General features: G+C 41.0%; 62 protein-coding genes, 3 tRNA genes, 1 pseudogene and 1 riboswitch (1 of these 67 only partly in view). Of the genes and pseudogenes, 43 read left to right on the top strand and 23 right to left on the bottom strand.

Translation table 11 applies throughout. The features are described from left to right. The 4 genes from rep to BKL49_RS09005 all read left to right on the top strand — a co-directional run. On the top strand, positions 1 to 466 hold the final stretch of the coding sequence (gene rep / locus BKL49_RS09020) for a DNA helicase Rep (protein WP_077424693.1). 1547 nt of this gene lie to the left of the window's left edge; the window shows 466 of its 2013 coding nt (coding positions 1548–2013); its start codon lies beyond the left edge, outside the window; the stop codon is at positions 464 to 466. Positions 467 to 609: 143 nt separating this feature from the next. Beyond that, positions 610 to 703: transfer RNA gene (locus tag BKL49_RS09015), tRNA-Ser, on the top strand. Between the two features lie 20 nt (positions 704 to 723). Next, a tRNA-Arg gene (locus tag BKL49_RS09010) sits at positions 724 to 800 on the top strand. Between the two features lie 53 nt (positions 801 to 853). Then, a tRNA-Arg gene (locus tag BKL49_RS09005) sits at positions 854 to 930 on the top strand. Positions 931 to 988: 58 nt separating this feature from the next. Here BKL49_RS09005 and BKL49_RS09000 read toward each other — a convergent pair. Together BKL49_RS09000 and nadR are read right to left on the bottom strand one after the other, a co-directional pair. Further along, a complete protein-coding gene (locus BKL49_RS09000; protein WP_077424673.1) occupies positions 989 to 1672 on the bottom strand; it encodes a metallophosphoesterase family protein in 684 nt (227 codons plus the stop codon). Position 1673: 1 nt separating this feature from the next. Next, positions 1674 to 2884 (bottom strand): annotated as a pseudogene (gene nadR / locus BKL49_RS08995) (multifunctional transcriptional regulator/nicotinamide-nucleotide adenylyltransferase/ribosylnicotinamide kinase NadR); the annotation flags it as partial. A 1-nt stretch (position 2885) separates the two neighbouring features. After that, positions 2886 to 3043, top strand: a riboswitch (FMN riboswitch). Positions 3044 to 3132: 89 nt separating this feature from the next. Here nadR and ribB point away from each other — a divergent pair. Together ribB and BKL49_RS08985 are read left to right on the top strand one after the other, a co-directional pair. Continuing rightward, positions 3133 to 3780: a 3,4-dihydroxy-2-butanone-4-phosphate synthase gene (gene ribB, locus BKL49_RS08990; protein WP_077424669.1), complete on the top strand. Its 648-nt coding sequence runs from the start codon at positions 3133 to 3135 to the stop codon at positions 3778 to 3780. 89 nt (positions 3781 to 3869) lie between these two features. Then, positions 3870 to 4640: a glycosyltransferase family 25 protein gene (locus tag BKL49_RS08985; protein ID WP_077424667.1), complete on the top strand. Its 771-nt coding sequence runs from the start codon at positions 3870 to 3872 to the stop codon at positions 4638 to 4640. A 43-nt stretch (positions 4641 to 4683) separates the two neighbouring features. Here BKL49_RS08985 and BKL49_RS08980 read toward each other — a convergent pair whose 3' ends face one another. From BKL49_RS08980 to xylF, 4 genes are all read right to left on the bottom strand, one after another. Beyond that, the gene (locus BKL49_RS08980) at positions 4684 to 5847 is read right to left on the bottom strand and encodes a XylR family transcriptional regulator (RefSeq protein WP_077424665.1); all 1164 of its coding nucleotides are present in this window, start codon (positions 5845 to 5847) and stop codon (positions 4684 to 4686) included. A gap of 109 nt (positions 5848 to 5956) precedes the next feature. After that, complete coding sequence (locus tag BKL49_RS08975) at positions 5957 to 7084, bottom strand: sugar ABC transporter permease (protein WP_077424663.1); 1128 nt, start codon at positions 7082 to 7084, stop codon at positions 5957 to 5959. Positions 7085 to 7087: 3 nt separating this feature from the next. Beyond that, the gene (xylG, locus tag BKL49_RS08970; protein WP_077424661.1) at positions 7088 to 8599 is read right to left on the bottom strand and encodes a D-xylose ABC transporter ATP-binding protein; all 1512 of its coding nucleotides are present in this window, start codon (positions 8597 to 8599) and stop codon (positions 7088 to 7090) included. A 44-nt stretch (positions 8600 to 8643) separates the two neighbouring features. Then, complete coding sequence (gene xylF, locus BKL49_RS08965) at positions 8644 to 9642, bottom strand: D-xylose ABC transporter substrate-binding protein (RefSeq protein ID WP_077424659.1); 999 nt, start codon at positions 9640 to 9642, stop codon at positions 8644 to 8646. Between the two features lie 246 nt (positions 9643 to 9888). Here xylF and xylA point away from each other — a divergent pair, with 246 nt between their 5' ends. Both xylA and xylB read left to right on the top strand, forming a co-directional pair. Next, on the top strand, positions 9889 to 11208 hold the full coding sequence (gene xylA / locus BKL49_RS08960; protein WP_077424657.1) for a xylose isomerase: 1320 nt from the start codon (positions 9889 to 9891) through the stop codon (positions 11206 to 11208). Positions 11209 to 11263: 55 nt separating this feature from the next. Continuing rightward, positions 11264 to 12733 (top strand): xylulokinase, encoded by a 1470-nt coding sequence (xylB, locus tag BKL49_RS08955; RefSeq protein WP_077424655.1) that lies wholly within the window; start codon positions 11264 to 11266, stop codon positions 12731 to 12733. A 32-nt stretch (positions 12734 to 12765) separates the two neighbouring features. Here the strand turns inward: xylB and trmL are convergent, their stop codons facing one another. Together trmL and rsmD are read right to left on the bottom strand one after the other, a co-directional pair. Next, positions 12766 to 13248 carry a tRNA (uridine(34)/cytosine(34)/5-carboxymethylaminomethyluridine(34)-2'-O)-methyltransferase TrmL gene (trmL, locus tag BKL49_RS08950; protein WP_077424653.1) on the bottom strand — a complete coding sequence of 161 codons (483 nt, stop codon included), beginning with the start codon at positions 13246 to 13248 and terminating at the stop codon, positions 12766 to 12768. Positions 13249 to 13256: 8 nt separating this feature from the next. Next, the gene (rsmD, locus tag BKL49_RS08945) at positions 13257 to 13838 is read right to left on the bottom strand and encodes a 16S rRNA (guanine(966)-N(2))-methyltransferase RsmD (protein WP_077424651.1); all 582 of its coding nucleotides are present in this window, start codon (positions 13836 to 13838) and stop codon (positions 13257 to 13259) included. Between the two features lie 100 nt (positions 13839 to 13938). On the opposite strand from rsmD, the gene ftsY reads away from it, so the two are divergent. From ftsY to BKL49_RS12345, 18 genes are all read left to right on the top strand, one after another. Further along, positions 13939 to 15300, top strand: a complete 1362-nt coding sequence (ftsY, locus tag BKL49_RS08940) for a signal recognition particle-docking protein FtsY (protein ID WP_077424649.1) — start codon at positions 13939 to 13941, stop codon at positions 15298 to 15300. A 9-nt stretch (positions 15301 to 15309) separates the two neighbouring features. After that, complete coding sequence (ftsE, locus tag BKL49_RS08935; protein WP_077424647.1) at positions 15310 to 15966, top strand: cell division ATP-binding protein FtsE; 657 nt, start codon at positions 15310 to 15312, stop codon at positions 15964 to 15966. 10 nt (positions 15967 to 15976) lie between these two features. Then, on the top strand, positions 15977 to 16909 hold the full coding sequence (ftsX, locus tag BKL49_RS08930) for a permease-like cell division protein FtsX (protein WP_077424645.1): 933 nt from the start codon (positions 15977 to 15979) through the stop codon (positions 16907 to 16909). A 324-nt stretch (positions 16910 to 17233) separates the two neighbouring features. Next, a complete protein-coding gene (gene rpsJ / locus BKL49_RS08925) occupies positions 17234 to 17545 on the top strand; it encodes a 30S ribosomal protein S10 (RefSeq protein WP_001181005.1) in 312 nt (103 codons plus the stop codon). 16 nt (positions 17546 to 17561) lie between these two features. Continuing rightward, positions 17562 to 18188 (top strand): 50S ribosomal protein L3, encoded by a 627-nt coding sequence (gene rplC / locus BKL49_RS08920; protein ID WP_005632753.1) that lies wholly within the window; start codon positions 17562 to 17564, stop codon positions 18186 to 18188. 15 nt (positions 18189 to 18203) lie between these two features. Then, complete coding sequence (gene rplD, locus BKL49_RS08915) at positions 18204 to 18806, top strand: 50S ribosomal protein L4 (RefSeq protein WP_077424643.1); 603 nt, start codon at positions 18204 to 18206, stop codon at positions 18804 to 18806. After that, complete coding sequence (gene rplW / locus BKL49_RS08910; RefSeq protein ID WP_077424641.1) at positions 18803 to 19102, top strand: 50S ribosomal protein L23; 300 nt, start codon at positions 18803 to 18805, stop codon at positions 19100 to 19102. Before rplD ends, rplW begins: the two co-directional genes overlap by 4 nt. Positions 19103 to 19119: 17 nt before the next feature. Then, positions 19120 to 19941 (top strand): 50S ribosomal protein L2, encoded by an 822-nt coding sequence (gene rplB / locus BKL49_RS08905; protein ID WP_077421875.1) that lies wholly within the window; start codon positions 19120 to 19122, stop codon positions 19939 to 19941. Between the two features lie 25 nt (positions 19942 to 19966). Further along, the gene (gene rpsS, locus BKL49_RS08900) at positions 19967 to 20242 is read left to right on the top strand and encodes a 30S ribosomal protein S19 (RefSeq protein WP_005539416.1); all 276 of its coding nucleotides are present in this window, start codon (positions 19967 to 19969) and stop codon (positions 20240 to 20242) included. Between the two features lie 11 nt (positions 20243 to 20253). Continuing rightward, a complete protein-coding gene (rplV, locus tag BKL49_RS08895) occupies positions 20254 to 20586 on the top strand; it encodes a 50S ribosomal protein L22 (protein WP_077424639.1) in 333 nt (110 codons plus the stop codon). Positions 20587 to 20603: 17 nt separating this feature from the next. Next, on the top strand, positions 20604 to 21311 hold the full coding sequence (rpsC, locus tag BKL49_RS08890; protein ID WP_005625894.1) for a 30S ribosomal protein S3: 708 nt from the start codon (positions 20604 to 20606) through the stop codon (positions 21309 to 21311). A gap of 13 nt (positions 21312 to 21324) precedes the next feature. After that, complete coding sequence (rplP, locus tag BKL49_RS08885; protein ID WP_077424637.1) at positions 21325 to 21735, top strand: 50S ribosomal protein L16; 411 nt, start codon at positions 21325 to 21327, stop codon at positions 21733 to 21735. Beyond that, positions 21735 to 21926, top strand: coding sequence for a 50S ribosomal protein L29 (gene rpmC / locus BKL49_RS08880; protein ID WP_077424634.1), 192 nt, complete (start codon positions 21735 to 21737; stop codon positions 21924 to 21926). Before rplP ends, rpmC begins: the two co-directional genes overlap by 1 nt. Further along, positions 21926 to 22183: a 30S ribosomal protein S17 gene (rpsQ, locus tag BKL49_RS08875; protein WP_005625886.1), complete on the top strand. Its 258-nt coding sequence runs from the start codon at positions 21926 to 21928 to the stop codon at positions 22181 to 22183. Before rpmC ends, rpsQ begins: the two co-directional genes overlap by 1 nt. Positions 22184 to 22393: 210 nt before the next feature. Beyond that, entirely contained in the window at positions 22394 to 23020 is a 627-nt protein-coding gene (locus BKL49_RS08870) for a hypothetical protein (RefSeq protein ID WP_077424632.1), read from the top strand. Positions 23021 to 23088: 68 nt separating this feature from the next. After that, positions 23089 to 23304, top strand: coding sequence for a hypothetical protein (locus tag BKL49_RS08865; protein ID WP_143530834.1), 216 nt, complete (start codon positions 23089 to 23091; stop codon positions 23302 to 23304). Continuing rightward, a complete protein-coding gene (locus BKL49_RS08860) occupies positions 23291 to 23584 on the top strand; it encodes a hypothetical protein (protein ID WP_077424628.1) in 294 nt (97 codons plus the stop codon). Before BKL49_RS08865 ends, BKL49_RS08860 begins: the two co-directional genes overlap by 14 nt. A 5-nt stretch (positions 23585 to 23589) precedes the next feature. Further along, positions 23590 to 23727 (top strand): hypothetical protein, encoded by a 138-nt coding sequence (locus BKL49_RS12345; RefSeq protein WP_158074791.1) that lies wholly within the window; start codon positions 23590 to 23592, stop codon positions 23725 to 23727. A 283-nt stretch (positions 23728 to 24010) separates the two neighbouring features. Here the strand turns inward: BKL49_RS12345 and pckA are convergent, their stop codons facing one another. Together pckA and BKL49_RS08850 are read right to left on the bottom strand one after the other, a co-directional pair. Next, positions 24011 to 25627 (bottom strand): phosphoenolpyruvate carboxykinase (ATP), encoded by a 1617-nt coding sequence (gene pckA / locus BKL49_RS08855; RefSeq protein WP_077424626.1) that lies wholly within the window; start codon positions 25625 to 25627, stop codon positions 24011 to 24013. A gap of 291 nt (positions 25628 to 25918) precedes the next feature. After that, on the bottom strand, positions 25919 to 28231 hold the full coding sequence (locus tag BKL49_RS08850) for a Tex family protein (RefSeq protein WP_077424624.1): 2313 nt from the start codon (positions 28229 to 28231) through the stop codon (positions 25919 to 25921). Positions 28232 to 28336: 105 nt separating this feature from the next. Here BKL49_RS08850 and greB point away from each other — a divergent pair, with 105 nt between their 5' ends. The 4 genes from greB (at position 28337) to BKL49_RS08830 (ending at position 30708) form a co-directional block, all read left to right on the top strand. Then, entirely contained in the window at positions 28337 to 28816 is a 480-nt protein-coding gene (gene greB, locus BKL49_RS08845; protein WP_077424622.1) for a transcription elongation factor GreB, read from the top strand. Next, on the top strand, positions 28803 to 29963 hold the full coding sequence (locus BKL49_RS08840) for an MBL fold metallo-hydrolase (protein WP_244151980.1): 1161 nt from the start codon (positions 28803 to 28805) through the stop codon (positions 29961 to 29963). The genes greB and BKL49_RS08840 overlap by 14 nt, the downstream gene beginning before the upstream one ends. A 153-nt stretch (positions 29964 to 30116) precedes the next feature. Continuing rightward, on the top strand, positions 30117 to 30446 hold the full coding sequence (locus BKL49_RS08835; protein ID WP_077424620.1) for a type II toxin-antitoxin system RelE/ParE family toxin: 330 nt from the start codon (positions 30117 to 30119) through the stop codon (positions 30444 to 30446). Then, positions 30427 to 30708 carry a helix-turn-helix domain-containing protein gene (locus BKL49_RS08830; protein WP_077424618.1) on the top strand — a complete coding sequence of 94 codons (282 nt, stop codon included), beginning with the start codon at positions 30427 to 30429 and terminating at the stop codon, positions 30706 to 30708. Before BKL49_RS08835 ends, BKL49_RS08830 begins: the two co-directional genes overlap by 20 nt. A gap of 41 nt (positions 30709 to 30749) precedes the next feature. On the opposite strand, the gene BKL49_RS08825 is transcribed toward BKL49_RS08830, so the two are convergent. Beyond that, complete coding sequence (locus tag BKL49_RS08825) at positions 30750 to 31064, bottom strand: PACE efflux transporter (RefSeq protein WP_279625916.1); 315 nt, start codon at positions 31062 to 31064, stop codon at positions 30750 to 30752. 96 nt (positions 31065 to 31160) lie between these two features. On the opposite strand from BKL49_RS08825, the gene BKL49_RS08820 reads away from it, so the two are divergent. Further along, positions 31161 to 32012, top strand: coding sequence for an arginase family protein (locus tag BKL49_RS08820; RefSeq protein WP_077424614.1), 852 nt, complete (start codon positions 31161 to 31163; stop codon positions 32010 to 32012). 212 nt (positions 32013 to 32224) lie between these two features. Here BKL49_RS08820 and BKL49_RS08815 read toward each other — a convergent pair whose 3' ends face one another. Together BKL49_RS08815 and BKL49_RS08810 are read right to left on the bottom strand one after the other, a co-directional pair. Further along, a complete protein-coding gene (locus BKL49_RS08815; protein WP_077424612.1) occupies positions 32225 to 32656 on the bottom strand; it encodes an aldo/keto reductase in 432 nt (143 codons plus the stop codon). Between the two features lie 10 nt (positions 32657 to 32666). Then, positions 32667 to 32993 (bottom strand): DUF5389 family protein, encoded by a 327-nt coding sequence (locus BKL49_RS08810; RefSeq protein WP_077424610.1) that lies wholly within the window; start codon positions 32991 to 32993, stop codon positions 32667 to 32669. 133 nt (positions 32994 to 33126) lie between these two features. Between BKL49_RS08810 and BKL49_RS08805 the strand changes: the two genes are divergently transcribed. Both BKL49_RS08805 and BKL49_RS08800 read left to right on the top strand, forming a co-directional pair. After that, entirely contained in the window at positions 33127 to 35625 is a 2499-nt protein-coding gene (locus BKL49_RS08805) for a class I adenylate cyclase (protein ID WP_077424608.1), read from the top strand. Positions 35626 to 35761: 136 nt separating this feature from the next. Continuing rightward, positions 35762 to 36394 (top strand): response regulator, encoded by a 633-nt coding sequence (locus tag BKL49_RS08800; RefSeq protein WP_077424606.1) that lies wholly within the window; start codon positions 35762 to 35764, stop codon positions 36392 to 36394. Positions 36395 to 36556: 162 nt separating this feature from the next. Here BKL49_RS08800 and BKL49_RS08795 read toward each other — a convergent pair whose 3' ends face one another. After that, positions 36557 to 37399: a divergent polysaccharide deacetylase family protein gene (locus BKL49_RS08795; RefSeq protein ID WP_077424604.1), complete on the bottom strand. Its 843-nt coding sequence runs from the start codon at positions 37397 to 37399 to the stop codon at positions 36557 to 36559. After that, complete coding sequence (gene envC, locus BKL49_RS08790; RefSeq protein WP_077424602.1) at positions 37399 to 38631, bottom strand: murein hydrolase activator EnvC; 1233 nt, start codon at positions 38629 to 38631, stop codon at positions 37399 to 37401. The genes BKL49_RS08795 and envC overlap by 1 nt, the downstream gene beginning before the upstream one ends. 203 nt (positions 38632 to 38834) lie before the next feature. On the opposite strand from envC, the gene BKL49_RS08785 reads away from it, so the two are divergent. Then, positions 38835 to 39518 carry a 2,3-diphosphoglycerate-dependent phosphoglycerate mutase gene (locus BKL49_RS08785; RefSeq protein ID WP_077424600.1) on the top strand — a complete coding sequence of 228 codons (684 nt, stop codon included), beginning with the start codon at positions 38835 to 38837 and terminating at the stop codon, positions 39516 to 39518. 62 nt (positions 39519 to 39580) lie between these two features. Continuing rightward, a complete protein-coding gene (locus BKL49_RS08780) occupies positions 39581 to 40303 on the top strand; it encodes a hypothetical protein (RefSeq protein ID WP_077424598.1) in 723 nt (240 codons plus the stop codon). 35 nt (positions 40304 to 40338) lie between these two features. Here BKL49_RS08780 and BKL49_RS08775 read toward each other — a convergent pair whose 3' ends face one another. The 3 genes from BKL49_RS08775 to BKL49_RS08765 all read right to left on the bottom strand — a co-directional run bounded on the left by BKL49_RS08775 (position 40339) and on the right by BKL49_RS08765 (position 43249). Continuing rightward, complete coding sequence (locus BKL49_RS08775; protein ID WP_077424596.1) at positions 40339 to 41007, bottom strand: pseudouridine synthase; 669 nt, start codon at positions 41005 to 41007, stop codon at positions 40339 to 40341. Continuing rightward, positions 41007 to 41558 (bottom strand): TIGR00645 family protein, encoded by a 552-nt coding sequence (locus BKL49_RS08770; protein ID WP_077424594.1) that lies wholly within the window; start codon positions 41556 to 41558, stop codon positions 41007 to 41009. Before BKL49_RS08770 ends, BKL49_RS08775 begins: the two co-directional genes overlap by 1 nt. A gap of 89 nt (positions 41559 to 41647) precedes the next feature. After that, positions 41648 to 43249: a DNA recombination protein RmuC gene (locus BKL49_RS08765; protein WP_143530833.1), complete on the bottom strand. Its 1602-nt coding sequence runs from the start codon at positions 43247 to 43249 to the stop codon at positions 41648 to 41650. Positions 43250 to 43406: 157 nt separating this feature from the next. Here BKL49_RS08765 and hslV point away from each other — a divergent pair, with 157 nt between their 5' ends. Beyond that, entirely contained in the window at positions 43407 to 43934 is a 528-nt protein-coding gene (hslV, locus tag BKL49_RS08760; RefSeq protein WP_077424592.1) for an ATP-dependent protease subunit HslV, read from the top strand. Positions 43935 to 43994: 60 nt separating this feature from the next. After that, entirely contained in the window at positions 43995 to 45329 is a 1335-nt protein-coding gene (gene hslU, locus BKL49_RS08755) for an HslU--HslV peptidase ATPase subunit (RefSeq protein WP_077424590.1), read from the top strand. A 125-nt stretch (positions 45330 to 45454) separates the two neighbouring features. Here hslU and BKL49_RS08750 read toward each other — a convergent pair whose 3' ends face one another. From BKL49_RS08750 to ypfJ, 5 genes are all read right to left on the bottom strand, one after another. Next, positions 45455 to 46153: a LutC/YkgG family protein gene (locus tag BKL49_RS08750; protein ID WP_077424588.1), complete on the bottom strand. Its 699-nt coding sequence runs from the start codon at positions 46151 to 46153 to the stop codon at positions 45455 to 45457. Next, positions 46153 to 47565 carry a LutB/LldF family L-lactate oxidation iron-sulfur protein gene (locus tag BKL49_RS08745; protein WP_077424586.1) on the bottom strand — a complete coding sequence of 471 codons (1413 nt, stop codon included), beginning with the start codon at positions 47563 to 47565 and terminating at the stop codon, positions 46153 to 46155. The genes BKL49_RS08750 and BKL49_RS08745 overlap by 1 nt, the downstream gene beginning before the upstream one ends. 1 nt (position 47566) lies before the next feature. Beyond that, positions 47567 to 48298, bottom strand: a complete 732-nt coding sequence (locus tag BKL49_RS08740; protein ID WP_077424584.1) for a (Fe-S)-binding protein — start codon at positions 48296 to 48298, stop codon at positions 47567 to 47569. Between the two features lie 77 nt (positions 48299 to 48375). Further along, complete coding sequence (locus BKL49_RS08735) at positions 48376 to 49974, bottom strand: lactate permease LctP family transporter (protein ID WP_077424582.1); 1599 nt, start codon at positions 49972 to 49974, stop codon at positions 48376 to 48378. A 266-nt stretch (positions 49975 to 50240) separates the two neighbouring features. Then, a complete protein-coding gene (gene ypfJ / locus BKL49_RS08730) occupies positions 50241 to 51071 on the bottom strand; it encodes a KPN_02809 family neutral zinc metallopeptidase (protein ID WP_077424580.1) in 831 nt (276 codons plus the stop codon). A 173-nt stretch (positions 51072 to 51244) separates the two neighbouring features. Between ypfJ and lysM the strand changes: the two genes are divergently transcribed. The 6 genes from lysM (at position 51245) to nusG (ending at position 56282) form a co-directional block, all read left to right on the top strand. Further along, positions 51245 to 51685 carry a peptidoglycan-binding protein LysM gene (gene lysM, locus BKL49_RS08725; protein ID WP_077424578.1) on the top strand — a complete coding sequence of 147 codons (441 nt, stop codon included), beginning with the start codon at positions 51245 to 51247 and terminating at the stop codon, positions 51683 to 51685. Between the two features lie 221 nt (positions 51686 to 51906). Continuing rightward, the gene (tig, locus tag BKL49_RS08720) at positions 51907 to 53205 is read left to right on the top strand and encodes a trigger factor (RefSeq protein WP_077424576.1); all 1299 of its coding nucleotides are present in this window, start codon (positions 51907 to 51909) and stop codon (positions 53203 to 53205) included. A gap of 124 nt (positions 53206 to 53329) precedes the next feature. Beyond that, positions 53330 to 53911 carry an ATP-dependent Clp endopeptidase proteolytic subunit ClpP gene (gene clpP / locus BKL49_RS08715; protein ID WP_077424574.1) on the top strand — a complete coding sequence of 194 codons (582 nt, stop codon included), beginning with the start codon at positions 53330 to 53332 and terminating at the stop codon, positions 53909 to 53911. A 9-nt stretch (positions 53912 to 53920) separates the two neighbouring features. After that, the gene (clpX, locus tag BKL49_RS08710; RefSeq protein ID WP_077424572.1) at positions 53921 to 55168 is read left to right on the top strand and encodes an ATP-dependent protease ATP-binding subunit ClpX; all 1248 of its coding nucleotides are present in this window, start codon (positions 53921 to 53923) and stop codon (positions 55166 to 55168) included. Positions 55169 to 55309: 141 nt separating this feature from the next. Continuing rightward, positions 55310 to 55723 (top strand): preprotein translocase subunit SecE, encoded by a 414-nt coding sequence (gene secE, locus BKL49_RS08705; protein ID WP_077424570.1) that lies wholly within the window; start codon positions 55310 to 55312, stop codon positions 55721 to 55723. Position 55724: 1 nt separating this feature from the next. Further along, entirely contained in the window at positions 55725 to 56282 is a 558-nt protein-coding gene (nusG, locus tag BKL49_RS08700) for a transcription termination/antitermination protein NusG (protein WP_077424567.1), read from the top strand. Positions 56283 to 56358 lie beyond the last annotated feature (76 nt).

Here is a 56358-nt window from a genome sequence, read left to right as displayed (position 1 = left end):
GCTAAAAGGGGATGAAACCAACGAGCCGATGAACCTCAATCAAGTGGTAACACGCCTTACCTTGCGTGATATGCTGGAACGGGGTGAAGACGATGACGAAAGCGATCAAGTGCAGTTGATGACCTTGCACGCATCTAAAGGATTGGAATTTCCTTATGTGTATCTGATTGGTATGGAAGAAGGGATTTTGCCACATCAAACCAGTATTGATGATGATAACGTGGAAGAAGAACGCCGTTTAGCCTATGTAGGGATTACGCGTGCGCAAAAAGAATTGACCTTTTCATTGTGCCGTGAACGCCGTCAATACGGTGAATTAATTCGCCCCGAGCCAAGTCGTTTTTTAGCCGAATTACCAAGTGATGATGTGATGTGGGAACGCGACAAACCCAAATTAACGACAGAACAGAAACAGCAACAAACGCAAAGTCAGTTAGATCGTTTGCGTGCGATTTTGAAGGGATAAAAGTGCGGTCAAAAATAATGATGTTTTACCAACCGCACTTTATTTGCACAATCTGAAGATAAAATATTCAAATGATCTTTTTTTGGAAAAAAGGGTTTGACATATTTTCTAAAAAACGTATCATACCGCCCACACACCAACGTGGTGAGATGGCCGAGTAGGCTGAAGGCGCTCCCCTGCTAAGGGAGTATGGGGTCAAAAACTCCATCGAGGGTTCGAATCCCTCTCTCACCGCCATTTGTGTTTTTATTTATTCTGCACCCGTAGCTCAGCTGGATAGAGTACTCGGCTACGAACCGAGCGGTCAGAGGTTCGAATCCTCTCGGGTGCGCCATTTTAAATCGACTCTATCTTTTAAATGGTTAAGGTTAAATAAAAAATCACTACGCACCCGTAGCTCAGCTGGATAGAGTACTCGGCTACGAACCGAGCGGTCAAAGGTTCGAATCCTTTCGGGTGCGCCATTTCTGTTTTATATTCCAATTCTATTTATTTTCTTAAACGGTCAAATTGCTTGATGTTTTATCGTCCTTCTCGATCATCAATCGTTTTCAACAAATAATTTCCGTTAATATCCGCTAAACTACGAAACCCAACATTGGTGATTTGGTAAGAATATTGTGTGTTATAAATGACATTTTCGTGGTGATGTCCGTGGAAAATATGTTTTACACCCATTTTATCTGCCAAGTCATTGATCACCTGAAAGCCCATTGGATGAGGCTTAGGGGCTTCGTGGCAGATCAAAATATCGGCTTGTTTATTTTCCAGAACTTCAATATCGGAAGGAAAAATTGAGGTGCGATGACGCAATGGCACGCCACCACGCCAGATTTTTTCTTGAGAACTGTATTGGCAATAGTGAATAGGGTCAAAAAACATCGGACGATTCGGCGGCATCCAAATTTGTCCACGGAATACCCCACCAAGACCTGCAATACGCACGCCTTGAATTTCTTCAACACGATTATGCAGATTACGGGTTTTCCACTTGCTTCCCCAAATAGCCTCAAAAGCCGCAACGGTTTTGCTGTCGTGATTGCCGTGAATAAACCAAATATCGCAATATTGTGCCAGCTTATCTAATTCATCAGGCGAAGAAAGCTGCAAGTCACCCAAAATAATTAAGGCAACATTGTCATTAGCTTTAACGAAAGGATAAAGATGTTGATAATCCCCGTGAGGATCGCCTGCGAATAGAATCATATTATTTGCTCTTTAAAACGCGTGGGCCGTTTTGTAAATCGTCCAACTCTTCCTCGTTGAGAACCTTTTCAATCACGGATTTCACTTGATTATAACGCTCTAAATAACTTGGCGAATCAATTTCAATATAAGGAACTTTATATTTATCCAACAATTTTTTCAGCAGTTGCTGAAATTGCTGCCGTTGTTTTTTTGAACCTAAGCTACGTAAACCGTCATCGACCCATTCTGTATTATTTTTGAGTAAAATCGTCACATCAAAGGGATATTCTTTAATCATTGAATCCAAGAATGGATGAGCCTTCCCTTCATATTGAATACAAAATGCCTGAGTTGTGATGAAATCCGTATCAATAAAGGCAATTTTATGGGCGTGGCGAACGGCATAATCAATATAGCGTTGATGCCCAAGTGCCATTTGCGGATAGTCGGAATATTGCATTGCCTGCTCATCCCCACCGAGTTTTTCAAACACAAATTCACGCCCATATTCCCAAGCGGAAGTCGTATTAAAAACGGCAGCAAGTTTATTGACTAACACGCTTTTACCGCTACTTTCACCGCCTAAAATTGCCACGGTTTTCGCAAAAAACGGGCGTACTTCTTTTGGGATAAATTTCCAATATTGAAATGGGGTTGTACGGATTTTTGTTGCGGACACATTAAAGAAAGAACGGTCAGGATCGACCAAAGAAACCTCTAAACCCAAGTATTTTTCATAAGGTGCTTTATCTTGTGGCTCGCTACTGAACACGATGGAAGGCTCAAAGCCCTTTTCTTTGAATAAATTTTTTACGGCATCACTCCAAGCCTGCCAACCGTTCGGATAGCTTGGAATACCGTCTTCAATTAAATGATGAATAAAAATCTGATTTTTTTGATATTTAAAAATTTGCTGCATCCAACGAAGGCGATCTTGTACCGTTGGCATCCGTTTCATCTTACTATCGTAAAACAGCTTTAAATCCCGCTCGGTATCGCTACACACGATCACGTGTAATTCATCCATCTTACTGAAGGCTTCATAGATCATATTAATATGACCGGTATGCACAGGATAGAATTTGCCAAAAATGACACCGATTTTTTTCTCTTTAACAGCCGACATACTTTACCTTCTCGCCGAACAGGATTGAATGTCCCATTGTAGGCGAAATGAAAATATTTTTCACGTTCTGATTTTGCACCTTTTTATTTTGCGTTATACTTAGCTCCGCATTCTCAGGGCAGGGTGAAATTCCCTACCGGTGGTAAAGCCCACGAGCGCTTAAAAGTGCGGTCAATTTTCTCATAAATTTTTTCGCTTTTAAGGTTAGCAGATTTGGTGAAATTCCAAAGCCGACAGTAAAGTCTGGATGAAAGAGAATAAAACGGATTGGATTCCCAACCCGTTCTTTTTATTTGTATTTCTCAGCCCTGATTCTGGTTAATTTTAGTGTTAAACAATAAAGGAAATTACGATGAATCAGTCAATTTTATCCCCATTTGGCGCAACCGCCGAAGCACGCGTACTCAACGCAATCAACGCATTTAAAAAAGGTAACGGCGTATTAGTATTAGATGATGAAGATCGCGAAAATGAAGGCGATTTAATCTTCCCTGCCGAAAGCATTACAACGGAACAAATGGCAAAATTAATTCGCTATGGGAGCGGTATTGTATGCCTATGTATCACCGATGAATTATGCCAACAACTGGATTTACCGCCAATGGTGGAACACAACAATAGTGTGAACAAAACGGCGTTCACGGTAACGATTGAAGCCGCTCAAGGCGTATCCACCGGTGTTTCTGCCGCTGATCGTGTTACCACGATTCAAGCCGCCATTGCAGAAGGGGCAAAGCCACAAGATTTGCACCGACCGGGACACGTATTCCCCCTCAGAGCCGTAAATGGCGGCGTATTAGCCCGCCGTGGACATACGGAAGCTTCGGTAGATCTAGCCCGCCTTGCCGGCTTTAAACCTGCCGGTGTCATTTGTGAAATCACCAACGATGACGGCACAATGGCTCGCGCCCCGGAGATTATTGAATTTGCCCAAAAATTTGGTTATACGGTATTGACCATAGAAGATCTGGTGGAATATCGTTTAGCACACAATATTTAATGCAAAAGTGCGGTTAAAATTCAGCGAGATTTTTAACCGCACTTTTTAATGAAAGATATTCGTTTACTTTCTAATTTAGGATAATTTTAATGCACAGAACAGCACAGCATAATTACGTTATTAGTTTAACAACCGCCGTAGAACGCCGAAAACATATTGAAGAACAATTCGGCAAACAAAATATCCCTTTCGCATTTTTTGATGCCATCACCCCCGATCAAATTGAAGACGTTGCCAAGAAATTTAATATTACCCTTGATCGTTCCGATAAAGCAAAATTATGGGATGGCGAAATTGCTTGTGCATTAAGCCATATCGTTTTATGGGATTTCCTTTTAGAACAAAATTTGGATTATCTTAATATTTTTGAAGATGACATTCATTTAGGGGAAAACGTAAAAGCGTTATTAGAAATTGATTATCTCCCTAACGGCACGGATATTTTAAAATTAGAAGCTAACGGCAAAATTATTTTTAAAAATCCAAAAGAAGTAAAATGCAATCGATCTATTTACCCCATAACCTTTAAACAATCCGGTACAGCCGGCTATACCATTACCCGAAAAGGGGCAAATTATTTACTTAATAAAGTGAAAAATAAACCGATGGAACTCGCCATCGACTCACTTATCTTTGAAGAATTATTAAACGAAAAAGAGTATAAAATATTACAACTTTCACCTGCAATCTGCGTTCAAGATTTTGTGTTACATCCGGATAAACCTTTTGAAAGCAGCTTACAAAAAGGCAGAGATCGTGTTTACGAAAACCAAACCAAAACATCAATATTAGAAAAAATAAAAAATGAACTAATAAGAGTAAAACGAAAATTATTGATGAAACCGGTGACTTTTAAATAAAAAAGTGCGGTCAAAATTCAGTGAGATTTTTGATCGCGCTTTTTTAAGGTTGCTTTCTAAATTCCGTTGGTGTCATTCCAAATTCTTTCTTAAAAACAGAGTAAAAATATTGAATGGACGGATAGCCGCAAATTTCGGAAATTTCCTGAATTGAGATGTCGGTTTGTTGTAATAACTGCTTTGCCCGTAAAATTTTTTCTTCGTGAATCACTCGGTGAATGGTTTTATTCATTTCTTTTTTGAATCGTTGTTCAAGGTTTGAACGTGATGTTTCAAGATGATCAAGCACTTGTTCTACTTTAATGCCTTGGCAGGCGCGATGGCGAATATAGTGCATTGCCTGTATCACGAGGGGATCGCTGAGAGAGCGATAGTCCGTAGAATTGCGTGCGTGTACGCTAATAGGTGGGATCAAGAGTGGCGTGTGGGCGACTTTTTGCCCATTCAATAAGCGATGTAATAACTTTGCGGCTTGATAACCAATTTCCCTTGTACCTTGTTCCACAGAAGATAAGGATACGCGCGAAAGGTATTGGATCAATTCTTCATTATCAATGCCTACCACACAGAGTTCTTCAGGAACGGCGATTTTACTGTATTCACAGGCTTGTAAGAGATGGCGCGCTCTTGCGTCTGTCACCGCGATAATACCGGTATGAGGTGGTAAGGTTTTTAACCAATCAATCAATTTTTCTTGTTCTGCCAACCAATTTTGTGCCTGAACCGGTTTACCTTCATAAAGATAAATGGGATGGTGATGTTTTTCCATTAAGGCAACAAAGGCATTTTTTCGTTCCTTTGACCAATGTTTTTCGCTTTCCACTTGCATACCGTAAAAAGCAAAATGGGAAAGCCCTTTTTGTTGAAGGTGTGAAAAGGCGACTTCGATAAGTTTAGTATTGTCGGTGGCGACATAAGGAAAGTGCGGGTAAAAACCTGTTTGTTTATAAGAACTGCCTACGGCGATAGTGGGAATATGAGTTTGTTTAAGCAGTTCTGCGGTTGTTGGATCGTCAAAATCCGCAATAATGCCGTCAATGGACAGGTGATTTATGGTGTCGGCGTGATAAATAAATTCATCTTCTACAAAAATATCCCAGGTGCATTGTGAGGCTTGAATATATTGTCCAATGCCTTCTACAACTTGTCGATCGTAAACCTTATTAGCATTAAATAAGAGTGCGATTTTGTAGTATTGCTCCGCCATTCTTTATTCCCTTTGATTTGACGGTGAGAAATATAGCGGAAAAAGTGGTTTTATAAAAGTGCGGTCAAAAAAATCGCCATTTTTTATATGGCGATTTTTGAGGGCGTGTTTACATTTTTTTCTTGCTGCTGGTATCAACCCATACGGCAAGTAATAGGATTGCCCCTTTTACGATATATTGCCAGAAAGTTGGGACATCAAGCATACTCATTCCGTTGTCTAATGAGGCAATAATCAGCGCACCAATCACGACACCAAATACACTGCCCACACCGCCGGCTAAACTTGCCCCACCTATTACACAGGCAGCAATGGCATCAAGTTCGGCGTTTTGTCCGGCAGAAGGTGAACCTGCCCCTAAGCGTGCGCTTAGGATTAAACCGGCAATGGCGACTAATACACCATTCATCGCAAAGATGATGAGTTTGGTTTTCTCAACATTAATGCCGGATAATTTTGCCGCATCAATGTTGCCACCAATGGCATAAACGTGGCGACCAAAGCTGGTTTTTCGGGAAAGAAATAAGCCGAATATGGCAAGAATTGCCAGCACTAAGACAGGAAACGGAATGCCACGATAATCGTTTAATAAATAAATCGCACCAAGCACGCAAACGGCGAATAAGGTATATTTTGAGAAGTCTTTCGATAACGCCGGAACATCTAATTGAAGTTGTTGGCGGCTTTTACGTTGATAATTTCCCCAAAGCACAAAACCAACTACGGCAATACTACCTAATACGAAACCGGTAATGTCGGAAAGATAACCTTGTCCGATGACAGTCATTGAGCTACTAATTGGGGAGACAGTGGTGCCGTTTGTTAAGCCGATTAAGATACCGCGGAAAGCCAAATAGCCCGCAAGGGTGACGATAAATGAAGGTACTTTCCGATAAGCGACCCACCAGCCGTTCCACATACCAAAAAGTAAACCTAATACAATGGTGGCAATGATGGTTAGTGGCAGTGGAAATCCCCACCAAACATCGGCAATTGCCGCGAATCCGCCGAGCAGCCCCATTAATGATCCCACCGATAAATCAATTTCAGCGGAAATAATGACAAACACCATTCCAATGGCAAGAATACCGGTGATTGAGGTTTGGCGTAATAGGTTGGAAATATTTCGTGCACTGAGATAAGCACCGTCTGTGGTAAGGGTAAAAAATACCATAATGACCGCAATTGCGATGAGCATAATATAAACTTGTAGATTTACGGATTTAAACTTAAACATAGATTACTCCTTGAGTGCGGTTTCCATCACTTGTTCTTGAGTGAGATTATGGTTAATGAGGCTGGCTTTGAGTTTACCTTGGTGCATAACCAAAACACGATCACTGATACCAAGCACTTCCGGCAATTCGGAGGAAATGACAATAATACCGATACCTTGTTGTGCTAATTGGTTGATTAATTTATAAATTTCATATTTAGCCCCAACGTCAATACCACGTGTGGGTTCATCTAAAATCAAAATTTTAGGATTCAGTAATAAACATTTTGCCAAAATGGCTTTTTGTTGGTTGCCGCCACTTAATCGTCCAATGGGGAGGTCGGGGGAAGACGTTTTTACTTTCAGTTGCTTTATTGCCGAATCAATAACTTGCTCTTCTTTGGCTTCATTGATGATCATTTTGCCAAAGCAATATTCTTTTAGTGCTGAAAGCGTAATATTTTTGCCTACCCCCATAATTGAAACAATGCCGTGTTTTTTACGATCTTCCGGCACCATCACAATTTTATGTGCAATGGCTTGTGCACAATTTTTAATATGAACCGGTTTTTGATGAATAAAAATCTTACCTTCACACTTGCCTTGATAAGAACCAAACAAACATTGCACCATTTCAGTTCTACCGGAGCCGACCAAGCCGGCAATGCCAAGAATTTCACCGGCGTGAAGATGAAAACTCACATCATTTACCCGTTTAATATGGGTATTGATTGGATGCCAAGCGGAAAGATTTTCTACGCGTAAAATTTCGTCTTTAATCTGATGTGGTTCGTGGGGATAAAGTGAGGTAATTTCCCGCCCGACCATCATTGTGATAATGTCATCTTCGCTCATCGTATTGGCATTTTTCGTGCCAATGTGTTCACCATCACGGATAACACAAATTTTGTCGGAAATTTCTTTGACTTCATTGAGTTTATGAGAAATATAAATACAGGCGATATTGTGGGCTTTTAAATCTTTCACAAGATTTAATAAAATTGCCGTTTCTTTTTCGGTGAGTGAAGCAGTAGGTTCATCAAGAATGAGTAATCGCACCTGTTTATTTAATGCTTTGGCAATTTCCACCAACTGTTGTTGCCCTAAACCCAGTTCCCCCACTTTTGTATTGGGATCAACATCTAATTGAACTTGCTGTAATAATGTTTTACAGCGTAGGTACATTTCATTATCGGCGGTGAGACCGTTCTGTGTCATTTCATTGCCTAAGAAGATATTTTCTAACACCGACATATTTTTGACGAGTGTAAGCTCCTGATGAATGATTGAAATGCCTTTTTCTTCCGTGTATTTAATATTTTTTGCCTTTAATTCGTGTTCTGAAAAATAAATCTCACCACCGTAATCGCCATAAGGATAAATGCCGCAAAGCACTTTCATTAAGGTTGATTTTCCCGAACCGTTTTCACCACATAGCGACAAGATTTCACCGGCTTCAAGTTCAATGGAAATATCACGAAGTGCGGTCACATCACCAAATTTTTTTGTGATGTTTTTCATTTCTAACAATGCCATATTTACACTCCTATAAAATAGGGGAATAAATTTCCCCTTTGAGCTTATTGATAAACGCTTTCTTTGGTGTGGAAACCATCTTTAATTACCGTTTCATCAATATTTGTTTTATCTACGGCAATAGGATCGAGTAAGTAAGCAGGCACATTTTTAAAGCCATTATTTAATTCGGCATTGGTTTCTACCTTTTCATCTTTCGCCAATTCCACGGCAATTTGCGCGGCTTTGTCCGCCAATTTAGTGATAGGTTTATAAACGGTCATCGTTTGTGAGCCGTTTACAATGCGTTTAATTGCCGCTAAATCCGCATCTTGTCCGGAAATTGCCACTTTGCCGTTTAATCCTTGCGCGCTTAATGCTTGAATTGCACCGCCTGCCGTTGCATCATTTGAAGCGACTACCGCATCAATATTGTTTTTATTTGCAGTTAACGCGTTTTCCATAATTTGCAGTGCTTTTTCAGCCAACCAAGAATCGACCCATTGATCGCCGACCACTTTAATTTTTCCACTTTTAATTAGAGGATCTAAAACTTTCATCTGCCCTTTTCTGAACAACTTGGCATTGTTATCCACCGGTGAGCCGCCCATTAAGAAATAATTCCCTTCAGGTTTTACTTCAACAACACTTTTAGCCTGCAATTCCCCTACTTTTTCATTATCAAATGACACATAAAAATCTAAATCGGCATTATTAATTAAGCGGTCATAAGCCAGCACTTTAATCCCTTCTTTTTTTGCTTCCGAAATCACATTGCTTAATACTTCACCGTTGTGCGGAATAATCACTAAAACATCAATATTTTTGTTAATCATATTTTCAATTTGAGAGATTTGGGCAGAATCATCCCCATTCGCGGATTGCACAAATACTTTCGCCCCCATTGATTCGGCTTTTTTTACAAAAATATCGCGATCTTTTTGCCATCTCTCCAAGCGCAAATCATCAATGGATAGCCCAATTTTGAGATCTTTAGCATAAATGGAATGACTAAATACCGTGAAGACCGCTGCAATTGTGAGTAAAGCTGATTTGATTTTCATACTGATACCTCAATGGTTAAGTAAATGGAATAGAGCGGCATTGCTCTGATTGGTAGTTTTCCTACTTTAGTCACGTCTTGCAATTACAAAATCTTTCACTGCTATTACGTTTTTTCACTTTTGTGATCGCTGCCACAATAACCAATTATCAAAATAGGAAAACCAAATAACGTAATTGAACCCATTTTTAATTCTCATCATTATAGTTGTGGTTTAACACTTCACTCACGTATAGGAGAATTAATAATGTCTAACTATTTCGCTAAAATTGAAAAAGTAAAATATGAAGGCAGTGCTTCAACAAATCCTTTTGCTTTTAAACATTACAATCCGAATGAAATCATTTTAGGCAAAACAATGGCGGAACATTTACGTTTGGCAGTGTGTTATTGGCATACCTTTTGCTGGACAGGTAATGATATGTTTGGTGCAGGTTCGTTAGATCGCAGTTGGCAAAAAACAGGCGATTTATTGGAAGGGGCAAAACAAAAAGCCGAAATTGCTTTTGAATTTTTCCAAAAATTGGGGATTCCTTATTACTGCTTCCACGATGTGGATATTGCACCGGAAGGCAATTCCTATAAAGAATATGTGCATAATTTTCATACTATCGTTGATCTTCTTGAGAAAAAACAAGCTGAAACCGGAGTGAAATTATTATGGGGAACGGCAAATTGTTTTACCAACCCACGTTATATGTCTGGTGCTTCTACAAATCCGAATCCGGAAGTGTTTGCTTGGGCGGCATCGCAAGTCTTTAATGCAATGAAGGCAACCCAACGTTTAGGCGGTGAAAATTATGTATTATGGGGTGGGCGTGAAGGCTATGAAACCTTGCTAAATACCGATTTAAAACGTGAACGTGAGCAAATCGGTCGCTTTATGCAAATGGTGGTGGAGCATAAATATAAAATTGGCTTTAACGGCACGTTATTAATTGAACCAAAACCGCAAGAACCAACCAAACATCAATATGATTATGATGTTGCAACGGTTTATGGTTTCTTAAAACAATTTGGTTTAGAAAAAGAAATCAAAGTCAATATTGAGGCAAACCACGCAACCCTTGCAGGTCATACATTTCAGCACGAAATCGCCACTGCTGCGGCATTAGATATTTTCGGTTCAATCGATGCAAACCGTGGCGATCCGCAATTAGGTTGGGATACCGATCAATTCCCAAATAGCGTGGAAGAAAATACCCTTGTGATGTATGAAATTTTAAAAGCGGGGGGATTTACGACCGGTGGCTTTAATTTTGATGCGAAAATTCGCCGTCAAAGTACCGATCCTTATGATTTATTTCACGGTCATATCGGTGCGATTGATGTGCTTGCCCTGTCACTGAAACGTGCGGCGAAAATGATTGAACAACAAACTTTACAAGACATTGTGAATAAACGTTATGCCGGTTGGAATGGGGATTTAGGGCAGAAAATTTTGGCAGGGAAAAGCTCTCTGGAAGAACTTGCCCGCGTTGTGGAAACACAGCAGTTTGATCCAAAACCGGTTTCCGGTCAGCAAGAATATTTGGAAAACATTGTGAATCAAGTGGTTTACGGTTAAATTTTACCTTAAAAGTGCGGTCGTTTTTGACCGCACTTTTTGTCTTGGAGGCATTATGTATATCGGTATTGATTGTGGTACACAAGGCACAAAAGCGATAGTGGTTGATTGCTTGCAGAAAAAAGTGATAGGTGTGGGCTATGCTTCCCACAAATTAATAGAACAATCAAATGGACGGCGGGAACAACATCCTCATTGGTGGATTGAGGCTTTTCAACAAGCGTTAAATGAGGCATTAAAACAGGCGAAAATTTCACCGCACTTGGTGAAAGGCATTGGTATTTCAGGGCAACAGCACGGATTGGTGATGTTAGATGAAAATGATCAGCCTTTGTATAACGCGAAACTTTGGTGCGATACGGAAACTGCCAATGAAAATGAAGAATTGATTGAACAATTAGGCGGGCAGGAAGCCGCATTTGCTAAATTAGGCATTATGTGCCAAACGGGCTATACCGCTTCAAAATTATGTTGGTTTAGAAAACATTATCCGGAGCAGTTTAAACAAATCCGCAAAATAATGTTACCTCACGATTATCTCAATGATTGGCTGACCGGTCATTTTTGTACGGAATTTGGTGACGCCTCCGGTACGGGATATTTTGATATTGTAAATCGTTGTTGGAGTCGGGATATTTTTGAAAAACTTGTCCCGAAACTTAATATGAATGAGGTGTTGCCAACTTTACTTTCGGCAGAGCAAAAAATCGGTGTCATCAAACCTGAAATTGCGAAATTATTTGGTTTTAACGAGAATGTGGTCGTTTCCACCGGTGGTGGCGACAATATGATGGGAGCGATTGGGACAGGGAATATTAAGGAAGGCATTGCCACAATGAGTCTTGGCACTTCCGGCACTTTGTATGCCTATACAAAACAACCTTTGCCAAATTTGCCGCCAATGATCGCAAATTTCTGTTCTTCTAATAATGGCTGGCTACCCCTTATTTGCGTAATGAATATGACCTCATCCAATAAGCAATTAATGCGCCTGTTTAATATTGATGTGGCTGAATTTAATCGGCTTGCTCAAAGCGCGCCAATCGGTGCTGAAGGTATCACTATTTTACCGTTTTTTAATGGTGAACGAGTGCCACCGCTACCAAATGAAAAAGCACGCATTTTAGGATTGGATTCGAGCAATTTTACCCGTGAAAATCTTTGTCGGGCGATGATGGAAAGTGCCACCTTTACCCTACGTTACGGTTTGGATCTTTTCCGGCAAGCGGGGCTGGAAACGTCGCAAATTCGCTTAATCGGCGGTGGTGCAAAAAGTCCGCTTTGGCGGCAAATGATTGCCAATGTAATGAATGCCGAAGTGGTTTGCTTATTAGAGGATGAAGCGGCGGCTTTAGGGGCGGCGATTCAAGCAATGTGGGCAAATGGTGAAGGTGAATTAGCGTTATTATGTGATCAATTTGTGCATTTAGATGAAACGTCACGTTGTTTTCCGAATAAAGATGAGGTTGAATCTTATGAGGCGGTTTATCAGCGTTATTGCTTTCATCTTGATTCGAACCGCTAAATAAAAGGTGGAATATCCACCTTTTAATCATTTCATTTATCTGCAAGCAAATTCACTGCACCGTCATAGCCCAACTGTCGCCAAGCTTCATAAACCGCAACAGCCACGGAATTAGACAAATTCATACTGCGGCTGTTGGCAGCCATTGGAATGCGGATTTTTTGTTCCATTGGCATTTTGTCGAGGATTGCCATTGGAATACCACGGGTTTCGGGGCCGAACATTAAATAATCACCAAGCTGAAATTTCACTTGGCTGTGCGCAGGGCCACCTTTGGTGGTGAGGGCAAAAAGGCGTTTGGGATTTTCACTTGCTAAAAAGGCGTCAAAGGTTTTATGCCGTTTAATGTCGGCAAATTCGTGATAATCCAAGCCTGAGCGGCGTAGGCGTTTGTCGTCCCAAGTGAAGCCGAGTGGCTCGATTAAGTGTAGGCGAAAGCCGGTATTGGCGCAAAGGCGGATGATATTGCCGGTGTTTTGTGGGATTTCCGGTTCATATAAAACGATATCTAACATAGTTTCTCTCAATATTGATATAAACGATAACTTACTTGCCCAGTGGTTTTTTCTTTGAGTAATGTCCAGTTTTCTGGCGTGGCAAGTGGTTTCTCTTTTTCGGTTTCTACATAAATGAGGGCATTGGGGCGTAGCCAGTTGTTTTCCGCCAGCAAAGAAATGGCTTGTTCTGCCAGCCCGAAGTGAAAGGGCGGATCAAGGAAGATCACATCAAAGTGCGGTTGATTTTGCGGTTGTTTTAAAAAATCCAAACTGTTTTGGTTGAATACTTGAGCTTGTTCTTCGCTACATTTTAAGGTTTGCAGATTTTTTTTCAGTTGGTTGGCAACGGTTTTATCCTGTTCTAAAAACGTCACTTTTTTCGCTTGGCGGGAAAGGGCTTCAAAGCCGAGTGAGCCACTGCCGGCAAAGCCATCTAAACATTCTGCGTTGTGAATGTAAGGCATTAACCAGTTAAACAAGGTTTCTTTCACGCGGTCGCCGGTGGGGCGTAATCCTTCGGCATTGAGTACCGGTAATTTTCGTCCCCGCCAATGTCCGGCGATAATTCTTACCTCTCCTTTGGGATTTGGGGTTTGCGGTTTTTTCATAAAAAATCGTGGATATTCATTGAAAATAGTGCTTAGTTTAGACGATTTTTTGCTAGAATAAACGACATTTTTTATCGGGATAACCTCAAGAGAAGAATTTATGGCAGAAGAAAAGAAAAAAGGCGGATTTTGGGCGTCCTTATTTGGGCGTAACAAAAAACAGGAAGAGGTAAAAATTGAGCCGGTTCTTGAAGAAGAAAATGTGGAAGAACCCTCGTTAGAAAATCAAGTTGAGGAAAGCCTTGAGAGCCAAGCGACAAATACGCCGGAAAGTGCGGTTGATTTTGAGCCTGTTTTAGGCGAAGAAGGGCTGCAACCGACACTTCAAATCGAAGTGCCGTCTTTTGCTGAAGAAGAAAAAACATCGGAAATATTGACCGCACTTGATTCTGTCGCCGATGAAAAAATCATTGAACCCGAAAATGTGGCAGAACCCACTATGCCTACTACAGTTGTAGAAGCCGAGATTGCACCTGAAATTGTGGAAGAAGTGAAGCAGGAATTACAACCGACTTCAACCCGTGAAAAACCAAGTGAAGGTGGTTTTTTTAGCCGTTTAGTGAAAGGGTTGCTCAAAACCAAACAGAATATCGGGGCTGGATTCCGCAGCTTTTTCTTAGGCAAAAAAATTGATGATGAGCTGTTTGAAGAATTGGAAGAACAGCTTTTGATTGCCGATATTGGCGTGCCAACCACCACAAAAATCATCAAAAATCTGACTGATCACGCCGATCGTAAGCAGTTGCAGGATGCCGAACTTTTATATCAACAATTAAAAGTGGAAATGGCGAATATTCTTGAACCTGTGGCTCAGCCATTAGTGATTGATTCCGCTAAAAAACCTTATGTGATTTTAATGGTGGGCGTAAACGGTGTGGGGAAAACCACCACCATTGGTAAACTCGCGCGTAAATTCCAAGCGGAAGGCAAATCCGTAATGCTTGCCGCAGGCGATACCTTCCGTGCCGCGGCGGTAGAGCAGTTGCAGGTGTGGGGTGAGCGTAACAATATTCCGGTGGTGGCGCAAAGTACCGGCGCGGATTCCGCTTCCGTTATTTTTGATGCAATGCAATCGGCAGCAGCCCGTAATGTGGATATTTTGATTGCGGATACGGCAGGTCGTTTGCAGAATAAAAATAATTTGATGGATGAATTGAAAAAAATCGTTCGTGTGATGAAAAAATATGACGAAACCGCACCGCACGAAATTATGCTGACACTGGATGCCGGCACGGGGCAAAATGCCATTAGCCAAGCAAAATTGTTTAATGAGGCGGTGGGCTTAACCGGTATTTCGTTAACCAAATTGGACGGCACGGCAAAAGGTGGGGTGATTTTTGCTATTGCAGATCAATTCCAACTACCGATTCGTTATATTGGTGTGGGGGAAAAAATCGAAGACTTGCGCGAATTTAACGCGAAAGAATTTATTGATGCGTTGTTTGTGCAGGAAGAAGAATAAGGACAAATCGTGATTAAATTCTCTAATGTATCCAAAGCCTATCACGGTGCAACCCAACCGGCGTTGCAAGGGCTGAACTTCCATTTGCCGGTAGGCAGTATGACTTATCTTGTGGGACATTCGGGCGCGGGGAAAAGTACCTTGCTTAAGCTCATTATGGGAATGGAAAAAGCCAATGCGGGGCAAATTTGGTTTAACGGACACGATATTACGCGACTTTCAAAATATGAAATTCCCTTTCTACGCCGTCAAATTGGAATGGTACATCAAGATTATCGTTTATTGACGGATAAAACGGTGTTGGAAAATGTCGCATTGCCGCTCATTATTGCCGGTATGCACCCAAAAGATGCGCATTCTCGCGCGATGGCATCCTTGGATCGCGTGGGGCTTCGCAATAAAGCCCATTATTTGCCGCCGCAAATTTCTGGAGGGGAGCAGCAACGTGTGGATATTGCGCGTGCTATTGTTCACAAGCCACAACTTTTACTGGCAGATGAACCAACGGGCAATTTAGACGATGAGCTTTCATTGGGGATTTTCAGTTTATTTGAGGAATTTAATCGTTTGGGAATGACGGTGTTAATCGCCACGCACGACATTAATTTAATTCAACAAAAACCAAAACCTTGCCTTGTGCTTGAGCAGGGTTATTTACGTTATTAAAGGAAAAACTATGAGCCGACCAACCGATGCTTCTGTTTTCGTGCAAACGGCTTACACGCTGCGCGCAGTGTGGACGGATTTGTGGCAACGCAAATTTGGCACGTTATTGACCATTTTGGTGATTGCCGTTTCACTCACCATTCCTACTGTCAGCTATTTAATGTGGAAAAATCTGCATTTAGCGACCACACAATTTTACCCTGAAAGCGAATTGACGATTTATCTTCATAAAAATCTGAGCGAAGAAGATGCCAATCTGGTGGTGGATAAAATTCGTCAGCAGGAGGGCGTGGAATCGCTGAATTATGTTTCCCGCCAAGAAAGTTTAAAAGAGTTTAAAAGTTGGTCGGGTTTTGGGGAGGAATTGGATATTTTAGATGATAATCCCTTGCCTGCCGTGGTAATGGTGAAGCCGAATAAAGATTTTAATGTTTCGGAAAAGCGTGAAGAATTACGCACCAATCTCAATAAAATCAAAGGCGTACAAGAGGTTCGTTTAGATAATGATTGGATGGAAAAATTGACCGCACTTTCGTGGTTGGTGGCACACGTGGCAATTTTCTGTACTCTATTAATGGCGATTGCCGTGTTCTTGGTGATTGGTAACAGTATTCGTTCTGATGTATATAGCAGCCGAGCAGATATTGATGTGATGAAATTGCTTGGTGCAACGGATCACTTCATTCTTCGACCTTACCTTTACACCGGTATGATTTACGCTTTTTTAGGGGGATTTGTTGCCGCAATTTTCAGTAGTTTTATCATTGGCTATTTCACTTCTGCCGTGAAATATGTGACGGATATTTTTGCCGTGCAGTTTAGTTTGAACGGTTTGAGTATCGGTGAGCTGATTTTCTTATTAGTGAGTTGTTTACTGATGGGGTACATTGGTGCTTGGATTGCGGCAAAAAGACATATCGCTTTACTTGATCATCGTCACTAAATTTTAATTGAACAAAGTGCGGTTATTTTTCGTTTTGTTTTTGTTTGAAAAAAATGAAGAAAAATAACCGCACTTTTTATATTTGTTTTGTATAAATTGCTTGCTATCTGCTCAAAGTTTGTGTAATATTCGCAGGCTTTCCGATTTTGAAAGCCGTTTAATGTAATCATTTATTAAACGTGTGTAACGATATGTTGCACTCACAATGTTTCCGATTTGGAGACTATATAACAGGTAACTTGCACCTCCTTTTCTATTTTGATGTTAGAACTGCGATTGGTGTTAGTTTTTTTATTAGCTAAATTTTATTGGAGCTCTGGTCTAATGCAGAACCAAAGAATCCGTATCCGCTTAAAAGCGTTCGATCACCGTTTGATCGATCAATCTACTGCGGAGATCGTAGAAACAGCTAAACGTACCGGTGCGCAAGTTCGTGGTCCGATTCCTTTACCAACCCGTAAAGAGCGTTTTACCGTGTTGATTTCTCCACACGTAAACAAAGACGCACGTGACCAATATGAAATCCGTACTCACAAACGTTTAGTAGATATCGTAGAGCCAACAGAAAAAACTGTTGATGCATTAATGCGTTTAGATTTGGCTGCCGGCGTTGACGTGCAGATCAGCCTAGGTTAATTAAGAGGTTATTACAATGATTGGTTTAGTCGGTCGTAAAGTCGGTATGACCCGTATCTTCAATGAAGACGGCGTGTCAGTACCGGTTACCGTTATCGAAATTGAAGCCAACCGCGTAACTCAAGTGAAAACTCTTGAAAACGATGGCTATACTGCAGTTCAAGTTACCACAGGTTCTAAAAAAGCGAATCGTGTAACTAAACCGGAAGCAGGTCATTTCGTGAAAGCAGGTGTTGAAGCTGGTCGCGGTTTATGGGAATTTCGTACTGAAGGTGAAGAATTCACTTTAGGTCAAGAAATCAATGTTGACATCTTCGCGGATGTTAAAAAAGTAGATGTTACCGGTACTTCTAAAGGTAAAGGTTTCCAAGGTGGTGTGAAACGTTGGAACTTCCGTACCCAAGATGCTACCCACGGTAACTCTTTATCACATCGTGTACTTGGTTCTATTGGTCAAAACCAAACTCCGGGTCGTGTGTTTAAAGGTAAAAAAATGGCAGGACATTTAGGTGCTGAACGCGTTACCGTTCAATCACTTGAAGTTGTTCGTGTAGATGCTGAGCGTAAATTGCTATTAGTAAAAGGTTCTGTACCTGGTGCAATTAATGGCGATGTTATCGTTAAGCCGGCAGTTAAAGCATAAGTCTAGGAGATAGAGATGGAATTACAAGTTGTAGGTGCAAATGCACTCACTGTTTCTGAAACTACCTTCGGACGTGAGTTTAACGAAGCGTTGATCCACCAAGTAGTTGTTGCTTATGCTGCAGGTGCGCGTCAAGGTACTCGTGCGCAAAAAACTCGTGCTGAAGTGTCCGGTTCAGGTAAAAAACCTTGGCGTCAAAAAGGTACAGGTCGCGCCCGTGCAGGTGACATCAAATCACCAATCTGGCGTTCAGGTGGTACAACCTTCGCGGCAAAACCACAAGATCACAGCCAAAAAGTGAACAAAAAAATGTACCGTGGTGCAATCAAAAGCATTCTTTCAGAATTAGTTCGTCAAGACCGTTTAATGGTTGTTGAGAAATTTGAAATTGATGCACCAAAAACTAAAGTTTTAGTACAAAAATTAAAAGATTTAGCAGTTGAAGATGCGTTAATTATCACAGCAAGTTTAGATGAAAATCTATTCTTGGCAGCGCGTAACTTATATAAAGTTGACGTACGTGATGTGCAAGGTATCGATCCGGTAAGCTTAATTGCTTTCGATAAAGTGATTGTTACCGTTGATGCTGTGAAACAAATCGAGGAGATCTTAGCATGAGTCAAGAACGTTTGCTGAGCGTGCTTCGCGCACCGCATATCTCTGAAAAAGCAACTAACAATGCTGAAAAATCTAACACTGTTGTACTTAAAGTTGCTTTAGATGCGAACAAAGCTGAAATTGCTGCTGCTGTTGCTCAATTATTTGAAGTAAAAGTAGATTCAGTACGTACTGTGGTTGTTAAAGGTAAAACTAAACGCCGCGGTGCTAAAATGGGTCGTCGCAGTGACTGGAAAAAAGCTTATGTAACTTTAGCCGAAGGCCAAAACTTGGACTTCGTGGACAGTGCAGAGTAATCGGAGGAAAATAGAGAATGGCTATCGTAAAATGTAAGCCGACCTCCGCTGGTCGTCGTCACGTTGTTAAAATCGTGAACCCTGAATTACACAAGGGTAAACCTTACGCTCCACTTCTAGATACCAAATCTAAAACCGGTGGTCGTAACAACTATGGTCGTATTACTACTCGTCACATTGGTGGCGGTCATAAACAACACTACCGTTTAATCGATTTCAAACGTAACAAGTTAGATATTCCGGCGGTTGTTGAGCGTTTAGAATATGATCCAAACCGTTCTGCTAACATCGCTTTAGTGCTTTATAAAGATGGTGAACGTCGTTATATCTTAGCACCTAAAGGTTTGTCGGTAGGCGATCAAATCCAAGCCGGCGTAAACTCACCAATTAAAGTGGGTAACGCATTACCAATGCGTAACATTCCGGTAGGTTCAACCGTTCATAACGTTGAGTTAAAACCGGGCAAAGGCGGTCAAATCGCTCGTTCTGCAGGTGCTTATGTACAAATCATCGCTCGTGAAGGTAACTACGTAACATTACGTTTACGTTCAGGTGAAATGCGCAAAGTATTAGCGGAATGTGTTGCTACAATCGGTGAAGTTGGTAACTCAGAACATATGCTTCGCGTATTGGGTAAAGCAGGTGCCAGCCGTTGGAGAGGTATTCGTCCAACAGTTCGTGGTACTGCAATGAACCCGGTAGATCACCCACACGGTGGTGGTGAAGGTCGTAACTTTGGTAAACACCCGGTAACTCCTTGGGGCGTTCAAACCAAAGGTAAGAAAACCCGTCACAACAAACGTACCGATAAATATATCGTACGTCGTCGTGGCAAATAATAGATTAAATTAAAGAGGATTAGCCATGCCACGTTCTCTCAAGAAAGGTCCTTTCCTTGACCTACACTTGTTGAAGAAGGTAGAGAAGGCGGTGGAAAGCGGGGATAAAAAACCAATCAAAACTTGGTCCCGTCGTTCAATGATCATTCCATCAATGATCGGATTGACCATCGCAGTCCATAATGGTCGTCAGCACGTTCCTGTTTATGTTTCCGATGAAATGATCGGTCATAAATTAGGTGAATTTGCACCGACTCGTACATACCGCGGTCACGCGGCAGATAAGAAAGCTAAGAAATAAGAGGTAAAGAGATGGAAACTATCGCAAGACATCGTTACGCTCGCACTTCTGCCCAAAAAGCTCGCTTAGTTGCCGATTTAATTCGTGGTAAAAAAGTTGCGCAAGCATTAGAAATCTTAACTTACACAAATAAAAAAGCTGCGGCTTTAGTGAAAAAAGTTTTAGAGTCTGCTATTGCAAACGCAGAGCACAATGATGGTGCAGATATTGATGATCTTAAAGTTGCTAAAATCTTCGTAGATGAAGGTCCTAGCATGAAACGTGTTATGCCACGTGCTAAAGGTCGTGCAGATCGTATTTTAAAACGTACTAGCCACATCACTGTGGTTGTGTCAGATCGTTAATAAGTAGAGGAATAGCAATGGGTCAAAAAGTACATCCACATGGTATTCGCCTAGGTATTGTTAAACCTTGGAGCTCTACTTGGTTCGCGAATACACAAGACTTCGCCGATAATCTTGAAGGCGATTTTAAAGTACGCAAATTCTTAAATAAAGAATTAGCAAATGCTTCAGTTTCACGTATTACTATTGAGCGTCCTGCGAAAAGTATCCGTGTAACTATTCACACAGCTCGTCCGGGTATCGTTATCGGTAAAAAAGGCGAAGATGTTGAAAAATTACGTAACGCCGTGTCTAAAATTGCAGGCGTTCCGGCTCAAATCAACATTGCTGAAGTGAAAAAACCTGAATTAGATGCGAAATTAGTTGCAGACAGCATCGCTTCTCAATTAGAACGCCGTGTAATGTTCCGCCGTGCAATGAAACGTGCGGTACAAAGTGCAATGCGTTTAGGTGCCAAAGGTATCAAAGTTGAAGTTAGCGGTCGTTTAGGTGGTGCAGAAATCGCACGTTCAGAATGGTATCGTGAAGGTCGTGTGCCTCTACATACTCTTCGTGCGGACATCGATTATAACACCGCAGAAGCTCACACAACTTACGGCGTAATCGGCGTGAAAGTGTGGATCTTCAAAGGTGAAATTCTTGGTGGAATGGCTGCCGTTGCGCAATCAGAACAACAACCTGCCGATAAGCCTAAAAAGGCACCACGCGGTAAAGGTCGTAAGTAAGGAGAAACGCTAAATGTTGCAACCAAAACGTACAAAATTCCGTAAAGTTCACAAAGGCCGCAACCGTGGTATCGCGGGCGGTACTGAAGTTAGCTTCGGTACTTTCGGTTTAAAAGCAGTGGGCCGTTGTCGTTTAACCGCTCGTCAAATCGAAGCGGCACGTCGTGCAATGTCACGTGCAGTGAAACGTCAAGGTAAAATCTGGATTCGCGTGTTCCCGGATAAACCAATCACTGAAAAACCATTAGAAGTCCGTATGGGTAAAGGTAAAGGTAACGTTGAGTACTGGGTAGCCTTAATCCAACCGGGTAAAGTACTTTATGAAATGGATGGTGTGTCTGAAGAAGTCGCAAGAAACGCATTTGCATTAGCAGCGGCGAAATTGCCAGTTAAGACCACTTTCGTAACTAAGACGGTGATGTAATGAAAGCTCAAGATTTACGTACAAAAAGTGTTGAAGAGCTGAATGCTGAATTAGTGAACCTTTTAGGTGAACAATTCAAGTTGCGTATGCAGGCAGCCACCGGTCAGCTTCAACAAACCCATCAGGCTAAACAAGTGCGTCGTGATATTGCACGTGTAAAAACTGTATTAACCGAAAAGGCGGGTGAGTAATGACTGATAAAATTCGTAGCGTACAAGGTAAAGTTGTTAGCGACAAAATGGAAAAATCTTTCGTTGTTGCTATTGAACGTAAGGTAAAACACCCGTTATATGGTAAATTTATCCGCCGTACAACTAAACTACACGTACACGATGAGAACAACGAAGCCAAAGTTGGTGATACCGTAGAGATTCGCGAATGTCGCCCTCTCTCAAAAACCAAATCTTGGACGTTAGTTCGCGTTGTTGAGAAAGCGGTTATCGCTTAATTAGCAATCTTAATCTAATCTTAATGCCCTCTTTATGAGGGCATTTCTTTTTCCCTTTCTAATAAATTCTTCCTTAAATTTCACCGCACTTTATCACCCATTTCCAAAAAGTCGCTCATTATAATGAGCTTTCATTTGTTATTGCATAACAAATGAAATACTACTGCTAAAAAAGATTTTTATTCGTTAGTAAAATTATCTGGAGTTATTATGGCTGAACTTAGTGAAATTAAAAATGTTCGATTATTTGAAAAATATCCTGAAAAAATTTGGGATGGAGGAGAGATATGGGGATATATAGGAGTTTGTGAGGCTTGGGATGTTCGAGCTGAGCTTTTTAATGATGCTATGGATATCTATCCTAAATTATATATTGATATGGGAAAAGCTTCTTTTGAAAAACCGTTTCCTAAGACAAAATTAGCAAATGCCAAGAAATCTTATGCAAATTCTTTAGGTTTTAGTGAAAGTGAGACAATATTCTTTTTAATTGATACAACTTTATTTGGTAGTGTGGATGAGGGTGCTATTTTCACTGATGAGAAAATTTATATTAAAAATCTTTGGGAAGATCCTATTGTCATTAAATATGAGGATCTTAGAAGAATAAGTGTTTCTGAGAAAGAGGAAAAGATTATTTTTTATGATTATAATGATAAAGAATATGTATTATCATCTTGGTCTGGCACTTCAAATTATCTATTTCGCCTATCGTTGACTCAATTTATTTTGAAATATGCTTTCTTATTAAGACTTGATAAAGAAGGCGGAGAGATTAAAACAGAGAGTGATTGGGAGGCGTTTGAGTTATCAATTTTGTTGCTGATCGCTCCTTAGATCCGGTAGAAACTGAAAGCGGAATACTTTCTTTATTAAAACCATATAAGAAGCGTATTATTAAATTATTGGCTGAGGGTGGTCTTCCTATATTGGAAGATAAATATTTAAATGAAGAAAATATTAAAAGAATCACAGAGATTGTTTACGGTTTTCTTCCTGCGCCTGCAAGAATTTTAATAAAACAAGAACATATTGAAACAGTAATAATGAATGCAAAAGAACAATTTGTTGCGTTTTTACGTTCTGGAATGGAAGAGGACCAAGAGAATGAAGGAGTATGAGTATAAAATCTCCGCAACATTTGAAGGTGGAGGAAAACAGTTTTTCGTGTTTGTAGCGACCACAGAGCGTGAGGCAAGAAATAAATTTAAAGAGAGTTTTCCTAAGGGAAAAATTATTTCTTGTGTTAGGGGATGTGAAAGATCTAGCCAATCACAAAAATATGCATCTCCAAAGAAAACATCATCAGATAACCATTCTGAAGCTAGTTCCGGAGGAAAAGTTGTGGTTGGACTATTAGGTTTAGCCGGTGGTTTTTTAGCTTCTAAATTATTTAAGTAGTGGGAATGAAGATATTCGTAAAAAAGAGTGATGTAATTTTTTCATTGGAAGCATTAAAAAATATTGAACTTCCTTATGGTGATTATGAAGGAGAACCACTGAACAGTGAGGCTGTTCTCCAAAAATTTGGCATCGATATTTAAAATAGGATTACTGAAGCAGTAAAATTGGTTTTTGACTATTTGGAGAAGCAGGGTAATCGAGGAGCTATTGAGTTAACTCGGTCAGGCTATGTTACAAGGATAGATCCGTGTCAATATGATCCTTATCATCAAGTTGTGGCAGTAAGGGTAACAGGCGAATTCTATTTGCAGTGGATAATTTAGACCGTTTAAAGTCATTTTGAAAATAGCTAATAAATTATGATGAAAAATAACCGCACTTAATCATTCAAAGTGCGGTCAATTTTTTTATGCGTTTTTAAAATTATGCTTTGGGGCCGGCAGTAATTAAGGCTTTACCTTCCTCATTAGTGGCGTATTTCACAAAATTTTTCACGAAACGATCGGCTAAGTCTTCCGCTTTTGTTTGCCATTGGGCTTTGTCGGCATAAGTATCACGAGGATCTAAGATTGATGCATCCACACCCGGTAAGGCTTTAGGAATTGCCAAATTGAAGATTGGTAATTCACTCATTTCTGCTTTTTCGATTGAACCGTCTAAAATCGCATCAATAATACCGCGGGTATCTTTGATGGAAATGCGTTTACCTGTGCCATTCCAACCGGTGTTGACTAAGTAGGCTTCCGCACCTGCCGCTTGCATACGTTTTACCAACACTTCCGCATATTTTGTCGGGTGAAGGGTTAAGAATGCCGCACCAAAACAAGCGGAGAAAGTTGGGGTTGGCTCGGTAATGCCACGTTCTGTACCGGCTAATTTAGCGGTGAAGCCGGATAAGAAATAATATTTGGTTTGTTCCGGTGTTAATTTAGAAACCGGTGGCAACACGCCGAAGGCATCGGCTGTGAGGAAGATGACTTTTGTCGCGTGACCTGCTCGGGATACCGGTTTGACGATATTGTCGATATGGTAGATTGGATAAGACACGCGGGTATTTTCGGTTTTTGAACCGTCATCAAAATCAATTGAACCGTCCGCACGCACAACGACGTTTTCTAATAAGGCATCACGGCGAATTGCACGATAAATATCCGGCTCATTTTCTTCAGAGAGATGAATAGTTTTCGCATAGCAACCACCTTCAAAGTTGAAGATACCGATATCGTCCCAACCGTGTTCATCATCACCAATAAGTTGGCGTTTTGGATCGGTTGATAGTGTGGTTTTACCGGTACCGGATAAGCCAAAGAACACGGCAACATCGCCTTTTTCACCAACATTGGCAGAACAGTGCATTGCGCCCACGCCTTTAAGAGGAAGGAAGTAGTTCATCATTGAGAACATACCTTTTTTCATTTCACCGCCGTACCAAGTACCGCCGATTAATTGAATGCGTTCTGTTAGATTGAATGCAACAAAGTTTTCAGAATTTAAGCCTTGTTCTTTCCAATTTGGATTAGTGACTTTAGAACCATTCATTACCACGAAATCAGGTTTGAAAGTTTTGAGTTGTTCTTCTGTTGGGCGAATGAACATGTTTTTTACAAAGTGAGCTTGCCACGCTACTTCAGTAACAATACGCACGGCAATTCGGTCTTGCTCACTTGCTCCGCAGAAACCATCAATTACAAACAAACGTTTGCGGGAAAGCTGGTTGGTGACGAGATTTTTTAAACTTTGCCAAGTGGCTTGATTCATTGGTTTGTTGTCATTCTTTGCTGCTTCGGATGTCCACCAAACCGTATCTTTGGTTTGTTCATCCAATACAATATATTTGTCTTTTGGAGAACGACCTGTAAAAATACCGGTATCCACCGCTACTGCGCCGGTTGTGGTCAGTGTACCTTTTTCAAAACCTTCTAAACCCGGTTTGGTTTCTTCTTCAAATAATTGTTCGTAACTTGGATTATAGACAACCTCTTTTACGTCATAAATACCAAGGGCTTCAAGTTCTTTGATTACTTTGTTTAAGTCTGTCATAAGTCACCTCTAATATTAAAGATTAAAATTTAATGATGATTTATTCTAAATGAAGACAATGGAAAAAAATGTTAACTAGATCTCATTTTTGAAAACTCATGCAATTTTCTACCTCTTTCTAGGTGAATTTTATGGAGTAAATAAAAAGTGCGGTTAAATTTGGGACAGTTTTATGATATTGCTGTTGTTTAAGGAATGAGGTGAGGGAAAAATAGGTGTCGCCGTGATATTAAGTCATTGAAATTGTATCTTTTTTAAGGACACGAGATATCGTGTCCTTACCTAATCAAGTTATTTTTTCCAATTTTTCAAGGCATCGGCAAAGGCATTACCCATTGCACTGTTGCCTTTGAAATCACGATCTTGGCGTGATGACGAATTGCCACGGGGCTTAGCGGATAAAGTGCGGTCGGATTTTCCGTCATTTTTGACCGCACTTTCATCTAACCGCATTGTAAGGGCGATACGTTTCCGTGGCACATCCACTTCCAATACTTTCACTTTCACAATATCACCGGTTTTCACCACTTGATGCGGATCTTCCACAAATTTATCGCTTAACGATGAAATATGCACTAAACCGTCTTGATGAACGCCAATGTCCACAAAAGCCCCAAAATTGGTTACATTGGTGATCGTTCCTTCTAAAATCATTCCGGCTTTTAAGTCAGTGATTTCTTCCACGCCCTCGGCAAAGGTTGCCGTTTTAAACTCGCCACGTGGGTCACGTCCCGGTTTTTCCAATTCTTTGAAAATATCCTGCACGGTCGGCAAGCCGAAACGATCATCGGTAAATTGTTTGGCATCCAGTTGGCGAATGGCATTACTACCCATCAATTCTTGGATGGATTGTTGGGTGGCTTGTAGAATTTTTTCCACGAGCGTGTAGGCTTCAGGGTGAACGCCTGATGCATCCAACGGATTCACACCATTGGCAATACGCATAAAACCGGCACATTGCTCAAAGGCTTTTGGCCCTAAACGAGGGACTTTTTTCAATTGTTCACGATTGTCAAAACGTCCGTTTTCATCACGGTAATCCACAATATTTTGTGCCAAGGTTTTTGTCATCCCTGCCACACGAGCCAGTAACGGCACGGAAGCGGTGTTTAAATCCACCCCCACCGCATTCACACAGTCTTCCACCACCGCATCTAATTTACGCGCCAGTTGGGATTGATTCACATCGTGCTGATATTGCCCCACACCAATGGCTTTTGGTTCGATTTTCACCAGCTCTGCCAGTGGATCTTGCAGGCGGCGGGCAATAGACACCGCTCCCCGTAAAGACACATCTAAATTTGGAAATTCATTGGCGGCAAATTCGGAAGCGGAATAGACGGATGCACCTGCTTCAGACACCACCACGGTTTGTGGTTTATTTTCCTTAATTTCTTTAATCACTTCTTTGGCAAAACGCTCGGTTTCACGAGAAGCCGTGCCGTTACCAATGGCGATTAATTCCACATTATGTTTGCGAATTAACCCAAACAAGGTCATTTGCGCTTCGGCTTCACGCCCGGTGTGAGGATAAATCGTAGCGGTATCCAAGAGTTTTCCGGTGTTATCCACCACCGCCACTTTCACACCGGTTCGCAAGCCCGGGTCAAGTCCAATGGTGTTTTTAGAACCTGCCGGTGCCGCCATTAAAAGTGCGGTCAAATTGCGGGCGAAAACGTCAATGGCTTCTTCTTCCGCTTTTTCACGCAATGCGCCCATTAATTCGGTTTCAAGGTGAAGGGAGACTTTGATTTTCCACGTCCAAGCAATAACCTGTTCACGCCATTTATCTGCCGCTTGTCCGCTAAAATGAACACCTAAATGATCACGAATAATTTCTTCACAATAGCTTTGGCGAACGCCCTCTTCCGCATCGGGATCGGCATTTAACGTGAGTTGTAAAATCCCTTCGTTACGTCCGCGGAACATTGCTAAAGCACGGTGTGAAGGTACATTTTTCAACAATTCTTTGTGGTCAAAATAATCTTGGAATTTTGACCCTTCCGATTCTTTCCCTTCAATGACTTTCGCTTCAATTTGTGCATTTTGTTGCAAATATTGACGCACTTTTGCCAATAATTGGGCGTCTTCGGCAAAGCGTTCCATTAAAATATAACGCGCTCCTTCCAGTGCAGCTTTGGTATCTGCCACACCTTTTTCGGCATCGACAAAAGAAAGTGCGGTCGTTTCCGGATCATTTTTTGGTTCGTTCCATAAGAGATCGGCGAGCGGTGCTAAGCCTGCTTCAATAGCAATTTGCCCTTTGGTGCGGCGTTTTGGTTTAAAGGGTAAATATAAATCCTCCAATTCCGTTTTGCTTTGCGTGGCGGCGATTTGGGTGCGTAGTTCGTCCGTGAGTTTGCCCTGTTCCTCAATTGATTTCAAAATGCTTTGGCGGCGATCTTCAAGTTCACGCAAATAGCCTAAACGGGTTTCAAAATGACGAAGCTGGGTATCGTCCAGCCCACCGGTGACTTCTTTACGATAACGTGCAATAAAAGGAATGGTGTTTCCGTCATCCACAAGTTGAATGGCGGCAAGAATTTGGTGAGCAGCAACATTGAGTTCTGAGCCGATAATTTGGCTGATTTGTTGATTTAACATATTTGAGTACATCTTCTAAAAATGAATAAAAATTACGGCATAGAATACTGGTTTTGATACCTCGGCTCAAATATAATTCAACAATTTTTCTAACCGGAACAACAAATGGCAAAATCAAACTACATTACACGCCAAGGCTGGAATGCGTTGGATCAAGAATTAAAATATTTGTGGAAAGAGGAGCGACCCAAGGTTACGCAAGCGGTGTCCGATGCCGCCGCATTGGGCGATCGCAGTGAAAATGCGGAATATATTTATGGAAAACGCCGTCTGCGTGAAATTGATCGCCGTGTGCGTTTTCTAAGTAAACGTTTAGAGGTGTTACAAATTGTGGATTATAGCCCAAAGCAAGAGGGGAAGGTTTTTTTCGGTGCTTGGGTGGAATTGGAAGATGAAGAAGGCGAAGTGAAACAGTATCGTTTGGTGGGATGTGATGAGTTTGATCCTGCCAAAAATTGGATTTCGATTGATTCACCGGTGGCGCGTGCTTTGATTGGCAAAGGCATTGATGATGAGGTGAGGGTCGATACCCCCTCAGGACGGGTTACCCTTTATGTGAATCGAATTTGGTATGAAAAAGCGTAAAATTAACCGCACTTTGATTAATGAGGACGTTATGCATTCAATCGTTGTATTTTTAAAATGGCTTGTTATTTTGGTTGTATTGATTGCCGCTGCAATCTATGCATTTTTAAATTTTCACCCCGTTTGGGGCGGTAAGCCCGATGCGGAAAGTCTTGCTAAAATGCAGGCTTCCAAACATTATGACGGTAAAAAATTTAACAATTTAGAGCCGACAGCATTGGTTACTTCCGATGAACCCTTATCGATTTGGCAGTGGGCGTACAATCACTTAACGACATCAGAAAATAAAAATCCAAATGAACCCTTGCCAACGGTTAAACTTGATAATCACCAATGGCAAAATGGCAGTGTGGCGTGGTTGGGGCATTCAAGCGTCATATTTCAAACCGCAGGTAAAAAATTTATCACCGATCCCGTGTTTTATCGGGCTTCTCCTGTGCCGTTTACCGGCGAACCTTTTGCAATGACAAACACGCCAACCATTGATGATTTGCCACAAATTGATGTGGTGTTGATCTCGCACGATCATTATGACCACCTTGATTATCAGGCGATCAAGGAAATAGTGGCAAAAGGAAAAGCGAAACAATTTATTGCACCGCTTGGCGTGAAAGCACATCTTGTTCGCTGGGGCGTGAAAGCGGAAAATATCACGGAATTGGATTGGGAAGAACAAACGAATATTGGGGATATTGCCATTACCTTCGTTCCGGGCCGTCATTTTAGCGGACGGGAATTGAACATACAAAACCCAACACTGTGGGGCGGTTATGTTGTGAAATCCCCTGATCTGTCGCTTTATTTTAGTGCCGATAGCGGCTATGGCAAGCATTATGCCGAAATTATTGCAAAATACGCCCCTTTTGATTTTGTGATGATTGAAAATGGAGCTTACGATCAAAAATGGTTGCTTATTCACGAGCTGCCGGAACAAGGCGTGCAGGCATTAAGAGAAATTAATGCAACAAAAGCAATGCCGATTCACTGGGGAAAATTTGATCTTGCCAACCATCATTGGAAAGAACCGATTGAACGTTTCTTAAACGCGGCAGAGCCGGCAGGTTTTGACATCGCCACCCCAAAAATCGGACAGATTTTTCAAATTGAACAACTACCAAAAGAGAAGTGGTGGGAAGAAGTGAAATAATTAGTTTCACATATCAGACAAATGGAGCGAATCATCTAGGAAAAGGAAATGTTACGCCCTAAATATCTCCTAAATATCTTATTGATAGATATAACTTTTAATTTATAGATTAAATATATTATAATTACATAACTTTTAAGTTATGGATTGACTATGTTTGAGTTATTTTTTCATCCAGAAGCCGTTGGAGAGATAGAATCATTATCCCCAACGATGAAAGCAAAAGTATTAAATGCGCTTGATAAATTAGAAATACTAGGGAATGACCTTCGTTTTCCACATACCCGCTCGGTTAAAGATGGGCTTTTTGAACTTCGTGCCGGCAGTAAAGATATTTCTCGTACATTTTTTGCTTTTGCTGTTGGGAAAAAAATTTATATCTTGCGCACTTTTGTAAAGAAAACGCAAAAAACACCGCCACAGGAAATTGTATTAGCATTAAAACGTTTGGGAGAAATGATAGATGAAAGTACAGCCAATTAGTTATAAAAAAGTGAAAGAACATTTACTTCAAGACGAAGAAACAAAACAACTTTATTTACAGGAAAAAAGGATTGAAGAACTGCAATTATTACTCAGAGAAATACGCACCCGCGCAGGATTGACCGTCTCTCAAGTGGCAGAAAGAATGGGGATAACCCAACCGGCTGTGAGCAAACTTGAAAAAAATGCAAGTCGTGCTTCATTTTTAACACTTCAACGTTATGCACAAGCCTGTGGAACAGAGCTAAGAATATCGGCATAAAATAATTCTAAATTTAACCGCACTTTTGTGCGGTTTTTTATTTAGCCTTTTATAAATCGTAAGCGAATGCGATCATAAATCCAATTAAAGAAAAAAGTGTACACCATAATAATGAACGTCAGACCAATATCCGCTAAAAATGCTTGCCATAGGTTGAGTTCGAGAGCGTAGGCAACCATTGGAATGGTGAGAATCAATAAGGTTGCTTCAAAAGAAAGGGTATGAAAAAGACGAAATAATAGGCTACGTTCTTCTCGTTTACCGGTAAAAATTTTGTCAAAAAGCCAATTGAAGGTAAAATTACACAGCATCGCAACCACGGCAATTGCAATCGTAAGTACAAATGCCGTATGTATTCAGCAGCAAAATTTTCATCGCCTCTTGATAACCCGATATAATAATAGGGTTGCACAATACACCGGCTTTATTTACTCATAAAAAAGGACAAACAAATGAAAACGATTAGATTACTCTATCCTGATTTTGTCAGCGGAGGATTAGAAACCTATCATTTTGGTGCCAATTTACTGGCTCATATTTTGCCGCTTAACCCAAATCAACCGCTTATTCGGGTAAATATTGCCGAGCCGAGTGGGGAGCAATATCCAATAACAGACGGAATTTATGCCAAAGAACAGGTCATCAGTGGGATTAAAAATGCAATGGAGGCGATTGAAATGGAACAGCCCGATAAAATCATCACGATTGGCGGAAACTGCATTGTCTCCCAAGCCTCCTTTGATTATTTACACGGGCGCTATGAAAATGTTGGCGTGATTTGGATCGATACCCATCCGGACGTGTCGTCTCCGAAAGACGGCAACCCGAATGCACACGCAATGGTGCTGGCATCGTTGATGGGCAAAGGTGATAATTCGTTAACCTCATTGATGAAAAATAAAAAATTCACTGCCGGGCAGATTTTATATGTCGGTTTACAACCAATTCACGCTTACCAACAGCAATTTTTAGATCAGCAGGGTGTGCAGTATAAAATTCAAGATAAGACATTTTTATCCGATGGCGAAATCAAAGCCTTTACTGATAAGTTTGAGCATATTTTAGTGCATTTGGATATTGATGTGCTGGACGAACATTTCTTCCACTCTACCTATTTTGCAAACCCCGAATTAAAAGGTGATGGTAGCGGTGGCGGAAAAATGACAATGGAACGACTTACAGAAATTTTGCAGCTGATTAGCCGTAATGCGGATGTAGTTGGCTTTACTATTGCTGAATATCTGCCATTTGATGAACATAAATTGTATAAAATGTTTAAATCTATTCGCTTATTTAATGAATAGCAAGGAAGGGGTTGAATGGAAAAATCGCTCTGATTTTTGAGTCTCTAAGATGGCGCAAGTTTGAAATTTGTGCCCCAAAAAATAATTGTAAATTTTGTTTATAAATCAAAGAGAAAAAGGCACAATCATAGGCTTGCGCCATAGTTAAGAGCTAAATCCGCCCGGTTAATTTGTGGGACATCGTCCCATAATTTCAATGTGAATACATTGCTTTATTTCCCCAATGGTCTATCAAAACGCACGTTTGCCGTTAGTTTATTCAGTGCCATTACACCCGATAATTCGTGGGGAAGGTAGCATTCTTCCAGATACCGAATATCATCATCAGAAAGCATGACATTCAAGGCATTGACCGCGCCATCAATATGATTGAACTTAGTGGCACCTGCAATAGGTGAAGCGACTTTGGTTAAAAGCCACGCTAGGGAGATTTCGGTCATTGAAACGCTGTATTTTTCCGCTAACTTCACCACACGTTCAATGATTTTGCCGTCTTGTTCGGCGGTTTTGTCATATTTGAATTTTGCCACTTGGTCTGCTTCTAAGCGATTGCTACCGAAAAGCACGATGGAGGCGAGTGAACCGACAATCATTGCCCCCAATTCAAATAATACGGTATGAAAAATACGTTCTTTGACTTGCATAGCGATAAAATTAACCGGAACTTGCCACGCAAATATAAATCAAAACGCCGTAAAAAATGACAGCACTTATGCCAAGTAATCTTGTGGCAAGGGCGTAATTGCGTTGGTGTAATTTATAAAGTAATCGGGCGATAAGGGCGAGAATAAAAGGATAGATCCAAAATAAGGTAGAAAAGAGATTGATCTGCGCTTCACTTAATGCGGTGTTTTTGGCAAAATTGGTTGAGATCAATAATGCCATAGGCCAAAGTAAAACCGGCACGCAAAAAGCGGCAAGCCCCCAAGTGAATTTGCTAAATTTTGTTGGCATTGAACTGCGAATTGATGGACGGGACATAATAAAAATTGACGACTGAATCATAGGGGACGAAATATAGCAAATGCCGTTCGGCTTGGGTAGCAATTCTTTGCTTTCACCCGCTTGAAATGGTAGAGTATGCAACGTCTATTTTCAGCTGGTAGGATACTGCGTGAAACACGATCTTAATCAGGCGAAAAAATATGTTGAAATCCTAGACCAACGCCGTATGGAACGCGCATTATTGGGTTTGAATGACGGATTCCAACAGGTTTTATCCCTCATTCCGCTTCTTCTTCATTTCAATCATCCGAGTTTACCCGGTTATGTTTCTTCATCGCATACGTTTTTTGGTATTGCCGATTTTTCCTTGTCCGCATATCAACAGCGTTTTCTTTCCAATGAATATCCAAGCCAATGCGATGCGTTAAAATCACATATTTATGTCAAAAATCCACCTATTTTAGGGGTTTATGTGATGGGGAGTTTTGGTTCGATTAGCCAAACGTCCACTTCCGATATTGATACTTGGATTTGCCATAGTGAAGACTTAACTGAAGAAGAACGGGATTTACTTGCGCAAAAAGCACGCAAAATTGAAGAATGGGCGTTGCAATTTAAAGTTGAAATTCATTTTTATTTGATGGATCAACAACGTTTTCGCAACGATCGCTATGCCGAGACCGTGACCAACGAAAACAGTGGCTCGGCACAATATATGCTCTTGCTGGAAGAATTTTATCGTTCTGCCGTTCGTCTTGCCGGAAAACCGCTTTTATGGCTGCATTTGTGGGTAGAAAATGAGGCCGATTACGAAAAAGAAGTGCAAAAACGCATTGAAAACGGATCACTTAATCCGCAAGATTGGGTTGATTTTGGTGGGTTAGGTCGGTTTTCTGCCAAGGAGTATTTTGGTGCGAGTTTGTGGCAACTTTATAAAGGGGTCGATTCGCCCTATAAATCCGTCTTAAAGATTTTACTTTTAGAGGCGTATTCCAAAGAATATCCCAACGCCCAACTGATCGCCCGACAATTTAAAGAAGATCTCTTCGCCGGCAATACCACGCCGGAGCATCATTTTGACCCTTATATTGCGATTCTGGCAAAAGTTACCCAATATTTGACCGCACTTTCCGAGTTTAAACGGCTTGATTTTGTTCGCCGCTGTTTTTATGTAAAAGTGATGGAAGATTTATCACGCTACCAAATTGATAACTGGCGTACAAACTATATGCGAATACTCGCTCAAGAGTGGGGCTGGAGTGCCGAGACGATTCGGGATTTAAATCATCGTCCGTTTTGGAAAATTAAGCGGATGAAAGAAAGTCACGGAAGTTTGGTGAAATTTTTAATGCTGAGTTATCGCAATTTAATTACGTTTGCCCGCAAACATAAAATCCATTCCAGCGTGATTCCGCAGGATATAAATATTCTCACCCGTAAACTTTACACCGCGTTTGAAGAATTACCGGGTAAAGTAAATTTATTAAACACGCAGAATTTCTGTGATTTATCCGAACCGCACCTTTCCTTTTTAGAAGTGCGGGGTAACAAACATTTTAAGGACGGTTGGTATCTTATTAATTGCTCGCCGAATACAATGTTCTCCTCAAAAGATCGGGTTGTTGAATATAATGAAAATCTGAATAAGTTGGTGGCATGGGCATATTTTAATCATTTATTAACCGCCGAGACGGAGCTTTATCTTTTCAGTAAAACCGTTAGCATTGAAACCCTACGCAGTTTTGTGTCGGATTTACGCCTTTCTTTTTCCCGAACCCTCACCAATGTTGGTACGGATGCCTTGGCAAATTCCTGTGAAATTAGTCAAATTTTAATTGCCGTAAATTTAACCGTTGATCCTTCTGCCCCTTTAACCGAATTTAGAGACAACCTTTCGGCAAGTGATCTGTTCAGTTTTGGGCCTTTTGAACAAAATTTTGTGGGGAGCATTGATTTTACCTACCGCAATATTTGGAATGAAATTCGCACCTTTCATTTTGAAGGGCCTAATGCCATTTTGCTGGCACTAAAAGTGCTTTCTAACAAAATTTATCGTGGCGTGAATAGTCCACGCTCCGTACAAGTCTGTTGTTATAGCAAGCATTATCGCCGCACCTTACGCAATTTGGTAAATGCGTTGGTAAATCGTTGTATTCGTATTCAACTTGGCGACACAACCCCACCGCACACATCAAGATTACGTGTTGCAGGAAAAAACTGGCAATTCTTTTTTGAAGATCGCGGGATTAGCTTAAAAGAAATCGAAAATGATGAACAAAGTGCGGTTGATTTTGACGATATTTTAAAAACAACCGTTGATGAAAAGGCAACCATTACAAATGGCGATCGCCAATATCCGGCAGGGATTGACTTGTTTGCCCGAGAAGGATTCTTACAATTTTTCTTTGAAGATAATAAGGACGGCACGTTCAATGTCTATCTGTTGGACGAATTAAATCATCTGGAAATTTACCGCCATTGTGATGGCTCAAAAGATGATAAAGTGCGTGAAATTAACCGACTTTACCAAGCCTCAGAGCGGGGCTGTGATAATCCTTATCATATTGAATCACGTAATTTTAACTATCCACAATTTTACCAATTACAACATTGCCCGCAGGGACAGGTGCAAATTTTACCTTTTAAATTTCAACCAACCCCGCCTTAATCCTACCTCAAAAGAGGGATTATGAATGAGATAGATCAACTTCCCCCATTTTTTGCGTTGGAAGGTATTTTAAATATCGCTAGAATGGGGCGTTTTTTGTGACGGGATTTCCGTCAATTGTTGCCAAGGGGGAAATATGCAAGAAAAATTAAAAGTGTTACTCATCGATGACCACCCACTAATGCGCCGTGGCATTAAGCAACTTGTTGAATTAGATGATAATTTTGAAGTGATTGCCGATGTCGGTAGCGGAGTGGAAGGGATTTCCATCGCATTACAAATCTCACCGGATTTGATCATTTTGGATCTCAATATGAAAGGGCTTTCAGGCTTGGATACCCTCAAAGGATTGCGGGCAGAAGGCGTGGATGCACGCATTGTGATTTTAACCGTCTCCGATGCTAAAAACGATATTTTCGCATTAATTGATGCCGGGGCAGACGGCTATTTATTAAAAGATTCCGAGCCGGACACCTTACTTGAACAATTAAAAAGCATTGCACAAGGCGAAGTGATTTTAAGTGATTCAATTAAAAATTTACTCCTCGAACGTAAACATCGCCAAGATCCAATGGATTCCTTAACCGAACGGGAAATGGATGTATTAAATTTAATCGCCACCGGACTATCCAACAAACAGATTGCAGGCAAATTATTTATTTCGGAAGAAACCGTGAAAGTACATATCCGCAATTTGTTACGTAAACTAAACGTCCATTCACGCGTTGCCGCCACCGTGCTGTATTTTGAATATAAGAATCGGCATTGATACATTGAAAATGGCAGTATGATGGAAACCAACGCGCAAGGTGGAAGTCATTTGAATAGCATATTAATCCATTAAAATTTTTTTAGTTTTCAATGCAAATGCCAATTGTGGTATTCCCAATTTCTTTTAAATACATATCGTCGGAAATTTATTCCGCCGTTTTTATTTTGGCACGCCCCGTAGCAAAGGAATTGGCTCATAGGGGGCTTGCGAAGTGGGGGCTGGCGTATCATTAAAGAGCAGAATAAATGGTTTCGGCGGTACAATACGTTCGTTACGCCATAAACTGCCCATTCCCACCAGTTGAATATCCGCCGGTAAATTTTTCAGCCCTTGTTGTAATACGGCAACGGTATTTTTACGTGGGTGTCCGATCGCGATCGCCGTACCGTGTTTTCGGGCGTATTGGATTGCCGCTTGGAATTGGCGTTGGACATCGGCAAATTCATTACTGTCATCAAGAAAAATATGGCGATCCAACGCCCGCACGCCTTGTTCTTTGGCGATTTTCCCTGCAACGGATTTGCCAATGGTTCGACTGTCTAAAAAGAACAAATGCTGTGCGTTTAATGCACGCATTAAATGGGTCATTAAGGTTGTATCTGCCGTTGCGGCACTGCCCATATGATTATTCATACCAATGGCATAACTTACGATATTTTTTGCCGTTTGAACACGATGGCTAACCTGTTCTGCCGACATCCCTAAATGCAGACCGCCTTCTTCAATTTTTACTTGGCTGACAGGTTGCATTGGTAGATGAATAAGAATATCACGCCCTTGATTTTTGGCTTCCAGATTTCGTTGGCGGGCATAGGGGGCGACAGGAATAATCGCCACGGAAATTTCACGCGGCATCGCGAAAATTGCCGCATCTTCTTTTGGGTGATAGCCTACATCATCAATCACAATAGCGAGTTTACTTTGTGCGAGGCTAAGGCTTGAGAAAAGTGCGGTTGAAAAAAACAGTAAATTTTTAACCGCACTTTTTAATGTGTTATTCATTATTTTATCCATCCTGCCGGATTGACCGGTACGCCTTTACGGCTAATGCCAAAGTACAACGCCGGACGGGAAAGTTCGCCGGTATTGCCTACCTGCGCAATGGTTTGACCGGCAGACACCAGTTGATTCGGTTTCACAAACACCGCTTGGTTAAAGCCATATAAACTCAAATCGCTTTCTCCGTGTTTGATAATCACCATATAGCCATAACCATTAAGCGGACCGGCAAGAATCACACGACCGCCGGCAATCGCTCGTACTGCCGTACCGTTTGGGGCGGCAATCACCATTCCTTTCCAACGGGCTTCACCGGCTTGTGCCGAACCAAAGGCATATAAGGTTGAACCGTTCACCGGTTTATTATATTGGCGTTTTGCCGCCCCCAAGCCGTTGGTGCTGTTAATCAACTGTCGCTCTTGAGCGGTAGGTTTATAAGGTTTGGCGGTGCGTTTTTCTTCCGCCTGTTTACGCTGTGCCAAGGCTTCACGTTCCCGTTGTTCTTGCTGACGGGCGGTTTGTTCTGCCCGTTGAATTTCTTGGCGTAAAGCGGTTTCGTTTGCCCGCAAGCGTTCTAATTTATTTTGATCTTGATGAATACTTTTGTTGATTTCATTAAGCGTGGATTGACGTTCACGCTGGATTTTTTCTAATTCCTGTTGTTGTTTTTTTTGTGTAGAAAGCTGATCCCGATGGTTTTGCTGTTGCCCTAAAATTGCTTCTTTTTGTTTCACAATTTGGGCTTGCGTGGCTTGCAGATTATGGATCATCTCAATGCGGGCTTGGTTTAAATGTTCGTAATACACCTTCATCCGCGCCGCTTTTTTCGCATCTTCAGAGAACATTCTTTCCAATACGGAAGGATTTAGGCCCGAACGATAAATCACATCCATTTGTTTTGCCAGTTTGGCTTTTTGCTCACGCTCTTTTTTTTCTAATTGCTTGATTTGTTTATCTGCCTCGGTGATTTGCTTGCGAATTTCTTTCAAGCTGAGTTCTGTTTCCCGCAATTCGCCTGCAACGGAATTAATTTTACTTTCTTGATTTTTTAAGGTGGATTGAAGTTTCGCCTGTTGACGTTTTTGTTCGGCAAGTTTTGATTCTTGTTGTTTGATCTGTTGTTGAATTTGATTCAGGTTGTTGCCGTAGCCGAATGGTGAAAACCCCATTATCCCACAGGCAAAAAGTGCGGTCATTTTTGAAAATGTTTTTATACTCGCTTTCCAATATTGCATAGGTCAAACTCTAGAGATAAAAATAAGGTGCGTAAAGAAAATTCGCAGATTGTGAATAGTAGCATTATTTTAAGAGGGCTAAAACGCCAACACCCGATTTTTTGCGAAAGATCAGGAAAACACGCCTTTTCGCTTTTAAAGCCAATGATTTTTTGCTATAAAGTGCCGGTTTATTTTTAACAACATACCCTTAGGAGATCCTTATGGAATTAGTCTTTATCCGTCACGGTTTCAGTGAATGGAATGCAAAAAACTTATTCACCGGTTGGCGTGATGTCAACCTCACCGAACGTGGTGTGGAAGAAGCCAAAGCCGCAGGTAAAAAATTATTGGATGCAGGTTACGAATTTGATATTGCGTTCACTTCTGTTTTAACCCGTGCAATCAAAACTTGTAACATCGTATTGGAAGAATCGCACCAATTATGGATTCCTCAAGTCAAAAACTGGCGTTTAAACGAACGTCACTATGGGGCATTACAAGGATTAGACAAAAAAGCAACGGCAGAGCAATATGGTGACGAACAAGTTCACATTTGGCGCCGTTCTTACGATATTTCTCCACCGGATTTAGATCCGCAAGATCCAAATTCCGCACACAATGACCGCCGTTATGCCAACATTCCGGCTGATGTGGTGCCAAATGCAGAAAATTTAAAACTCACTTTAGAGCGTGCGCTTCCGTTCTGGGAAGACCAAATCGCTCCGGCAATGCTTTCCGGCAAACGTGTTTTAGTGGTAGCACACGGTAACTCACTTCGTGCCTTAGCAAAACATATTATCGGCATTTCTGACGCAGAAATTATGGATTTTGAAATCCCAACCGGTCAGCCGTTAGTATTAAAACTGGATGATAAATTAAACTACGTAGAACATTATTATCTGTAATGTTAATTTGAGTATTAAAGTGCGGTTAGTTTTAACCGCACTTTTTGTTTAAGGAGATGAAAATGAAAAAATTAGTCAAGGTGTTATTGGCGTTGTTACCTTTTCTTGCCGTCTCGGCAATGGCTGCCCCGGCACAAAAAAGCCCCATCAAACAAAGTGTCAAACAGACGAAAAACACATCGGTAAAAAAACAGGCTGAGAAAAAACTTGTGGTGAAAACTACATCCACAAAAAAAGTGGTAGATAAAAAGTCGGTTAAGGCAAAAAAGACGAAAAAAAGTGTAGAAAATAAAAAGACGGTGCAGAAAAAATCGGTGGCAAAAGCCGATCAAAAAATGCTGAAAAAACAACGTTCTACGGATAAAAAATCAACTAAGTTAGCAACGAAATCCGCTTCCCGAAAGGAGCTCAATAACGCCCCAAAAACCACATTGGCAAAAGCAAAAAATATGGATAAAAAGGGCGAAAAAACAGAAAACAATGCGGCTAAAGCGTTACCACTGAGCCAAGCGAAAAAAATGGTAGTCGTGCCGAAATGCCAAGACGATAACGTGGTTAAAGTATTATCCGATGCTTTCAAACAACAAGGTAAGGCAACCGGTGTACCAATGACAGTAAAACAACTCAGCCAAACCCGCGAAACACAACATTATCCGCAGCAGGGAATTCGTAGTTGCCACGCTTTAGTGGAAACAAGCGGTAAAAAATACCAAACGGATTACAGCGTGATTTTGAATGGAAATGGCTTTTTTGTTCAGGTGGAAAATGCACAAGCGATATTTTAATATCGTGTGGAAATGAATAAGGTGCAGTTTACACCTTATTTTTGTTTTAACGAAAGGAATAACAATTCAATTTCTTTTTCTGACAGCTCCCGATATTCGCCATTAGGTAATCCTTCAATAGATAATATTCCCATTTGATAACGCACTAAACGTAAGGTGGGGAAGCCGATATGTGCCGTCATTCGGCGGACTTGGCGGTTGCGGCCTTCGGTGATTTTTATTTCTAACCAAGATGTGGGGATGGATTTTCGCTCGCGGATTGGTGGGAGGCGTTGCCATAAATTCGGTGCTGAAATTAACCGCACTTTTGCCGGTTTTGTCATTCCGTCTTTTAGTTCTATTCCTTGGCGTAGCCGTGTTAAATCCTGTTCCTTTGGTTCGCCTTCCACCTGCACCCAATAGGTTTTTTCCGTTTTGAATTTTGGATCGGCAAGTCGTTGCTGTAATACGCCGTTATTGGTGAGAATGAGTAAGCCTTCGCTGTCGCGATCCAATCGTCCTGCCGCATAGACATTGGGGATTGGAATGAAATCTTTCAGCGTGGTTCGCCCATTTTCATCGGTGAATTGGGTGAGGACATCGAAAGGTTTATTAAAAAGAATAACCCTTGTTTTTACGGGCGTTTTTATTTTGGGTTTACGGGTTTTGAAAGAAACGCCAACAGGGCTTTTGTTGGCGTTGTTGCGTGAGGGAAATTTTTTCATTAGTGCGTTTTGTGGCTGGTGCTATAAAGAATTTTGTCTGTATAAGCCAAGGCAATCGCCGAGACTAAGAAGCCAAGGTGTAAGAAAAGCTGCCACATCATTGTTTTTTCCGGCAAATTACTAACATTGACAAAGGTTTGTAGCATATGGATAGATGAAATGGTGATGATCGACATTGAGAGCTTTACTTTCAATACGGTTGCGTTTACGTGGCTCATCCATTCCGGTTGATCAGGGTGATTGCGTGTTTTTAGTTTGGAGACGAAAATCTCATAGCCGCCAATGGTTACCATTACAAGTAAGTTGGCAATCATTACCACATCAATAAGATTTAACACGGCGAGCATAATGGTGTTGGAATCCATTTCGTTAATGTTGGTAATTAGATGCCAAAGGGATTTCATAAATTTATAGGCGTAAATACCTTGTACGACAACAAGCCCAAGGTAAATCGGTAATTGCAGCCAGCGGCTGGCAAAAACAATTTTGCTAATGGCGTTTGATTGTCGATTATATTTTGCGTAGGGATCTTGTGATTTTTGTTGTTCCATTTATTTTTCCTAAGTTTTGCTATGTTCAGAAATAAAAAACCGCCAAAAAATAGCAGTTTTTTTGAAAATAGCAAGGCTGAATTGTGGGATTATTTTTGTTCTTGCGTAATGAGGGATAGGCGGCTTAAATCTACGTCATTATGTAATAATTCCACATTCGGCATAATTTTATTGGCTTTGGCGGATAAATCTTTGAATCGCTCCACTTTACCCACTAAGCCTTGCTGCCCCACCAATGCGGTTACTGTGCTGTTATATTGATTGCTGACGGTAGAAAGGGTATTTCCCAGTTTATTCAAGCGTTCGGCAACCAAGCAAATTTGATTATAAATTTCTCCGGCTTTTTCGGCGATTTCTTTGGCTTCTGCATTACCCCGTTCTATACGCCATAGGTTGGCAACGGTTCGTAAAATCGGCATTAGGGTGGTGTGAGATACCATAATCACATTTTTCTCATAACCGTAATTGAACAAGGTTGGATCTAATTTCAGTGCTTCAATATATGCCGGTTCAACGGCAATAAACATCAAGACAAAATTGGGGCTACACATACCGATGAGGTTGCTGTAATCTTTTTTGTGAAGATCATCAATATGATTTTTAAGTGCTTTAATATGCGCTTTCATTAGGCGTTCCTGTTCAAAATCTTCCTCAGCATTGACCGCACTTTCATAATCCACCAAGGACATTTTGCTGTCGATAATAATGTTTTTGTTGTCAGGTAAATTCAATACAAAATCGGGATAATTTCGCCCGCCCAGCTCATCTTTGAAGTGTGCTTGTGCGCTGTAATGGACGTTTTCAATTAAGCCTGCGAGTTGAAGAGCGCGTTCCAGTTGCACTTCGCCCCAATTTCCTAGGGTTTTCTTTTCTCCCTTGAGTGCGGAAGTGAGATTGTTGGCTTCTTGCGACATATTTAGCCCGATTTCCAACACTTTTTTAATTTCGGCTTCTAAGCCCGCATTGCCTTTTAGGGATTCCGAGTGAATTTCATTCACCCGTTTTTGGAAGCCTTCAATTTGCTCACGGAAAGGTTTTAGCAAGGTTTCTAATGCCGTTTGATTGGTTTGATTAAAGGAACGGCTTTTTTCTTCTAAAATGCGATTGGCAAGATTTTGAAATTCAATACCAAGTTGTTGTTTTGATTGTTCGATATTTTGTTGTTGTTCGGCAAAATGCTTTTCTTTTTCCGCCAACGTGGTTTTTAATTCCGTGAGTTCTTGCGAAAGTGCGGTCAATTTTTCCGTTAAATTTTGCACTTCTTGTTCTTTGCGGAGTAAATGGGTTTGATTTTGTTGCAACTGGGTTTGTAGGCTTTCCGCCTGTGCCGAAGCAATGCCAAAGCGTTCTTTTAAGGCAGTGATTTGTGCGCCGATTTGATCGTTGCGAAGCTGTTCTTCATCTAATTCTTTGATGAGATAGGCGATTTTTTCATCACGCTCACCTAGACGAATTTGCAAGCCTTCACTTTCTGTTTGTGCCTTGACGGTTTGTTGTTCTAAGCGATTTTTTTGTTGAGCCAACACATCAAAACGGGCGGCAAGTTGATTAAAATCGTGGTTGGTTTTATTTAAGTCTTGTTGTAATTCCTGCACATCACGGATACGGCGTGCCAGTAGAAAACCGAGAATGATTAAAATAAAAAAGGATACGGCAAGGAGTGTAAGAAAAGGTATGTTCCAATCTGTCATAATAAACCTCAAATTTTTAATGGATTTTAGCATAAATGCATTTTAAAAAAGTGGGATTAAATAAAAGGAAATTGAGCATTAAAACGAAAAATCACTTGAATTTTCGTAATGCAACCGCCATATAGCGGGCAAGTTTTTTCTTTAAAAGGACAGAATAATGACAACGATTGTAAGTGTACGCCGTAATGGACAAGTGGTTGTAGGCGGTGATGGGCAGGTTTCTTTGGGAAACACGGTGATGAAAGGCAATGCGCGTAAAGTTCGCCGTTTATACAATGGTAAAGTCTTGGCGGGGTTTGCCGGTGGTACGGCAGATGCTTTCACCCTGTTTGAGCTTTTTGAACGTAAACTTGAAATGCACCAAGGACATTTGCTGAAAAGTGCGGTCGAATTGGCAAAAGATTGGCGCACGGATCGTGCGTTGCGTAAATTGGAAGCAATGCTCATTGTTGCCGATGAAAAAGAAAGTTTAATCATTACCGGTATCGGTGATGTGGTGCAACCGGAAGAAGATCAGATTCTTGCAATTGGTTCGGGTGGGAATTATGCCCTGTCGGCGGCACGTGCGTTGGTGGACAATACGGATCTTTCCGCCCGTGAAATTGTGGAAAAATCATTAAAGATTGCCGGTGATATTTGCGTGTTCACGAATACCAATTTCACCATTGAAACGTTACCGAATTAATTTTATCTATTCATTTTTTCATCCGTTAATAGACGGAATATCACAACCAAGGAATAAATTATGTCTGAAATGACTCCTCGCGAAATTGTCTCTGAATTAGATCAACATATTATTGGGCAAGCGGATGCCAAAAGAGCGGTGGCGATTGCATTAAGAAATCGTTGGCGTCGTATGCAGTTGCAAGAACCGTTGCGCCACGAAGTTACCCCTAAAAATATTTTAATGATTGGCCCAACCGGCGTGGGGAAAACGGAAATCGCCCGCCGCTTGGCAAAATTGGCGAATGCCCCGTTTATTAAAGTGGAAGCCACAAAATTTACCGAAGTGGGATATGTGGGGAAAGAAGTGGATTCTATTATTCGTGATTTAACGGATGGGGCAATGAAACTGGTTCGCCAACAAGAGATTGCGAAAAATCGAGCAAAAGCGGAAGATGCGGCAGAAGAGCGTATTCTTGATGCGTTATTACCACCGGCGAAGGATCAATGGGGACAAGTTGAAAACAGCGATAACAATAGCAGTACCCGTCAAGCCTTCCGTAAAAAATTGCGTGAAGGTCAATTAGATGATAAAGAAATCGAAATTGATGTTTCCGCTGGTATTTCTATGGGGGTGGAAATTATGGCACCGCCGGGAATGGAAGAAATGACCAGTCAGTTGCAATCGATGTTCCAAAATCTAGGTAGCGAGAAAACCAAAAAACGCAAAATGAAAATTAAGGATGCCTTAAAAGCCTTGATTGATGATGAAGCGGCAAAATTAATTAATCCGGAAGAACTGAAACAAAAAGCCATTGATGCGGTGGAGCAAAACGGCATTGTGTTTATTGATGAGATTGACAAAATTTGTAAAAAAGGCGAGTACAGTGGGGCAGATGTTTCACGCGAGGGGGTACAGCGGGATCTCTTGCCATTAGTGGAAGGTTCGACAGTAAGTACCAAACACGGTATGGTGAAAACCGATCATATTCTGTTTATTGCCTCCGGTGCCTTCCAAGTGGCACGCCCTTCGGATCTTATTCCTGAATTACAAGGTCGTTTGCCGATTCGTGTTGAGCTTTCGGCATTAAGTGCGGCTGATTTTGAACGTATTTTAACCGAGCCTCACGCTTCACTTACCGAGCAATATAAAGCCTTAATGGCAACAGAAGGGGTGAATATTGAATTTACCGAAGATGCCGTGAAGAAAATTGCCGAAGCGGCATTCCGTGTGAATGAAAAAACCGAAAATATTGGTGCGCGCCGTTTGCACACGGTGATGGAACGTTTAATGGATAAAATTTCATTCAATGCCAGTGATATGAACGGACAAACTGTGAAAATTGATGCAACTTATGTTGCAGATGCATTGGGTGAAGTGGTGGAAAATGAGGATTTAAGTCGTTTTATTCTTTAATTTTGTTGTGTTTTCTTATGGTATCTACGGGTCTTGTTATTTTCCCTTTGTGAATTTACTACATCATCGTGGAAAAACACTTCAAAATTTGACCGCACTTTGTTTCCCAAAGTGCGGTTTTGTTTTTATAGATCGTCAATCACCAGATAAATCTTGGCAACAGGCCCGTGTACCCCGATCACTTTGATAAGCTCAATATCTGCCGTAGAACTTGGCCCTGAGATGATATTGATACAAGAAGGCATACGTTCACCTTGTTGTGCTTTTTCGTGTAATACTTTTGCCACTTGTGCAACACGAGGAACAACTTGGCTTTTACGTAGCACAACGATAGATTTTTCAGGTAACAAACTGACTGAACGACCACGTTCCGGACTTGAAAACAAGACGATTCCACCGGTTTCCGCCAAGGCATAATCGGCATAAACAACACCAATATTGGCTTTTTCTGAAAAGTCGATATTTTCTTTTGCACTTTCCGGCGACCAAGTGTGGCAGTGGTATTTTGTCTCTAAGGCTTGTGGAATGCCTAAAGCGTTTAATCTTTCATCGGTGTTGAGGACAATATCCCCACCACCATATTTTTCACATAATGCCAAGAGAGTATTCGCCGCTTCTGCTTCGGTCGTAATATTGACATCCACCATCATTGCTTGTGCAGAACGAATAAATTCGTCAACACGTTCGGTTTGCGAGAGTTGTGTTAAACGCTCGGTTGGATAGGTATTGACCGGTGTTGACATTGCTTCCGGTTGGGTGCTACGGGTTTTTCCCATTTTAGCCGCCAACTTGTTCAGAAAGTTATCGCGATTTTGTGTATCCATTAGTTTTTACCTCTGTTATTAAACCATTGACGGAAACTTTCGCCTTCCGGTTGTGGAATGTCGCGGGCTTTCGTCCATTCTGCCAATGCCCCAACAGAAAAGGCCGGTTTGCCATTCTTAATGAGTTTGCCGGCAAATTTAGCCCCCATATTGACACCGACTTTCCATAAAGTCGGATGCGAATTGGCAAAAGTGAAACCAAAAATAGAAAGCTGTTCCATTGTTGGTGTTTTACCCAATTCAACCATTTTTTCTCTATGTTTTGAGATAAGTTGGGCTAATGGAATACGAACAGGACAGACGGAATTACAGGCATTACATAAGGAACAGGCGTAAGGTAATTCTTTAAATTCATCATAGCCGCCGAGTAATGGTGAAATAACCGCACCGATTGGGCCCGGATAAATAGAACCGTAACCGTGGCCACCAATTTGACGGTAAGCCGGGCAGGTATTTAAACACGCACCGCAACGAATACAGCGTAAAACTTCTTGGAACTCGGAGGCTAAAATATCGGAACGACCGTTATCGACAATCACTAAATGAAATTCTTCCGGACCATCGGTTTCACCTTCAAGACGAGGACCGGTTAACCAAGTGTTATAACCGGTTAATTTTGCGCCCACCGCACTGCGGGCAAGCATTGTGATTAATACATCCACTTCTTGGAAAGTCGGCGCAAGGCGTTCCATTCCCATTACGGCAATATGTGTTTTGGGAAGGGTGGTGGCTAAACGTAAATTTCCTTCGTTTGTTACTAAACAAACAGAGCCGGTTTCCGCTACGGCAAAGTTACAACCACTGATCCCAATATCGGCTTCTAAGAAATCCTGACGAATTTTTTCACGCACAAAACGTGTCATATCTTCCGGCGTTTCTTCACCTTGGTAACCGAGTTTTTCAGCAAGATCTTTGCGGATTTGATGACGATCTTTGTGAATGGCAGGTACTACAATGTGAGAGGGTTTATCTCCGGAAATTTGTAATAAATATTCGCCCAAATCCGTTTCAATCACCTGCATACCTTCTTTTTCTAAGGTTTCATTTAAGCCAATTTCTTCGGTAACCATTGATTTGGACTTCACGATTTTTTTCGCATTTTTTTCTAATGCCACTTGGCGAATATATTCACGGGCTTCTTCGGCGGTTTCGGCAAAATAAACTTTACCGCCATTTTTTTGCACGTTTTCGCTTAATTGATACAAATAGGCATCTAAATTGGCTAAAACGTGGTTACGAATTTGCTTGGAAAGATCACGCCATTCTTCCCAATGCCCTAATTCATCCACCATTTTTTGACGATTTGCACCGATGGTTTCTTGTGCTTTCACCACCGCTTTACGCATAATTTCATTATTCACTTCGTGATTAACACGATCTTTAAAGGCAAGTTGGCTGGTTTTTAATGACATTTTATTTCCCCTCTTGCATTAATACTTCGGCAATGTGCATTACTTTGATTTTGCTACCTTCACGTTGTAAGCGGCCGCCAATATTTAATAAACAGCTTACATCCGCCCCAATTAAATAATCGGGTTCGACTTCTTCAATGTGTTCAACTTTTTCTTTGACCATTTCACCGGAAATTTCTGCCATTTTCACCGAGAATGTTCCACCAAAACCACAGCAGGTTTGTTGGTTATGAATAGGCAATAATTCCAAACCTTTCACACCTTTTAAGAGTGCGATAGGTTCTTCTACAATGCCTAATTTACGGAAAAGACTACAAGAAGGGTGATAAACCGCTTTTCCCGGTAAGTATGCCCCCACATCGGTAACACCTAGGGTGTTGACGATAAAATCGGTGAGATCGTGAAAACGGTCAGCCACTTTTTGCGCACGGGCTGCCCATTCCGGTTCACCGGCGCGGGTAAAATATTCAGGATAATTTTTGATGGCATAGACACAAGAACCGGCAGGCGCAACGATAGGATAATCATTCACTTCAAAAGTTTGCACCAAGTTTTTCATTCCGGGAAGGGCTTGTTTGGTGTAACCACTGTTTAATGCAGGTTGACCACAGCAGCCTTGTTTTTCAAGAAAGGTCATTTTACAGCCGAGTTTTTCCAGTAATAAAACGGTGTTTTTTGCCACACCGCTTTTTACAATATCAGCAATACAGGTAACGTAAAAATTCACGTTCATATTTTATTACTCCAACAAAAGAGAAGTTATAACGACCGCACTTTATTGAAAAGTGCGGTCGTTTTTCCAAGTAAATTCTAAAGAGTATAGAAGAGTGGCACTAATAATAATGCAGAAACGGCTGCAATGATACCGTAGATTACCATTGGCACAATAGTTTTCTTAATAATTGGGCCTTCTTGGTTAGAAATATTTAATACCGAACTTACCGCCACGATATTGTTAATACATACCATATTCCCCATCGCACCACCTACGGATTGTAAGGCGAGAATGAGTACAACAGAAAGACCGGTGGTTTCGGCAGTGGAAAGTTGAACACTACCGAAAGTGAGGTTGGATACGGTGTTTGAACCGGAGAAGAATGAACCAATTGCACCAAGGAATGAGGAGAAAATCGTCCAGTTGCTGCCACTTACATCCGCAAATGTACGGCCGATAATTTTCACCATTGAATGATCACCGCCAACCAACATTAAATTTACCATAACAAGCGCACCGACTAAGGCGATGAATGGATTTTTGGTTTGTTTCAAACTTGAGGAGAAAATTTGTTTTACATTGGCACCGGATACTTTAAAGACAGGGATTGCAATGAGTACGGTGATAATAAATGGAATTAACGCAGGTACATATAATAATTTATAGCTGGAAGAGACTTGAGAGCCAAAAATATTTTTCAAGCTAAAAATCAAACCTTGACTGATTTCAAAGGTACCGAGTGAACCTAACACGGTTGAGAACCAGACGGTAGTATCATTCATCATTGCTTTGAATGGTAATTGTTGGATACGGGTGACGATTAAAAAAGCAATGAGTAAGCCGGTTGGAAATAAGGCTTTGATAATTTGAGAAGTAGTGACCGCTTGATTATCAAGGGTGTTTTCCACTTTTGCCAAACCGATATTGCGGTTCGCCGCCCACACAGAGATGAATAATCCAATAGCACCACCAATTAATGATGGGAATTCATTATTGACTTGTGCTAAGAGGAAATAAGGCACGACACAGGCGAAAACGCTGATGTAGATAAATAACAAATTTTTACGAATTTCTTGCCAGCTCACAACGATACTCAAGGCTAAAATAGGAATGATTAATGCCGCGACAGAGTGGATAAATGCGGTTACCGCGCCGATTTGTAATACCATATCCGCAGGTAAATTTAACGGGCCGAAACCAAACCAAGTTGGTGTACCCACCGCACCGAAAGAAACCGGTACTGAGTTCATCACCAAAGCAAGCATTGCTACTTTTAATGGATGAAAGCCTAATCCCACCAAAATTGGTGCGGCAATCGCAGCCGGTGTACCAAAACCACTTGCACCTTCAATCATAAAGGCGAATGCCCAACCGATAATCATTAATTGTGCCACCGGATTTGGGTTAATATTCCCCAACCATTTACGCATCACATCGGTTGCGCCGGACACTTCGCTAAAGCGGTTAAATAAAATAGCACCGAAAATCACGGTGATAGGGGTTTGTACGGCAACAATCGCCGAAACCACATTTGCGCTAATTGTGACGATGTCTGTATCAAAATGAAGAAGATGAACACCCATTACTAGGGTAGCGATCCAAGGAAGTGCAACATAAGAGGGTAACGCATTGCGTTTTACCATCAGATAAATTAATAAAATAATAGGGAAAATACTAAGTATAAAAGACAACATACGGTATCCTTAAGTTATGTTAAAAAAACGTGAATATATTAGTTTTTTTTATGTTAAGAGGATATACCCATTTTGAGAAATTGTGAGTATGATCACAAAAAAATACGCATTTCTTTACCGTTTTTAAACGTTATTTGAAATTTTAAAATTTTTTAACAAATTTTAATAAATTATTCGTATTTTTACCTCATTTGGTAATTGGAAAGAAAGGGGTTGGAAAGAATAAAAAGGCTGATTTAAAAAAACAAAATCAGCCTTTTTCATTTTTAATTGAATGTATCACATTGTTGAGGATTGCCGCTTTGCAAACCTTTTCTAAACCAAGTCAAACGCTGTGCGGATGTGCCGTGGGTGAAACTGTCGGGAACAACATAACCTTGCCCGCGTTTTTGCAAACGATCATCGCCGACTGCTTCTGCCGCATTAAAGGCTTTTTCTTCATCTCCCCGTTCAAATAAGCCACTTTTCACCGCTTGATTTGCCCATACTCCGGCAAAACAATCGGCTTGTAATTCCAGTTTTACGGAAAGTTGATTTGCCGTTTTGCGATCTGTGCTTTGTTGGGCGCGATGAACCTGCCCTAAAACGCCCAATAGATTTTGTACGTGATGTCCTACTTCGTGAGCAATCACATATGCAAAGGCAGAATCACCGGCGGCACCCAATTTATTTTTCATATCATTATAAAAAGATAAATCCAAATAGACTTTTTGATCATTCGGACAATAAAACGGCCCCATTGCCGATTGTCCTGTGCCGCAAGCGGTAGAAGTTGCACCGCTATAAAGCACCATTGTGGGTTCTTGGTATTGATAACCCATTTGTTTAAAATAATTTCCCCAAATGGTTTCGGTATCAGCCAAAACGACTTTTGATAAACCGGCAAGTTGTTGTTCTTCTTGCGTTTCTAAGCGTTGAGATGATTGTCCTGAAAAATCAGGCGTGCCAACCAAGCCCGATAAATCAACGCCGTAATAAGCACCGACCAACAAGACAATTAATCCCAAAATGCCACTGCCTTTGCCACCGCCAAAATGACCGCCTGAACCGCGTCTGTCTTCAATATTTGAGCTTTCTCTTCTACCTTGCCAACGCATATTTTTTCCTTTGTTTTGAGATGATAAAAAACGCACGCATTCTACCAAAGTGCGGTTGGCTTTGAAGATATTTTCATAAAAGATTTACAAGAATTTACACATTGATTGGTGGACATTCACACGGCTTTTCAGTATCGTAGCCGGCGAAATTCACAACCAAAAAGGAAGAAAAAATGGGTTTATTTGATTTTGTCGGTGATATTGGCAAAAAAATCTTTTCTAAAGAAGATGAGGCTTCACAAGCGGTGACACAACACATTGCGGAAGATAATCCGGGGGTAGAAAATCTTTCGGTTACCGTTGAAAATGGCGTGGCAAGTATTCAAGGTGTAGCGGCAACTGCTGCCGCTTTGGAAAAAGCCGTATTAATGGCAGGCAACATTCAAGGTATTACTTCCGTCACTACCGATGCAACCATTAGTAATGGTGAGAGTTTAGCCTCTGAAGACACTTTCTACGTTATCCAAAAAGGCGATACACTTTGGAAAATTGCGGAAAAAACCTATGGCAACGGCGCAAAATACACGGCGATTGTTGAGGCAAATAAAGAAGTGATCAAAGATGCCGATAAAATTTTCCCGGGACAAAAAATTCGTTTACCGAAAGGTTTATAAGTCTTCACCCAAAGTGCGGTCATTTTTAACCGCACTTTTTTTGTATCCGAAAACTTGTTGATAAATTCATCAAAATAAATCGCTTTTTGCTTGATTTTCAGACTTTTTTATCGACCGGTTGATTTTAATTCGCTATAATCCGCAAGTTTTTTTATCACTATTATTTTTAACAACGTGTTCGGTGTGAGTTTTACCGAGTGCAAAATTAATTGAGGTTACAAATGTCATTAAATATTGAAACAACCCAAGGTTTAGAGCGCCGTGTGGCAATCACCGTTCCGGCTGAAACTGTTGAGAAAGCAACACGCGAAGAATTTAAACGCGCAGCAAAAAATGTTCGTGTAGATGGTTTCCGTAAAGGTCACGTACCGGCACATATTATTGAACAACGCTTTGGTGCATCAATTCGTCAAGATGTATTAAACGATTTATTACCACGTCATTTCTTTGATGCCGTGATTGCAGAAAAAATCAATATTGCAGGTCGTCCGACTTTTGCTATTGAAACCTTTGAACAAGGTAAAGATTTGGTTTTCACTGCCACGTTTGAAGTTTATCCGGAAGTTCAATTACAAGGTTTAGAAAATATTAAAGTTGAAAAACCGACCGTTGAAATTACGGAAGCCGATGTTGATAAAATGGTCGATGTATTGCGTAAACAACAAGCCACTTGGGCAGAAAGTCAAGAAGCCGCCAAAGCGGATGATCGTGTAACAATCGATTTTGTTGGTTCTGTTGATGGTGAAGAATTTGACGGCGGTAAAGCATCGGACTTCGTATTATTAATGGGACAAGGTCGTATGATCCCGGGCTTTGAAGAAGGTATCGTTGGACACAAAGCCGGTGAACAATTTGATATTGATGTGACTTTCCCGGCTGAATATCACGCAGAAAACTTGAAAGGTAAAGCCGCTAAATTTGCGATTACCTTGAAGAAAGTTGAAAATATGGTATTGCCTGAATTAACCGATGAATTTGTAGCAAAATTTGGCCCAAATACAAAAAACGTTGCAGATTTACGTGCAGAAATCCGTAAAAATATGGAACGTGAATTGAAAAATGCCTTAGTGTCTCGTGTTAAACAACAAGTGATCAACGGCTTGATTGAACAAAATCCGGTTGATGTACCTTCTTCTGCCGTTGAAGAAGAAATTAATGTATTACGCAACCAAGCAGCACAACGTTTTGGCGGCAATGCACAACAAGCGGCGCAATTACCACGTGAATTATTTGAAGCGGATGCAAAACGCCGTGTTCAAGTGGGCTTATTGTTTGCCGAAGTGATCAAATCAAACGAATTGAAAGCCGATGAAGAACGTGCCAAAGCAATGATTGCCGATATTGCTTCCGCCTACGAACAACCGGCTGAAGTGATTGAGTATTACAGCAAAAATGAAGAATTGATGAATAACATTCGTAACGTCGTGTTAGAAGAACAAGCGGTTGATGCGGTTCTTGCCAAAGCACAAGTGACTGAAAAAGTATCATCATTTGATGAAGTAATGAATCCGCAGGCATAATCAATTTATCGCTGTGATGAATTAGAAAGCGCGGTCGCTATTTTAATAAAGGCGACCGCATTTTTATTTGCCGATATTTTTTCGGTAAAATACCCAACTGTTTTTATAAGTGATAGGTGAGAAAATGAGTTTAGTTCCTATGGTCGTAGAACAAACTTCGCGTGGCGAACGTTCTTACGATATTTATTCCCGTTTATTAAAAGAGCGTGTGATTTTTTTAACCGGACAGGTTGAAGACAATATGGCAAATCTGATCGTAGCACAGCTATTGTTTTTAGAATCGGAAGATCCAACCAAGGATATTAATATTTATATCAACTCACCGGGTGGCTCGGTGACCGCAGGAATGGCAATTTACGATACGATGCAATTTATTAAGCCTGATGTGCGTACTCTTTGTATCGGTCAAGCCTGTTCGATGGGGGCATTTTTATTAGCCGGCGGCACGGCAGGAAAACGAGCGGCATTGCCAAATTCTCGAGTGATGATCCATCAACCTTTGGGGGGATTCCGCGGTCAGGCATCAGATATTCAAATTCACGCACAAGAAATTTTGAAAATCAAGCATACATTAAACGAACGTTTGGCTTTCCACACCGGACAGAGCTTGGAACGTCTGGAACAAGATACGGATCGTGATAATTTTATGTCGGCGGAAGAAGCGAAGGCTTATGGCTTAGTGGATGAAGTGTTGATTCAACGTTAAGGATTTAAAATGACAACGGAAGATAAAGATTTACACTGTTCTTTTTGTGGTAAAGAAAAAAGCGAAGTGGATAAATTAATTGCCGGCACAGAGGGCTACATTTGTAATGAATGTATTGAACTGTGCCACACGATGTTGGAAGAAAGTAACGAAACCAACGATGAAGATGAGGGTGAAAGTGCGGTTAAAAAGGAAGAAAAATTGCCTACTCCGCACGAAATTCGCGCCCATTTGGACGATTATGTGATCGGTCAAGATTATGCCAAAAAAGTGCTTTCCGTAGCGGTGTATAACCACTATAAACGTTTGCGTACCGCACAGGAAAGTGGTGATGTGGAATTAGGCAAAAGTAATATTTTACTGATTGGCCCAACGGGAAGTGGTAAAACATTGTTGGCACAAACCTTGGCTCGCCGTTTAAATGTGCCTTTCGCAATGGCGGATGCAACAACCTTAACAGAAGCCGGTTATGTAGGGGAAGATGTAGAAAACGTATTGCAAAAATTGCTCCAAAACTGTGAATACGATACGGAAAAAGCAGAGCAAGGCATTATTTATATTGATGAGATTGATAAAATCAGCCGTAAATCCGAAGGGGCTTCTATCACTCGTGATGTTTCAGGCGAAGGGGTTCAACAGGCATTGTTGAAACTTATTGAAGGGACTGTCGCCTCCGTGCCACCGCAAGGGGGACGTAAACATCCTCAACAAGAAATGTTGAAAGTGGATACCTCAAAAATTCTCTTTATTTGTGGTGGAGCATTTGCCGGGTTGGACAAAATTATTGCAAAACGCACACAAATTGCGACAAGTATTGGTTTTGATGCCAAAGTGGAAAAAGATGAAGAGCAGGTTTTATCCGAATTATTCCGCCAAGTAGAACCGGATGATTTAATGAAATTTGGCTTGATTCCCGAATTTATCGGTCGCTTGCCAATGATCGCACCATTAAGTGAATTGGATGAAGAAGCGTTAATACAAATTCTCACTCAACCAAAAAATGCGCTGGTAAAACAATATCAGGCATTATTTGGTTTAGAAAATGTTGAACTGGAATTTACCCAAGAAGCCTTAAAGGCAATGGCGAAAAAAGCCCTTGAGCGTAAAACCGGTGCGCGTGGTTTACGTTCTATCGTAGAGGCGGTGTTGCTGGATACGATGTATGATCTTCCCTCTATTGAAAATCTCGAGAGAGTGGTGGTGGATGAAACGACAATCACTGAAAATGAAGCTCCGAAGTTGGTTTATCGTTCCTAGTGAATATCTGCTTTAGAAAGTGCGGTTGATTTTCTCCGTGTTTTAGGTTTCTATTTTTCGATAGGAAATTTAAAAAGAAAATGCTACAATCGCACGTTCTTAACTTTACTCCTATTTCCCCCTTTTTAAACGGATTCAATTATGGCAACTGAAATTGTTGATAAAAAGAAAAAAACAGAAGAGTCGGTAGAAGGTAAATCAAAAGGTTTAAATACGTTACTTTGGGTATTGGTTGCGGTTTTCTTCGCAGCCGCCGCTATTGGTAATGTATATTTCCAAAAAGCATTTTCCGCACCGGTTCGTGTCATTGCTATGGCGGTATTGCTTGTTTTAGCATTTATTTTGGCGGCAATCACCAATCAAGGTACGAAAGCACGTAATTTCTTTAAAGAAGCAAAAAATGAAGCGCGTAAAGTGGTGTGGCCAACCCGTGCCGAAACTCGCCAAACAACATTAATTGTCATTGCGGTGACGGTGATTTCCTCATTATTTTTCTGGGCGACAGATTCCATTATCGTGTCAATTATTAACTTCTTAACCGATTTGAGATTCTAAAATGACTGAAGAAGCAATCGTATCAAAAAAACGTTGGTATGTTTTACAAGCCTTTTCCGGTTTTGAAAGCCGTGTTGCATTAACTTTGCGTGAATATATTAAACAACACCAAATGGAAGACCAATTCGGTGAAGTGTTAGTCCCAAGTGAGGAAGTGGTTGAAAACGTTGCCGGCAAACGCCGTAAAAGTGAACGTAAATTCTTTCCGGGTTATGTCCTTGTTGAAATGGAAATGAACGATGATACTTGGCACTTAGTGAAAAGTGTACCACGTGTTATGGGATTCATTGGCGGCACACCGGATAAACCGGCACCGATTTCCAAACGCGAAGCAGATGCGATTTTGGATCGCTTAGAACAAACTGCTGATAAACCACGCCATCGTAACGAATATTCACCGGGTGAAGAAGTACGTGTTACTGAAGGCCCATTTGCTGACTTTAACGGCACAGTGGAAGAAGTGGATTATGAAAAAGGTCGCTTGAAAGTTTCCGTTTCTATCTTTGGTCGGGCAACACCGGTTGAACTTGAGTTTGGTCAGGTAGAAAAGGCACATTAGTATAAGTGTTAAAATAGCGATATTATGTAGTGTTTACATAAAGAGCGTTTGATCAAAACATAACAAAAGCCCTTAC

The sequence above is a fragment of the Rodentibacter myodis genome (assembly GCF_001999305.1).
Lineage (GTDB): Bacteria > Pseudomonadota > Gammaproteobacteria > Enterobacterales > Pasteurellaceae > Rodentibacter > Rodentibacter myodis.
The sequence above is the reverse complement of the archived record's forward strand: the minus strand, read 5'-3'. Positions and strand labels throughout refer to the sequence as shown.

Bases quoted from the DNA above. Each gene is read 5' to 3' on its own strand.
- BKL49_RS09000 (WP_077424673.1), bottom strand. From the start codon at position 1,672: ATGATTCTATTCGCAGGCGATCCTCACGGGGATTATCAACATCTTTAT.
- ribB (WP_077424669.1), top strand. From the start codon at position 3,133: ATGAATCAGTCAATTTTATCCCCATTTGGCGCAACCGCCGAAGCACGC.
- BKL49_RS08985 (WP_077424667.1), top strand. From the start codon at position 3,870: ATGCACAGAACAGCACAGCATAATTACGTTATTAGTTTAACAACCGCC.
- BKL49_RS08980 (WP_077424665.1), bottom strand. From the start codon at position 5,847: ATGGCGGAGCAATACTACAAAATCGCACTCTTATTTAATGCTAATAAG.
- BKL49_RS08975 (WP_077424663.1), bottom strand. From the start codon at position 7,084: ATGTTTAAGTTTAAATCCGTAAATCTACAAGTTTATATTATGCTCATC.
- xylG (WP_077424661.1), bottom strand. From the start codon at position 8,599: ATGGCATTGTTAGAAATGAAAAACATCACAAAAAAATTTGGTGATGTG.
- xylF (WP_077424659.1), bottom strand. From the start codon at position 9,642: ATGAAAATCAAATCAGCTTTACTCACAATTGCAGCGGTCTTCACGGTA.
- xylA (WP_077424657.1), top strand. From the start codon at position 9,889: ATGTCTAACTATTTCGCTAAAATTGAAAAAGTAAAATATGAAGGCAGT.
- xylB (WP_077424655.1), top strand. From the start codon at position 11,264: ATGTATATCGGTATTGATTGTGGTACACAAGGCACAAAAGCGATAGTG.
- trmL (WP_077424653.1), bottom strand. From the start codon at position 13,248: ATGTTAGATATCGTTTTATATGAACCGGAAATCCCACAAAACACCGGC.
- rsmD (WP_077424651.1), bottom strand. From the start codon at position 13,838: ATGAAAAAACCGCAAACCCCAAATCCCAAAGGAGAGGTAAGAATTATC.
- ftsY (WP_077424649.1), top strand. From the start codon at position 13,939: ATGGCAGAAGAAAAGAAAAAAGGCGGATTTTGGGCGTCCTTATTTGGG.
- ftsX (WP_077424645.1), top strand. From the start codon at position 15,977: ATGAGCCGACCAACCGATGCTTCTGTTTTCGTGCAAACGGCTTACACG.
- rpsJ (WP_001181005.1), top strand. From the start codon at position 17,234: ATGCAGAACCAAAGAATCCGTATCCGCTTAAAAGCGTTCGATCACCGT.
- rplC (WP_005632753.1), top strand. From the start codon at position 17,562: ATGATTGGTTTAGTCGGTCGTAAAGTCGGTATGACCCGTATCTTCAAT.
- rplD (WP_077424643.1), top strand. From the start codon at position 18,204: ATGGAATTACAAGTTGTAGGTGCAAATGCACTCACTGTTTCTGAAACT.
- rplW (WP_077424641.1), top strand. From the start codon at position 18,803: ATGAGTCAAGAACGTTTGCTGAGCGTGCTTCGCGCACCGCATATCTCT.
- rplB (WP_077421875.1), top strand. From the start codon at position 19,120: ATGGCTATCGTAAAATGTAAGCCGACCTCCGCTGGTCGTCGTCACGTT.
- rpsS (WP_005539416.1), top strand. From the start codon at position 19,967: ATGCCACGTTCTCTCAAGAAAGGTCCTTTCCTTGACCTACACTTGTTG.
- rplV (WP_077424639.1), top strand. From the start codon at position 20,254: ATGGAAACTATCGCAAGACATCGTTACGCTCGCACTTCTGCCCAAAAA.
- rpsC (WP_005625894.1), top strand. From the start codon at position 20,604: ATGGGTCAAAAAGTACATCCACATGGTATTCGCCTAGGTATTGTTAAA.
- rplP (WP_077424637.1), top strand. From the start codon at position 21,325: ATGTTGCAACCAAAACGTACAAAATTCCGTAAAGTTCACAAAGGCCGC.
- rpmC (WP_077424634.1), top strand. From the start codon at position 21,735: ATGAAAGCTCAAGATTTACGTACAAAAAGTGTTGAAGAGCTGAATGCT.
- rpsQ (WP_005625886.1), top strand. From the start codon at position 21,926: ATGACTGATAAAATTCGTAGCGTACAAGGTAAAGTTGTTAGCGACAAA.
- BKL49_RS08870 (WP_077424632.1), top strand. From the start codon at position 22,394: ATGGCTGAACTTAGTGAAATTAAAAATGTTCGATTATTTGAAAAATAT.
- BKL49_RS08860 (WP_077424628.1), top strand. From the start codon at position 23,291: ATGAAGGAGTATGAGTATAAAATCTCCGCAACATTTGAAGGTGGAGGA.
- BKL49_RS12345 (WP_158074791.1), top strand. From the start codon at position 23,590: ATGAAGATATTCGTAAAAAAGAGTGATGTAATTTTTTCATTGGAAGCA.
- pckA (WP_077424626.1), bottom strand. From the start codon at position 25,627: ATGACAGACTTAAACAAAGTAATCAAAGAACTTGAAGCCCTTGGTATT.
- BKL49_RS08850 (WP_077424624.1), bottom strand. From the start codon at position 28,231: ATGTTAAATCAACAAATCAGCCAAATTATCGGCTCAGAACTCAATGTT.
- greB (WP_077424622.1), top strand. From the start codon at position 28,337: ATGGCAAAATCAAACTACATTACACGCCAAGGCTGGAATGCGTTGGAT.
- BKL49_RS08840 (WP_244151980.1), top strand. From the start codon at position 28,803: ATGAAAAAGCGTAAAATTAACCGCACTTTGATTAATGAGGACGTTATG.
- BKL49_RS08835 (WP_077424620.1), top strand. From the start codon at position 30,117: ATGTTTGAGTTATTTTTTCATCCAGAAGCCGTTGGAGAGATAGAATCA.
- BKL49_RS08830 (WP_077424618.1), top strand. From the start codon at position 30,427: ATGAAAGTACAGCCAATTAGTTATAAAAAAGTGAAAGAACATTTACTT.
- BKL49_RS08820 (WP_077424614.1), top strand. From the start codon at position 31,161: ATGAAAACGATTAGATTACTCTATCCTGATTTTGTCAGCGGAGGATTA.
- BKL49_RS08815 (WP_077424612.1), bottom strand. From the start codon at position 32,656: ATGCAAGTCAAAGAACGTATTTTTCATACCGTATTATTTGAATTGGGG.
- BKL49_RS08810 (WP_077424610.1), bottom strand. From the start codon at position 32,993: ATGTCCCGTCCATCAATTCGCAGTTCAATGCCAACAAAATTTAGCAAA.
- BKL49_RS08800 (WP_077424606.1), top strand. From the start codon at position 35,762: ATGCAAGAAAAATTAAAAGTGTTACTCATCGATGACCACCCACTAATG.
- BKL49_RS08795 (WP_077424604.1), bottom strand. From the start codon at position 37,399: ATGAATAACACATTAAAAAGTGCGGTTAAAAATTTACTGTTTTTTTCA.
- envC (WP_077424602.1), bottom strand. From the start codon at position 38,631: ATGCAATATTGGAAAGCGAGTATAAAAACATTTTCAAAAATGACCGCA.
- BKL49_RS08785 (WP_077424600.1), top strand. From the start codon at position 38,835: ATGGAATTAGTCTTTATCCGTCACGGTTTCAGTGAATGGAATGCAAAA.
- BKL49_RS08780 (WP_077424598.1), top strand. From the start codon at position 39,581: ATGAAAAAATTAGTCAAGGTGTTATTGGCGTTGTTACCTTTTCTTGCC.
- BKL49_RS08775 (WP_077424596.1), bottom strand. From the start codon at position 41,007: ATGAAAAAATTTCCCTCACGCAACAACGCCAACAAAAGCCCTGTTGGC.
- BKL49_RS08770 (WP_077424594.1), bottom strand. From the start codon at position 41,558: ATGGAACAACAAAAATCACAAGATCCCTACGCAAAATATAATCGACAA.
- BKL49_RS08765 (WP_143530833.1), bottom strand. From the start codon at position 43,249: ATGACAGATTGGAACATACCTTTTCTTACACTCCTTGCCGTATCCTTT.
- hslV (WP_077424592.1), top strand. From the start codon at position 43,407: ATGACAACGATTGTAAGTGTACGCCGTAATGGACAAGTGGTTGTAGGC.
- hslU (WP_077424590.1), top strand. From the start codon at position 43,995: ATGTCTGAAATGACTCCTCGCGAAATTGTCTCTGAATTAGATCAACAT.
- BKL49_RS08750 (WP_077424588.1), bottom strand. From the start codon at position 46,153: ATGGATACACAAAATCGCGATAACTTTCTGAACAAGTTGGCGGCTAAA.
- BKL49_RS08745 (WP_077424586.1), bottom strand. From the start codon at position 47,565: ATGTCATTAAAAACCAGCCAACTTGCCTTTAAAGATCGTGTTAATCAC.
- BKL49_RS08740 (WP_077424584.1), bottom strand. From the start codon at position 48,298: ATGAACGTGAATTTTTACGTTACCTGTATTGCTGATATTGTAAAAAGC.
- BKL49_RS08735 (WP_077424582.1), bottom strand. From the start codon at position 49,974: ATGTTGTCTTTTATACTTAGTATTTTCCCTATTATTTTATTAATTTAT.
- ypfJ (WP_077424580.1), bottom strand. From the start codon at position 51,071: ATGCGTTGGCAAGGTAGAAGAGAAAGCTCAAATATTGAAGACAGACGC.
- lysM (WP_077424578.1), top strand. From the start codon at position 51,245: ATGGGTTTATTTGATTTTGTCGGTGATATTGGCAAAAAAATCTTTTCT.
- tig (WP_077424576.1), top strand. From the start codon at position 51,907: ATGTCATTAAATATTGAAACAACCCAAGGTTTAGAGCGCCGTGTGGCA.
- clpP (WP_077424574.1), top strand. From the start codon at position 53,330: ATGAGTTTAGTTCCTATGGTCGTAGAACAAACTTCGCGTGGCGAACGT.
- clpX (WP_077424572.1), top strand. From the start codon at position 53,921: ATGACAACGGAAGATAAAGATTTACACTGTTCTTTTTGTGGTAAAGAA.
- secE (WP_077424570.1), top strand. From the start codon at position 55,310: ATGGCAACTGAAATTGTTGATAAAAAGAAAAAAACAGAAGAGTCGGTA.
- nusG (WP_077424567.1), top strand. From the start codon at position 55,725: ATGACTGAAGAAGCAATCGTATCAAAAAAACGTTGGTATGTTTTACAA.